The organism is Candidatus Protochlamydia naegleriophila, assembly GCF_001499655.1.
GTDB lineage: Bacteria > Chlamydiota > Chlamydiia > Chlamydiales > Parachlamydiaceae > Protochlamydia > Protochlamydia naegleriophila.
This window is the reverse complement of record NZ_LN879502.1, coordinates 692,057-749,727: the sequence shown is the minus strand read 5'-3', so window position 1 is coordinate 749,727 and position 57,671 is coordinate 692,057. Positions and strand designations below refer to the sequence as shown.

The window sequence follows — 57,671 nt, the reverse complement described above, 5'->3', positions numbered from 1 at the left end:
TCCGGTACTGCTCATCTTGCAAGCGCTTTTCTTTTGCATGCTGGTAATAAAGCCATCCCATAAAAGCCGAGCCTGAGACAAGCAAGGTCGAAAGTAAAATCCACAAACAAGCACGGTTAATAGGAATTTCCTCTGGAGGATTAATTCTAAACATACACAGCTACTTTCAATTTAAAATAACGAATCAAATCCACGGCAAGCATCTTTCTCTTTTATTAAGGTGATCAGATCTTGCATAAAACTCCAATTACTATGAAAAAAATAAGATAAATTTTCTACTTTCTTATGAGTTTTTAGAAAATATTCTCGCTAGACTTTTTTCGATCCTGATTGATAATAAAGAAGGAGTTGTCATCCTTAATTCTACCGACTGCTTCGATGCCGAGAAAGTTCAAGTCAAACCCAAAGATTTAAAAATCTAATCGCAAAGGCTCGGTCAATTGTCATGATTGACTAAGCATCACCCCTTCCAACTTTCCTCAATACACAAAAACATAAATACAAATCTAGACTTATAATTTAAATTTTAATAAAATAGTTTAAAATTAAATAAAAAGGGATGTAAACAAAAAAACTTATAGATAAGGCGAATAAAAATCCAAATCTTTAAATTAATTAAATGCATCACTAAGGGAAGCTATAATGTTAAAAAATCTTTTCTCTTGTTTTTCCTGTACTTCCGCTCATGATCATCAACTTCCTCCCATTACTCCTGTCAATCCTTCAAGCAAGTCTCAAGTCATAGTCCTTGCCAAAGACAAGACTATAAGCAACCTTCAAATCTTACCAAATGAGCTGCTCCTTAGAATTTTCGAATTTTTAGCGACCCCCAAAGAGTTTGCAACAGTCAGCGTTACATGTAAAGACTGGTATCAAATCCTAGAGAAATCTTCTAAGGACTCTTCTTTGGAATCTGCTGTCTGTTTTTATTTGTACCAAACGCTTCCAAAGAACATTCTTTTACCCGATGTGAGCAAAATCACACGCAACACGTGGCACGCAAATCAAAATCAATTGGAGCGGAAAGAGCATCTCGCTTTTTACTACAAAATTAGCATTTTAAAGGATGTTGAAACATCTTTGAAAAGCTTCAGCGTTCAAAAAAAATCCTTACGCGGGGAGCAAGATTTCCCACTTTCAGGCAATGAAGTCTGCATCTTTAAAGATAAAATTTCTAAACTCTCTATTGAAAAAGTTCGATCTGCCACCTATCCAGACACAGAAGAAAGAACCATCGGACTCGAACTTGCCTCAGATGCATCAAAGCCTGAACACCTATCATTTTTTGAGCGCGCCGCCATTCAAAGCGTATTGACGACGCTTAACAAAGCCATGCAAACGAAAATTCAAGAAGAGAATCAAAAAGCACAGTTGAAGACCACAAAAAAATAAGTTCCGCTTTTACTCATAAAAGAAGGCATGCCGGATTTACTGCATGCCTTCCCATGTTTTGAGAATCCTGCATCCTTTAAATGGAATAAAACGCTTCCTTCTATTAAAAAATTCAGTTCCAATCATGGCCTGAAATTTAATTCCTTCCCACCGCCTCTAAAAATTAATAGGGTGCATGCTGAAATTGACGCATTTAAATATTGGAAATTTCGAACTGGCTTGCAAACAGTTTAAAGCCATAAGTAACGAGCTCTCATACAAGGCCCTGCATGAAAAACTTGTAAAATTTTACCTTTATTCCCAGCTATCATCCATGATTAATCCGCCTGTATTCGTCACTCACAATACTGCCGCGATGATTTATGGCGGAAAAATGCGAAATCATCCTCTATGCTTATAGAATTAGCTTCAATCCTCCATTATTCGAACGGGAATTATTAAGTGATTCGGCATCAACTATACCTCTAGAAAATGGAGTTTGCATCTTGAAAGATAAAAAAAAGACGCTTCCATTTCTAGATAGAAGCTTAGACACGAGGGAAAAACAACGGGGTTCGAACTTGATTCAGACATTTCAGCACTTTCACCCTTTGACCAAGTAGCCATTAAAGACGCAGTCTCGGCGATTAATAGACGAATGAAAGCGTCAAAGTTGGATGAGTCAAGCCGCTAGTAGCTTAAACTCGGCTGGCCATCTAAAGTGAAGCGGCTATTTTCCAGTAAAGCCAGCGCCTCCCCTGCCACCTTTGTGATATCACCCGCACCTAACGTGACAACAACATCTTGAGGCTGCACAAATTGGCTCAGTTTATGCCCTAAAGCAGGTCGGGGTACATATTGCACAGAGGCTGCACTGGCCTGCCTGATTTCCTGAATGATTTGCTCATGCGATAAGCCTGAAATGGGAGCTTCGCCTGCACCGTAAATGTCGGTCACAATGACCTCATCTGCCGATGCAAAAATCTGCCCATACTGCCCAAGGCAATCTTGTGTGCGCGAGTAGCGATGGGGCTGAAAAACCGCAATTAAACGCTTGGATTGAATTGCATTGCGAATGCCTTGCAATGTCGTTAAGATCTCAGTCGGATGATGGGCATAGTCATCGATGAAGAGAGTTCCATCAAACTCCCCCTTTCTCTCGCACCTTCTAAGCACACCCTTAAAATTTTTAAAGCTGTTTCGAATAGACTCTTCAGGCACCTTGAGAGCCATAGCCAAAGCAAAAACAGCCGCAGCATTTAGTGCATTGTGCACTCCACTCAGATTCAATGCAATCTCGGAATACACTTTTCCAGGCCCCTCTAGATCAAAAAACAGCTGAAAATCTTTTTGCTGAACGTTGGAGATTCTCCAATCGCAGTACTTGCCGAACCCGTACGATTGCCCTCCTACGTTTAAATGCATTAAGTGAGCATCATCGCCGCACCAGAACAAATGCTCTAGCGACTTTACTTGAGAGATAAAGGTGCGAAAGGCTTCGATCAATACAGCTGTTGATCCGTTATATGCACTAAGGTGGTCATTATCAATATTTGTCACGATGGCTCCAAAAGGAGCGTACTTCAAAAAGCTCCCATCGCTTTCATCAGCTTCAAAAGCAAAAAGATTACTCTGGCCCCAATGAGAATTAGTTTGAAATTGAGGAAGCATGCCCCCAACAGCAAATGAAGGATCTAGCCCAGCCTCCCAAAGTACGGTCGCGAGCAAAGAAGAGGTCGTTGTTTTACCGTGTGTGCCTGCAACAGCAAGCGAGCATTTATCTTTGATTAAATGGGCCAATAAATCGGAGCGATGAAGAAGCGGGCATTGCAAGGATACAGCAGCGTTATATTCTGGATTATCCGCTTTGATATCGCTGCTATAAATAACCGTTGTGCCAGCTGTAATATTAGAAGCCGCTTGCCCTTTATGGATCGTAGCTCCCGCCTTGATCAACCCGTCAATCGTGTAATTAAAAGCAATATCACTTCCCGTGACCGCAATATTTTGATGCAACAGAATGCGAGCCAGGCCGCTCATGCCAATGCCACCAATTCCAATAAAATGATAATTGTCAGACATCGTCTCAACTCCTTTCCATTAAAACAAGTTCACAAAGCGTTATTCGATTGGGCCTTTGTTTGTAGGCAGCCAAAGCCTTTTTCATCTCATTCAAGCGATCGACTTGAACAAGCTCCAACAAGACATCAGCAATCACCTGATCGGTCGCCTCAGCCTCGGCATATTTGACTCCACCTCCGACAGTTGCAACAAAGAAGTTTGCATTCTTATCTTGATGCTGATCCGTTGCATGGGGATAGGGAATCAAAATTCCAGGTACTTCAAACTCCATCGCTTCAGCAATGGTAGAGGCCCCCGATCGGCCAATAAACAAATCGGCTGCATGCCACGCCAAATGCATGTGATTCTCGAAAGGCTTGACGCAAGCCTTAATCCCGCACTCTTCATAACAGCTTTTAAATTCATCAACGACTCGAGCATCTCCAGTAAAATGAATGAATTGTACCCGAGACGCTTTAAGCTTTTCAGAGCATCCTTTCATCAAGCGATTAATGGCTTGAGCCCCTTGAGAACCTCCAAAGATCAATAGCGTTGGACACTCCTGATCCAGTTGAAAGTAATCCAAGGCGCTCGCCTTTTCAATTCGCCCCTTTTGATATCCTTCCCGCAAAGGCATTCCCACTTCTACGACATCTCCTTTTAGAAGAGCCTTTGTCGCAGGAAAATGCACTCCTATGCGCCAGGCAAGCATTGAAAGCCATTTATTAGCCTTGCCAGGAATGCTATTGGCTTCATGTAGAATGATCGGAATGCGGAGATATTTAGCCGCAAGCAACGTAGGGACAGTATAATAACTGCCGAATCCTACAACAACGTCCGGCTTAAATTCTTTCATGACTTGGATGCTTTGCCAGACTCCACGTGCAAGATTGACGAAACCCTTTAAGGTTTTTAAGGGATTTCGAGAGACAAGAGGACTCGTTGTGACTTCACGAAAGGCAAAACTTGATCGATCAAAATACTTGTTAGTAGCCAAACAGCCTGCGACGAATAGCACCTGGGGAGAAGAGGGTTGTTTGGCAAGCTGCTGAGCCAATCCTTGAGCTGGATACACATGTCCGCCTGTTCCACCAGCAGTTATGAGAATCCGTTTTGACATTGTTGTTCCTTTTGGCTATGTGCAATGTTTAATAAAAGCCCAAGTCCCATGATATTGGCCATTAAAGAGGTTCCGCCCTGACTGAAAAAAGGCAAATTGAGTCCAGTACTCGGCAGGAGTCCTGAAACGACTCCGAGGTTCATGAACGCTTGAAAGCAGATCAAAAATGTAATCGCCGTTGCAAAGTAAAATCCGCTCCTGTCAAACGTCGTATGCGCGATATAAAATCCGACATAGCCAATGATCATATAGAGAACGATGAGACTGACAATTCCTAAGAATCCAAATTCTTCGGCATAAATCGCTGCGATATAGTCGTTTTGAGCCTCGGGAAGATAGCTGAGCTTCTGCAAACTATTGCCTGGCCCTCTTCCAAATAACTGACCCGATCCAGCCGCAATCTTGGCTTGATAGGGTTGGTGCCCCTTCCCTCGGAGGTCAAGCTCAGGATGCAAGTAAACTTTCAAGCGGGCAGAAACATAAGGCAAGTTATAGGCTGAAACCGCCCCGATTACCAGAAAAATCGAGAGAGGTAAGGCCCAATACTTAAAACGAATACGCGTCATCACGCACATGACGACAACCAAGAGGCCAATGACCCCCGCCGTGCCGTTATTTGGCTCGACGAGAATAAGTAAAATGGGAACACCTATTTTGCCAATGATTTTAAGAAAGCTGCGCAATTCAAGCGTCGAGCCATCAATGCCTTGCAAGCAGTAACAAAAATAGGCCGGCACCACATATTTGACAAATTCAGAGGGTTGAAAGTAAAGCCCCCCGGCTCCGATCCAGCGCCGCGAACCATTCACCTCTTTACCAATCCCTGGAATAAGGGTCAAAAGCAGCAAGAAGCAAAAGAAGCCAAGCAAATAGGGGCTCCAAGCAATCATCTTTTGATACCCCACATACCAGACACCGCCCGCCATAGCAAGCCCTACTAAACAGTAAATAATTTGCTTAAATAAGGCCTGATGGGTGCTCCGGTCCAAAGCATGATCCAATACTTCTGCTGAGGTCGTATTGAAAATCATGACTAGACCCATCGCAAAGATAGAGGCCACGCAAAAGAGAAGCAGAGGTCGGTAAAAGGTACTCATGAACTACTTGACGCGGATGCGGTCCCCTATCTTTAAATTGCGAGCTTTCTCTTCATCTAATTGATTCAAGCGTAAAATATCGTCATACTTCACATTAAATTGCTTGGCAACTTTCCAAGGATTATCACCGCTCTTAATCACGTAGTAAACAGCCTCAGCTGATGAACTCTCGCTTGTCTTAGCCTCTGCCTGCTTTTTAGCCTGTATAGGTGCTTGTGCTGCGGCTACAACTGTTTTTTCTTTTTTAACAGGAATCTTTAAAACCTGCCCAATAGAGAGGCGCTCATTCTGCATCTGATTGGCCTTCTTGATAGCTTCAACAGTCGTTCCATTGGCTCTTGCAATCTTTTCTAACATATCTCCTTTCTTGACTGAGACCTCCACAAACTTGCCCACATAAATCGGAGCAGGTTCTGGAGTTAAATCCTCATCGTCAGGAGCGTTGGTTTGGACAGCGATCGGCTCTGGAATGTATTGATCGGCAGGTGACTCCATTTTTAGCGATTGGGGTGGTTGCGAATAGTACTTCAACACATTATCCACCTCATCAACCGTAGCAGCAGGTCCTGTTGCAATTAAATTCGGCGATACATCAATTGGCGCCCCATCCTTGCCATCAGCCAAAGAGGAATTAAAATCGGGCTGTTCTAACATTTTGTCAGTATCATAAATAATCGCTGTAGCAAATAAGATCGCTAATAAGCCAGCATTAATGACAACTGCAATGAGTATGGTATCTTTTCTTGTCATTCTGTTTTCCCTCCGACTTCTCGTCGCTTTAGGCCTGCTTATACACAAAACATCTGAAAAATTGCGTTTGCCAATCAATTTCTCTGCTGTTTTGGGCATAAACAACATTATTCTATATTAAAGTTGCCGTACAAGGCGTTGAAACTCTTCCCCTCGATGCACATAGTCTCTAAACATATCAAAACTTGCGCAGCCAGGAGAGAGCAAAACAATCTCACCTTTTTTAGCCAAACCGGCAGCATGTTGAATGGCCAGGTCAAGAGTCGTTGAAATATGCACCGGAATTTGATGTGAAAGTTGACCCTTTATCTTATCAGCAGCCTGCCCAATTGCACAAATCAATTTTACCCGATCTTTAAACAACTGAATCCAAGGAGTATAAGAAGCACCTTTATCGACCCCGCCAGCAATTAAAATAATCATTCCATCAAGAGATTGAACGGCACGCATGACGGCATCAATATTAGTTCCTTTACTGTCGTCATAATAGCGCACCCCATCTCTTTCCAGGACGAACTCAATCCGATGGGACGGTTTTTTAAAAGTGGCATAAGCTTGTAAAAATTGCTGGGCGCTGATTCCTCTCCTTGAGCAAACAGCATAGGCGGCCAAAAGATTTTCGACATCATGGCTCTGCTTTCCTCTTAAAGCGGGAGGCAAGGTAAACATTGCCTGCCCATTAAGAAAGACACATTCCAGGTCGGTATAAACAGTGCAGTCGGCTGTATACCCGTACGAGGAAACCAATTGTCCCTCTAATAAATGTCCATAAGCTTCTTTCGTTTCTCGCTCGACAAATAAACTTCCGCCATTTTTCATAGACCGTTCAATCCCAAACTTTGCTTCCGCATATTTTTGCATTGTCCCATAACGGTCCAGGTGATCGGGAGTCACATTCAAAATAAGGGCCTCATCCAAGATTTTTTGCTGAAGCGTTTCAAGCTGATAAGAGCTCAACTCTAACACGGCGATTTCTTCCGGCTTCAGAGTTAAAATTTCTTGCGTAAAAGGAACGCCCACATTACCAAGCGCCTTTGCCAAAAGGCCGCTTTGGTTGAGCACATGAGTGATCAGTAAGGTGACAGTCGTCTTGCCATTCGTTCCAGTTATGCCAATCATAGAATGATGGGCAGCACGGCACCCAAGCTCAATCTCCCCAATCAGTTCAATCCCCATCTGTAAAGCCTTGACTGCCAAGGGATGTGAGGTTGAGATCCCGGGCGAAAGAACGACTAAATCAAAACCTGCTAAATCGTTCATCTCATGATCGAGCTTAATTTTTAAGCCTTCTTGCTTGATCGCTAATAAGTCTGGATGGGTCTCAAGCATAGTAGCATTGCGATCGACGCCATGCACCTCTGCTCCCAATTTAAGCAGGAAGTTGGCCGCAGAGCGACCGCTAAGCCCGAGGCCGATGACGAGAACTCTTTTGCCTTGATAGGTTGCCAAAACCATGAAGCGACTCCGTTACTGGAATTTTAATGAGGCAATGCCAATGATTGCAAAAAGCAGGCTGATAATCCAAAAACGTATTACAACCTTGGTTTCAGGCCATCCTTTGTATTCAAAATGATGATGCAAAGGGGCACAAAGAAAGATCCGTTTCTTATTGCGCAAGCGGTAGCTGGCTACCTGAAGAATGACCGACAAGGCTTCGGCAACAAAAACACCACCGACAATGCCAAGCAAAAATTCTCTTCGAAGGAGAACCGCAGACACCCCCAAAATGCCGCCGAGTGTCAAAGAACCCGTATCCCCCATAAAGACCTGGGCTGGATGACTATTGTACCACAAAAATCCCAAACTTGCACCAATGAGAGCGCATAAGTAAATGGCAATTTCTCCACTCCCTTCGATGTAGAGGATGTTAAGATAGCCCGCTATGTCTAAATTATTGGAGACAAAAGCAATCAACCCAAGCGAGCCCGCTGCCATGATTAAGCACCCAGCAAGCAAGCCATCTAAGCCGTCCGTTAAATTAGCCGCATTCGAAGATCCGGTAATCACAAAGAACATAAAGAAAGCCATGAGAAGCAATGAAAGCCCTCCAAAAATGACGACCGGCTCTTTGAAGAAAGGAATGTATAGGCGAGAAGCATAGTCTTTTAAACTTATCCCCTTTGTTTGGGGCATATGATCTGCACCGGGCTCGCTTTTGCTCTGCTCATTCTTGACATGCTCTTTGATCACGGGAGGACGAAACCATGTTCCCATCTCGATTGCTTCGTTGATCGGATTGATTAAAAAGTAAGAGGCAATTGCAGCCGATAAAATAAACTGAAAAAACAGCTTCCCTTTTGCCGACATCCCTTTCGTATTTTTATACTTCAATTTGAGATAGTCGTCTCTTCCTCCAATCAGGCCTAAGAAAAAAGTCGTGATCAACAGTATCAGGGTAAAAACATGGGTGAGGTCCATCCACAATAGTAGTGAGACAACCATGGAAAAAAGAATTAAAATTCCCCCCATCGTCGGCGTATTTTGCTTCTTCTCATGCAATTGGCCAAGGAGAGGGCATTCATCTTTGCGAATAGACTGCCCAATCTTCATTTCATAGAGTTTGCGAATAAAATAAGGGCCTAAAAAAATGCTCAGCAGAAGCGAGGTAATAGCCGCCAAAATCATGCGCGTTGAATAATAGGTAAAAACAGCCGGTACTTTTAAAGCCCAGGCCTCTTTTAAATAGTCGATAATAAATAAAATCATAGATGCTCTTAATATTGCGTAAAAAAACGGCTATAGCTCTTCTAATACCTTCCACAACTCTTTAGATCGCGATCCCTTCAATAAAACCACATCAGACGGCTTTAAAACCTGTCTCAAATGAGCAACCAGTGCTGCACGATCAAGAAACAACTCGACAGATCTTCCGGCCTTCTTCCAAACGTCGTAAATAGGACGGCATTCCTCGCCCAAGCACATCACTTTCGCCACTCGGTCTAAAGCAAATTCGCCAACTCTTTTATGGCAATCATTTGAAAATTGTCCAAGCTCCATCATGCTCCCAAGCACTGCCACCTTACATCCTTCTCCTACCGGCTCTGGTAGAGTTTCAAGGGCTGCTTTGGTCGATACTTCGGAAGCGTTGTAAGAATCGTTCAGAAAAACCACACCTTCTCTTTGCACCACCTGCAATCGCTTTTCAGGAAGTCTCAGCATGGCAAGCCCTGTTTTGATCTCTTCCCAGCTCAAGCCAAAATAACGAGCCACAACAACTGCCGCTAAGGCATTATGAACGTTATGTGCGCCAGGCACATGTATGTGTCCAAGCCGGAAAGTTTCTTTTCCACCTTTCACCCTTAGGGTATTATCCATGACTCTATCTAGACTGTAGTCGGCATCTGAAGAGGTCGTCGAAAAAGAAATTTTAGGGCATGAACCCACTTCAGATAGGGTTGTTAAATTAGAAAGATCGTAGTGCAGGATGCCAAGTTTTGTTTGGGAATGTGAAAAAATTTCAGCCTTAGTCAAAGCTATCGCCTCCAGGCTAGCAAAATTGCAGGCATGTACTAAAGCCGCTGTTGTCAAGACCGCAACGTCTGGTGGAGCTATTTGAACGAGTCGCGCAAGCTGACCGGGCTCTGTCATCCCCATTTCTAGTACCAAAATTTCTTCATTGCCCGTTGTATGATTCAAAACGGATAATGGAACGCCCACTTGAGAATTGCTATTGCCAGGAGAAGCTGCCACTGCATAGCGCGAGGAGAGCAAAGACTTAATAAACTCTTTTGTCGTCGTTTTACCAACAGATCCAGTCACCGCCACAATTTGGCTGCGACCGTTTGCTAAGACAGCTCTTGCCAGCTCCTGCAAAGCATCAAGTGGGTCTGCGACATGAAATAAGTGCAACCCATAATTTGGCCCGCGATAAGAGTTTCCCACAATAGCAGCTAAAGCCCCTTTTTTTTGAGCTTCCTCTAAATAAGCATGCCCATCCACCCGAGTCCCTACTAAAGCCACAAAAACCTCTCCTGGCTTTAAGAGACGCGTGTCAACGCAAAATCCTTGCACGATTTCTCGTTGATGTGGCTCAGGACAATTTAAAAACTGAGCTATCTGTTTCCAAGTCATCGATCTCATCGATCAGCTTCCTTTTAAAATGAATGTGCCCGCAAGCTTAAATTTTTCCCTCATTTTTGAACAGCCAGTATGTGCCTAATTGCTTGAAATTTATCCAAATAAGAACATTTTTACTTTTCAATCCGGCAATCACCAGGCTTCCCTTCTGTTACTAAAAAAGATTTTCCTATTTTGCATGCACCTGCCTCCAAAGCATTAGAAGATTCATATTAAATCGCTTAAAACAGGCAACTGTAAAATTGTTGAATGATTCGTTGATTGGAATAAAAATTAAATCTTTTAATCCGACATAGACGCTAAGTCGATTTTAAGCTATAATTGTGAGTCTTATAACTTTTATTACCCTGCTTTTAGATTGATAAATATAAAAAGCGACTATAAAATTATCAACTTGTAGCCGCTCTAATGACAGTCAATACTATTTCCAATGTGAAGGAAAGACCACCAAGTGGCAGACTAAAAGCATACCAAAGCGATGACGCTTGAGCCATGCGATAAGGAGGATGTGTGAAAATTAAAGAATTTAACTGGGGACCAGGCCTGTTTTTGATCATCTATCAAACGCTGCTTCTGATCAGCCTTCCGTTCTACTTTTATTATGCTCCGCCGAGTTGGGGCATGGTTGCCGTTTCGGTCGTTCTTCTTTACTTAACCGGATTGAGCATCACGGCTGGCTACCACCGCTTCTATTCTCATCGCAGTTATAAGGCAAAACCGGTCGTCGAAGCGGCTCTTTTATTTTTCGGATCGATGGCAGGGCAAGGCAGCGCTTTACGCTGGTCTTTCGATCACCGTCTCCACCACGCTCACGTAGATACAGATGAAGATCCTTATTCGATTAAAAAGGGATTTTGGTATGCCCATTTTCTGTGGATTCTGGAAAAACAAAAGAAGATAGATCCGAAAGTCGTTCCAGATCTCTTGCGCAATCCCCTGGTTCAGTTTCAACACAAGTACGACTTCCTATTGATGATTACAACTAACGTCATTGCCTTTTTCTTTGTAGGATGGCTACTAGACGACTATGTGGGTGCTTTTTTCCTTGCTTGCTGGACTCGCCTCTTTGCCCTTCATCACTTTACATGGTTCATCAACTCATTGGCTCATACCTGGGGCGACCGCCCTTTTTGCCAAGAGCAGTCGGCCGTTAATAACTATGTGATTGCCCTTTTAACCTTTGGAGAAGGATATCATAACTACCACCACACCTTCGCCAATGATTATCGCAATGGAATCCGCTGGTACCATTTTGATCCAACTAAATGGTTGATTTGGTCCCTGAATAAGGTTGGCTTGACCACTGGATTAAAGCGAATGGATGCCTATACCATTAAAAAACGCATGGTGCTCGAAAGACAGCAGCTACTGCTTGATCGCGTGTGTGATTTGTGGTACGTCAAAAAAGATGAACTCGAAAAAACTGTTTTGGAGCTATCGGATCGCCTAGTAGCCAAAATTGCCGAGTTCAATAAACTGCGCGATGATTATCGCGCCGCTCGCCGCGAAGGCCAAGAGCGCGAAAGACTAAAAGAAGTCAAGCTTGAATTGGCCAAGCTCAAGAAAAGCCTCAAAGCCGACTGGCGTCTGTGGATTAAGCTTTCACGCAATATCTTGAAGCTAAAGCCCCTTAATATTTGATTCTTGCTGCGAATCACTAAAAGAGCCCATTTGTTCATGACATGATCAACTGGGCCCTTTTTCTAATCCCTTCTTGCACTCACCCTCCATTCTTAAAACGGCATCGGATTGATTGCACTTCCTGTCGAGTTGCCTGTTGGCAAACAACTTTGCAACCGCAAAGCTACCGCCGAACGGCTCGCATTTTTTTTATGCTTTGTGATCAATTTGATTCGCCATTCACAATCCCATTACCCTCAAAAACATCAACGGCTTGCAGAGTGTTGAAATAGAAAAAAGCCTTCGAAACAAAGGCCATTTTCCAATCCTCCTTTCTCATTTTCATGCACATCGGCAAGGTTTTTGCATTAAGCCTAGTCAGAATCGACAAAGTTGAAAAATTAACAACAACAGACTTTCCAGCAATTTAAAATAAACAACAAAGAAATCAAATATTATAACTTTAAAATCAATCTGATTAGTGCTATAATATAATTATTGATATTGATTTATTAATTAATCTTTTTAAAAAGGATTAAAATTATGAATTCAGATATTACTATACATCGTCCAATGGCTACAGAACAAATGGCTCCGGTGCAAACGCCACAGTCACAGACTCGTAGCTCAGCCACAGCGCATGAGCGAGTTAACAACTTCATGGGACATTCTTATGCTTTGTTGGCTCACTTAGAAGAGCAAAACTCTGGTCACACAGGAGAGGTTGCTGTTCAAGTCAACAATATTTACCTTCAAGCCGCCAGTGACCTCTTTAAAATAGAAGCTCAGATTAAACACTCCATCCAAGAGAGTCCAAATCTCTCGAAAAAAGAGGTAAAGGAATTAGCGAAAGCCCTTAAAACAGCCGAAAAAGACATTGCCAAAGTTTTGCAAAAGGCTCAAATAGACGTGGCGTCCGAGATTGGATCTGCTGGCCGCGCCGAGCTCAAAAGAAAGATTGCAACTTTAGCCCAAGGTGGGTTTAAAGCCAAATTCATCGGATTGCTGGCACTTGTTTCTTCCACTAACAAGGCTGCAGTCGACGGCTTTAAACAAGCCAAATTGAGCATGGAAACGGCTAGTAAGAAAGCTTTTGCTGAACCCGTCAACAACGAATCTGAAGTCCAAAGAGACCAGCGGACCGAGTTTAATAACTTCAGGGAAGGTGTTGGCAATTTAAAAAGAAGAGCCGGCATCATCGGGCTTAACGGCGTCTATCGCGTTCAAGTCACATTTTCAGACAAGGCCATTCAGAAGCAATTCAAGTCATTTATCGCTCAAAACCAAAGCCAAAAGACCGAACGCGTGACGATTGCACGCGACTTAACGACTCAAAATGCAAAGGGCGAGCAAGTCCAGTTTAAGAGTAAACTCGTCCCTCTCAATAAAGAATTTGACTCTCTCGTCAATGTAAAAGGAGAAGACGGGGCAGCCAGCCGCGTATTTGAAAATATCTTTGGCGAAAAGGGTGGTATTTCGAGTGCTAACCGCCAGGAATCCCATTTGATCAACGGATGGGAATCCAATTTAAGCGATGAAAGCGGAACGCGCATCTATCAAGCTTTGCGTCACGGAATCACATCTGATAAATTCGAGACCGACAAGGACGTTCGCCAGGCCAATTCAAAAAAGGCGGCAGGCGAGCTTCTAAAAGCGGCCCTCATGCAGCAGTTAGGCGATCAGGGATTATCGCTAGAGGATGCCTCTCGTTCTACTTCTCCCATAACGCTCAATTTCAACTCAGTCAGCTTAGTCACACCCGATGATTTCCGCGCCATCGGATCGAAAGGGGCTAACGAAAAGAACATGCTGTTTGACCAAACCGATGCTCTGCATAGCTATGCAGGAACCAATAAGACGCTTGTCGTCGACGGCCTTCACATCCCCATTAATTTAAGCGTGAATACGTTCAATTTCGGCGTCAACGTAGGTGCCGTCGGCTACGGCCTCGGAACCATCAATCAGTACGAACAAAATGTCAAGGCCTTGCAGGGCCTGGAAGCCCAAGCTCAGGCAGCCATCGACAAGCTTCCCCAAGGCATGCAGAAAGACAATTTAAAAGAACTCTTGGGAGACATCAAGAGCCTAATGGCTGACCGCAAAGCCTATTTAGACGGCGATAACCAATATGAAGTGGGTGCCAAAATCATCAACCTGAGCAATCAGCTCGATCAGTTAAATGGAAACACCAAGTGCGCCTTCAATTGCATGAGCGGTAAAGACCGCACTGGTATGATGGATGGAGTTGCCAAAGCATTTGCTGTTATGCGCTCAATCAATGGCAAGATTCCAACACACGAGGACCTTAAAAACAATGAAGAGATCCGGGAGCAGTTTCGTTCTATCCTGGTTCCCATCCTTCTTGAAATGGGCGGTATTGACATCACTGAAATTAACACAAGCGCAACAGGCTATAAAGTCGGAAAAGAAGCGCAACTGGCTCAATTGCCAGACGATAAATTTTTAGAGATGTTAGGTCTTGCTAAAACAACCTCCAGCTAATAGACTTCTTTCAAAGAGCTCTTAAATTCATTTAAGAGCTCTTTGTAAAAGGATAGCCGCTTAGAGAGTGTTTACAAAATACGATCCGACTGCGATCGGATTTTATAAACACCCCCTTAAGTTTAAGGTTTCATCTTGTACATGGCATGTTCAAAATTTTGCCACGCTTCAGAATAGAAAAAATTGCGGTTTTGAGTTTTAATAAAGTTCTTCTCCAGGCCGCCTATTATCTCAATTTTAAAATCCTCGGTAAACAGATTGGCTGGGATGACAAACGTTTCTCCCTTTTCACGCGCTGTCTTAAACTCTTGAATTTTTTCTTTAATCCTTTTCAAAGTGATCACATTTTCAGCTAAATCAACGTTGATTTCTTTCGGATTGCCTTCAAGAAAATTGCTGAGGGTTTCTGTTGGAAGATAAGTCTTCTCAATATACTCGAGTAAAATTAAGGCCTTCAGAGGATCTTCAATGCGCTCAAATTGCTGCACAAATAGCAAAAATTCCATTCCAAAATCTTTGTACGCATTAGCAAACTCTTTAAATTTAGTCGCTAAAAGAAGCTTTGCAGCGCTCGACAAGGGGTCTGATTCCACTTGCTTGAGCCCCATGAAGTACTTAATCTCCATAACATTCATATGCTGTTCAATCCAACATAGCGCATGATAATGAACAATTGAATTGCGCACCGACTCGCTAATAGCTTGCAGCATCTGCTCTTTTGCAGTCACAACCTGCTGGTCTGTATCGTTCGCTTTAGCTAGCTTCTGGAACAGTTCCTCCGTCTTTTTGACAAGCTCTACCGTCTCGCTTTTCAAATAGCCGCCAAGTGCTCCCTGAAGCCTAGTTCTCAATTCTCCATTAGAAATAACCGCAGAGCTTTGGCTTTTAGGGTAAGGAAAATAGTCATGCAGTTTTGCCCAACACTTTTTGAGCGCTGCTGCCAATTTCGACTCGTCCATTAGCTTAGACTTGGAGATTGAGCTCTTGCGCGGTGTTCGGCTCTCTCTTGCAGAACGAGGACTTGGAAGAACCTCAACCGATGCCGTGCTCACAGTCGTCTGTTTAAAGAAAGACTCCGAACGGATCGACGGAGAAAAAGTTGTCACCACCTTCGATTGAGGCCTCGCAGACCAATGCTTCTTGTCGATGCATTTGTGCAAAATGTAGACTATCAGCTTCTGAAACTTCTTTTCGTCTTCTTCAGACAACGGATTAAAAGTCGCTCGATCTGTTAAATTTAAGTCCTTTTCAGGAGTCTTACTCTGCACAGGACTTCTCACAATTGCCCCAAAAATTGATCTCGGAGACAACATAGTTCCTCGCGGAGTCGAATCGCATGATCTTGGCGATTTTGACGCCTTAGTATCACTTCTTGACGTTTTAGGAGATGTATCGTGAATGATCACAGGACTGAGAGAACTTCCCAATGATGATGAGCTACTCATAGTAGTATTTTCCCCTTAATCCATCTAATGGATATATATATTTAAAAGTGAAACAAATTATTAAAAATAATATCTCATTTATTCAATTCGATTAAAATCATAATAAATTCGATATTAGACTTCAAATTTAACGCTTCAATTCCACAATTAAAATATGTCCTTAGCGTTTAATTTGATTTAAAAACCCTTATATGAAATCACAACTTGTTATATATAAACAAGTTAATATTAAACAAAGAGACAATACCCCTTCTTTTCATGAAAACTTGAATCAGGAGACCAAATTGTCAAATAGCCGGGATTTTCGTCTCATTCTTAAAGCGTTGTCAATTGCGCGATTTTACTCCATTTTGTCCACACTTATTTTTTCATTTCCTCTTTATTCTAGATCATTTAGGAACAGAATTTTTAATTTTCGCAAATCGCGCTTGACGAGATCGCACCTTTTTGTGTATAACCCTTTGCTTTCAACGGTGGTGGCATAGCCAAGTGGTAAGGCAGAAGCCTGCAAAGCTTCCATCCCCCAGTTCGAATCTGGGTGCCACCTTCCTTTTCAACTATTCATATGCTATATCTAGTTGCAACTCCCATCGGAAATTTATCCGATATCACATATCGAGCCATCGAAACGCTGCGCTCATGCGATTATATCCTCTGCGAAGATACGCGCCACAGTCTGCATTTGCTCAAACACTACGACATACACAAGCCTTTAAAAAGCTATCACAAATTTAATGAGACTCAACAAGCGCAGTCCATCCTAGATGATCTTCGATCAGGGCAGCATATTTGTTTAATTTGCGACGCCGGAACACCTGGAATTTCCGACCCTGGAACTGCTTTAGTTCAGCTCTGCATTGAAAACGAAATCCCAGTCACGGCCATTCCCGGACCTTGCGCTGCCATCCAGGCGTTAAGTTGTTCAGGCCTTCCAACCGATCACTTCCAATTTTTTGGATTCCTACCCCGCAAAGAAGGCGAGCTCAAAGATGCCTTGTTAGCCATTCTCTCTTATTCGGGCACGACTATTTGCTATGAATCTCCCCATCGACTGCTTGACACGCTGCACTTATTCCATGCCCTACAACCTCAAAGAGAGCTCGTCATCGCGCGCGAATTGACAAAAAAATTTGAAGAGTTTGTAAGAGGAACACCTCAACAGCTCCTGGAACGCTGGCACAGTGAAGAGCCACGCGGTGAAATTGTCTTGCTGGTCGCCCCTGCAGCCAATACCGAGTCAGATTGGGCCCAGTGGTCGCCCGAAGAACATGTCCAATGGATGCAAGAGACCTATTCCCTCAGCCGTAAAGAAGCCATCAAAATGGTGGCCGATCTTAGGCAAGTTCCTAAAAGACAAATCTATAACCTGTTTCACGAAAAAGATTGAAGAAGATAATAAGATTTTTTTTAAAACAATCTCTTATTTCACTAAATCCTTAAACAGGGTAAACTGGTAGCCAACTGCGCCTATTTCCTGATACACAAAGGACCAGCAATCACCCTTCAAAGCGCAGGCTCAAAGCCTAAATTTTCAGTGCCTTGTGTATCACAAACGAATTAATCCAAAGCGTTGATATGAAAGAAACACAATCCAAGCAATTCGAGCAATTCCTTCACCCCTACATCTTTATTTTAAAAGAAGGCAAAGAAATCCAAGAAGATTTCCTCGACTACTCTCTGTTGCTCTTACAAGTCAGCCTAGCCGATGTTCTTCCTTCTCCTCGTGGAGCTCAAAAGGCTAGCACTCCAATGGCTCAACTGACTAAAAAAAGTAAAATTGCCGCTTGCAAAATTCCCTTTTTTGCACTACTATAACTTTCATCTCTATGGACCGAAAGGGTTGAATTTACGTTTTAAGCAAGGGTGCTTTTGAGATAGTCTGAGCCCGCGTTCTGCATCTTTTGTTCGATGGAGCTAAAGAGAAAAAAGTTATTAATTATCTGGGACGTGCCATCGAATGAGGAAGACTTTTCATCATTTGACGACACGTCCTGGATAGGCTGGTGGAATCCTTCATGTGAAAGTTAGAATTTCAAGGCACTTTCTGAGCGTGATTAGCCGATTATTTCCTTTCACGTCCTGTTCAAAGGCTTAACCAGTTTACCTATCACAACTTCAGAATTTTAACGAGGAGCACTTATGTCAACACCCAAAGAAATTATTTTTGAAGAGGAAGCACGAGAATTCCTTCTAAAAGGAATCAAAAAATTGGCAGACATTGTAGCCTTTACACTTGGACCAAAAGGGCGCAACGTAGGTCTTGAAAAAAGTTGGGGAGCACCGACCATTACGAATGATGGAGCCAGCATTATTCGCGACATTCAGCTTCAAGATAAGTATGAGAATATGGGCGTGGCCATGGCGAAAGAAGTTGTTCAGAAAATCAAAGAGAAGTGCGGCGATGGAACGACGACAGGCACATTGCTCTTAAGAGCCTTGGTTGAAGCAGGGATCAAGAATATTTCCTCCGGTGCAAGTCCGATCGGCATTAAGAGAGGGATGGATAAAGCTGTTGAAGCCATTGTCAAAGCAATTGAACAAGTTGCCATTCCAGTCAAAACAAAGCAGGAGAAAAGAGACATTGCAGTTGTTTCCGCATCAGGCAACCATGAAATCGGCGATTTAATTGCCGAAGCAATGGAAAAGGTGGGCAACTCGGGTGCCATCACGATTGAAGAGGGAAAAACGACCGAGACTGCTATTGAAGTGGTTAAGGGAATGAAATTTGATCGCGGCTACGTGAGCCCGTATCTTTGCACAAATCTTGAGAAAATGATCGTCGAAATGAATCACGCACAAATCCTTCTCGTCGATAAAAAAATCTCGAACATTCACGAACTTCTTCCTGTTCTGCAGGCAACAGCCGCGGCTGGAAGCGAACTGCTCATCATTGCAGAAGACATTGAAGGCGATGCTCTATCAACACTTGTGGTCAACAAGCTACGTGGAACATTGAAAGTGGCAGCTGTCAAAGCGCCTGGTTTTGGCGATCGCCGCAAAGCCATGTTACAAGACATTGCAATCCTGACTGGAGCAACCGTTGTTTCGGAAGAGGTTGGCATTTCTTTAAAAGAAATTCCAGCCACAGCTTTGGGCTCTGCTGAAAAAGTCACCGTTACCAAAGAGACTACGACAATCGTCGGAGGAACGGGTACGCCTGACGAAATCGCTGCACGCATTAAGCAAATCGATGCCGAAATAGCCCTAACCAAAAGCTCTTACGACAAAGAGAAGCTAGAAGAGCGTCGCGCGAAGTTAAGCGGCGGTGTAGCCGTTATCCGTGTAGGAGCTGCGACTGAGACAGAAATGAAGCAGAAAAAGCAGATGTTCGATGACAGCTTAAATTCGACTAAAGCAGCTTTGGAAGAAGGAATCGTCCCAGGCGGAGGCGTAGCCCTACTTAATGCGAGCAAAGTTTTGAACGACATCAAGCTCGAAGGCGATGAAGCCATCGGTGCAAAAATTGTTCTACAGGCATGTGAAACTCCAATTAAGCAAATCGCTCAAAACACGGGTTTTGATGGCAGTGTCATTTTAAGCGAAATCTTGCGCTCGCCTAAGAACTTTGGCTTCAACGCCTTGAGTGAAAAAGTGGAAGATCTTGTTTCAGCCGGTGTGATCGATCCAGCCAAAGTCGTAAAAAACACACTGACTTATGCAGCATCAGCCGCAGGCATTATTCTTCTTTCTGAGGCACTCATTGCCGATGCAGATGAAGACGAGGACAAGCCAGAGTAACCCTTTGGCCTTATTTAACCCTCTTTGGAAAGAAGGCAAGCTGACTTGCCTTCTTTTCTTTTTTAAAAAGATGATATTTTGACTCCATGAGCAAACCTCTATCCACTTCCATCTTATACCTCGCCCTGGCAAGCTTCGTTATGGGTTGGTGGATATTAGCGTTTAGAATCCATCAGCCAAGCTCGATTCAAGCCCCGCTTTCAGAGCAGGCGGCTCTAACTCTGCAGACATCCGATCTTCTACCTTTTCTATCCCCTTTGCAGCGCGACTCTCTTCACCAGGCATTGGCGGGAGATAGGCGCCTCATGCTTGAGTTGATGTCTCAATGGCAAAAAGATTCTGAAGTCCTAATGACCAAAGGGGTGAGCGGCATCCAAGCCCTGACAGACGACGCTTTTCTACAAGCCCACTTGCTCTCTCGTCTGATCGACGAATCCTCTGATGCTCAATTAAGCGCTCTCAATCGGCACGTGCGCCTAAAAGAAATACAAGATGATGCTGGACGTCTGATTAAATTAGAGGACACCTTCACCCGTTTTCTACCCCAAAGCTATGTAGCAGCAAGCTTTCTCCTCGCCATTGCCTCTCCCAATGAGATTATCGCCATACCAAAAGGCTTAAGAGATCTGCCTCAACTCTATGCGCCTGATCTTCTCGATCGAATCCCCCATCAAGTGGAATACTACCGAGGCGAAAAACTTTATCTAGCCCGTCCTCACCTCGCCTTTATTGCCCACTACTCGCATCCTCCCACTTTAGAGATGCTGCGCAATCAAGGCATTCGCCTCTGCACCATCAAAAATATCGATACATTGAGTGACATTCAAGAAACGCTGCTTAAGATTGGGCACGCCAGCAATCACCCTTTAGAAGCCAATCTGCTTGCGCTTTTTATTAATGCCTCTTTCATGGCTATTGACAACCGTCTGCGTGCACTCGAACAACTAACTCCCCATTCAACCTCTTCTTTAACCCAAGTCCTATATCTCTATTACCACCACCAATACATGCTTCCGACAACCAAATCTTTGAGTGGTCAACTTGTTGAGAGAGCCTTTAGCCACTGTAAAAGCCTCAAATGTCCCATTAAGCAAAGTTCTACAGAATGGCGCGTTCCTTTTGATCAAGAAAAAATTATCAATTACAATCCTGATTGCCTAATCCTCTCAGTTCCTTCAAGCGCCACTGGTTTTAAAGAATGGATGGAAACCGATAAAGTTTTCCAAAGGCTCAAGGCCTTGCGTTCAAACCGCCTCTTTATAGTCGATGAAACCGTCCAGGAATCTCCTACACAGTACATCATCTTAGCCTATTTCGATCTCTTACAAGCTCTAGCTGGTGCTTATTGTCTATGAAATCTTTCTGCTTTTACCTTTTTCTTTTACTCTTATTATTGCTAGCTAGCGCTCTCTTTACCATCAGCAGCGGAGAAACCCCCTGGTCAACTGTCTGGCAAGGAGCTCTTCTTCGCCTTCACGAAAATAGTTCAGATTGGAACCCTCTGCTCGATGAACGCTTACCGCGCCTACTCGTTTTAATCTGCACCGGAGCCTCTTTAGCTGTATCGGGCGCAGTGATGCAGTCCTTGTTCCACAATCCTTTGGCCTCACCGAGCATTCTAGGAATTAGCTCAGGTGGATGTCTGGCTGTCGTTCTAGTCTTTATTTTCAATTTACGCTTCAGTCATCCTTATGCTCTTCCCTTAGCCGCCTTTCTCGGCTGCCTTCTCACCCTTTGCATCGTCTATGCTATTGCGAGATATCAGGAAGGAGCCCATTTAACCAATCTCATTCTCACAGGCATTGCCATTTCAACCCTACTCATTGCCGTACAAAGCCTCATCTTGTATGCCCTGCGGGATCACTGGCAGCTGATTCAGACCATTACAGAATGGGAAGCCGGCTCTACCACCGATAGGGGTTGGCAGCACGTGCATATGCAACTTCCTTTGACGCTTGTTGGATTATGGGGATGCTGTAACTACAGGCAAGAAATGAATATTTTGGCCCTTGGCGAAGAAGAGGCCACAAATCTTGGAGTAGATGTGAAAAGGGTGCGCTGGCGCCTGTTTCTTTGCATTTCTCTTTTGACGGGTGGCGCCTTAGCAGCCGTCGGCATGATTGCCTTTTTTGGACTCGTTCTACCCCATGTCATTCGCCGCCTGCAAGGCCCCGATCATCTCACCCTCATTCCACTTTGCATAGTTGCCGGAGCTGCCATCTTGACCTCTATCGACGTTTCGCTGAGATTTTTTGACTTGCACGCCATTTCAATCGGCAATTTTTCTGCCATCATTGGAGGAAGCTGTTTTTTAATCCTCCTTTTCCGTTCACAAAGACGCTTAGCCTTTTAGAGCTCATATGACACTGAAAACACACGGATTGACTTACCAACTCAAAGAAAAAAAGCTAATCGAACAGATTTCACTCACCTTTGAACCGGGATTTGTCTATGGCATTCTAGGACCCAACGGGTCGGGAAAATCCACGCTGCTCAAAACTATGACTGGTATTTGGCAGCCCACGGCTGGAAGAGTTGAATGGCAAGGTGAGCCCCTGTTGCAAAAGCCGCGCGCTGAAATTAGCCGTACCTTGTCCCTCGTTCCGCAAAATCCCCTCCTCCACTTCGACTTCTTGGTCGAAGACATTGTCAAAATGGGACGCTATTCACATGGATACATCCCAAAACGAGATGAGGTATTGATCCAGTCGATCCTCGAAAAAGTGGATGCCTGGCATCTGAGAAAGCAGTTTTTATCGCAATTGTCCGGCGGCGAAAAGCAAAGAGTGTACATTGCAAGAGCTCTCGTCACAGAAGCTCCTGTGCTGCTCCTGGATGAACCCACCTCTTATTTGGACGTACGCCATCAATTGGAAATCTGGAAGCTCTTAAGGGTTTTAGCAGAGCACGGCAAAACGGTCATCGTTGCCGTCCATGATTTACTAGCAGCCAATCGCTTTTGCGATTGCCTCTCCATTCTCCATCAAGGAACATGTGTCGCAACAGGCCTTTACGATGCAGTCGTCAATCCAGCCCTACTTCACTCTATTTTTGGCATTCAGCTCACAAACCAAAAGGGCTTTTCTTACGACTTGTCTTCTTAGTCGACCCTTTCTTTAATAGAAACGGTAAATAGGAAAACGGTATCTTTATCCAAGATTCCTCAAAATCTCCCTATTTACCGTCAAATTCACTTCTAATTAAAACTTTTTGAGCCTAAAACAAACAATTAATGATAGGATTGTGCTCTCATCATTTTAGGCAAGCCTGCCCGTTTTGGAGCGGCAACGACCCGGCCTTCGTCAACCTCACTCGCATGCTTTAGAGACTCAGGCTCTGGGGCAAGCATGGCAAGTTTTGGAGTCGTATGCGATAAAGCTTGCAGTTTTTCCTGACGAACCGAACGGATGATTTTCTTTTGGACATTTCTAAGATGATGAGCAGTATCTTTCATGACAACACCTCCCAGATAAAAGTTTGAAAGAAGAAAGATTCTATCTCCCCTCTATTTTGAATTATAGCAGCTTCAGATTAATCTTACACTAGTGAAAGTTAATTATTCAGATCAAAAAATCATTAAATTAATTATCAAAAAAAACTTATCGGCAATAATAGTTGGAAATGGGAACGAGATAGGATCTAAGTCTTAACTTTGTGATGCTGTTTGATTGCATTTTACGTATCATCCAGCATCACGATTCTAGTCTAAAGCGGCTGATTGGGTATTGCCCTGCGTCCAAAATAGGCATCGATATCGATTAATCCGCTTTGCTGCAAGATAATGAAAACAATGGCTATTGGTGCAACCCAACGGACAAAAATCATCCATGGACGCCATAGCCAACGCAGGGCCGTTCCAGAATTAAATTCTTCTTTTCCCAACTCTTTATCCAGAATCCATCCAGTAAAAATAGAGACTAGCAAACCGCCAATTGGTAAAAACCAAAGCGTGACCAAATCATCAATCGTCTGGAAAAATGTCTTTCCGTAAATGGCCGGCCAGTTGGCAAATAGCGTATTCGTGTTTGATAAAGCGCTCGGAATTCCAAAAACAAAGCAACTGATTGCCACCACTAGAACAGCCTTTTGGCGCGACCATCCGAGCAGATCGGTAAAGTTCGCTGCCACGACTTCGATCAAAGCGACGGCAGAGGTCAGCGCTGTAAAGACAAAAAGAATAAAAAAACCAGTGGAAATGAATAAAGCCCCTGGCAGCTTGGCAAATAAAACAGGTAGGGTCTTAAAGACTAGGCCGGGTCCAGCTTCTGGAGCAAAGCCGAAAGTAAAGATGATTGGGAAAATCATCAATCCCGCCAAAAGAGAAATCAAAACGATCATAACGCCAATGATCACCGCCGTTTTTGGAATATCATCTCCGCGACGCATATAGCTGCCATAGGTAAGCATGATCCCCTGCCCTAAACTCAGAGTAAAAAAAGACAGCCCGAGTGCTTCGATGGCTGCCGACGGTTTAAAGCGGGCTAAATCAGGATAAAAAATGAATTGCACCCCTTCCTTAAAACCTTCAAGGGTCATGGCAAACAAGCACATGCCAACCAAAATCACCAATAATCCAATCGTCATGAAGCGGCTCCAGTATTCAATCCCTTGCCTCACTCCACGATAGACAACCGCCGCCGTTAAAGCAGTGAAGAGGAAGTGCCAAAAGAGGGTAATGTCCGCCGATGATGACAGGACGTCAAAAATATTAGAAATTTCTTGCGCCGTCCGATTTTCATAAAACTGGCTAAGCGACATGAAAACATAGTTGAGTCCCCAACCGGCTAACACGCTATAAAATGACATGATCAAAAATGAAGAAGCGACTCCCAGCCAGCCAACGCTTTTCCAGGCAGCTGAATTATTGGCCAAATTGGCAAAAATTCCAACCGCGCCTCTTTGCGCTTTGCGTCCTAAAACAAGCTCTGCAATAAAAACAGGAATGCCAATAAAAAACGTGCAAAGAATATAGATGAAAACAAAGATCCCCCCTCCATTCTCACCCGTCACATAGGGAAACTTCCATAATGTGCCCAGACCGATTGCCGATCCAGCCGCTGCTAAAATAAATCCTAAATGTGAACTCCAATGTTCTCGTTGTTTCTGCATGAGTGATCTCCAATTACTAACTATATTTATTGTGGCGCTAGAAGACATGCCTGCTGCACGAGTGCCTGAGGCTGGAGGGAATAAGGAGGATAGCTTCAAAGGAACTTGAACCTATCAAAAATAAAAAGCGTGTGTTAACATAATCTTTCGCTAATCACAACCCGTCTAACGGCCGCGGATCATAGCAAACAGCGGCCAGATTTGACAATAGTTATTTTTTAGCGTATCAGTAAAAGATTGAAGAGTGCATAAAGTCATGAGGTCGAGCGATGCTTTTGTCTTTATTTGTGGAAGCCGCTGTCGTTGGAGTGGTTTGCATCATTTTTTTAATTTTATTCGTGGTAGCCGGCATTCGGCAAATGATTAAAGAAAAAGATTCGTAAGAGACTATGCTGAAAGTTATTCAAGATGAAAAGCCCTGGTATGCAAACGGCCTCTCTTTTGAGTGCACAGGCTGCGGTCAATGCTGTACCGGAGCTCCAGGTTACATTTGGGTCAATGAAGAAGAAATAGAACAGATTGCAGCCCATCTCAATTTATCCATCCAGGAATTTGCCGATCGCTTTTTGCGCAGGATCAAAGGTCGCTTCTCTTTACTAGAGCGCCCGCACACCTACGACTGCGTTTTTTTAAAAGACAGAAAGTGCCAAATTTACTCTGTTCGCCCAACCCAGTGCCGCACCTACCCCTGGTGGCCGCAAAATCTCAAATCAGAAAAAGATTGGCGCGAAGCTGCTGCGTGGTGTGAAGGCATTTGTGCCAATGCTCCAACTGTCCCTTATGAAACGATCTCCCAGCAATTGGCCATTCAAATCGGAGAAACGCCTAATGGAGACTCCTCCCTATAAAGTCTTAGCCATTGGATCGGGTAAAGGTGGAGTTGGTAAATCGACCATCGCCGTCAATCTAGCCGTGGCTATGGCTCAGCAAGGATTAAATGTAGCCCTGCTCGATGCCGACATCTACGGCCCCTCCATCCCGATCATGTTGGGACTGCGGCGTTTAAGTCCAAGACTCGAAAAACAGGCCGATGGGAGCATCAAAGTCATTCCTTTTGCGAAATTTGGCATTAAAGCCCTGTCCATCGGATTTTTCATGGAAGAGGCACGTTCTGTTATTTGGCGCGGTCCACTGCTTCACTCCACTTTACAGAAAATGATCCAGGATACAGTTTGGGGGGATATAGATCTCTTGTTAATCGACCTTCCTCCAGGTACTGGCGATTGCCTGCTTTCCCTCTCTCAGCTGCTCAGAATCGAGGGAGCCTTAATTGTTTCTACACCGCAAGAAGTCGCCATGGTCGATGCGATCAAAGCCATCAATGCCTTTTATCAATTAGAGATTCCCTTGCTCGGCATCATCGAAAACATGGCAGGATTTACCGTTCCTGAAACAGGCCAAACCTATCACATTTTTGGACAGGGAAAAGGAAAAGAATTGGCCAGCCGATTTAATGCCCCTTTATTGGGCAGCTTTCCCCTTATTCCAGACATTCGGCAAGGTGGCGACGAGGGCTATCCTAGCGCCTTTCACCAAGGCAATTCTACTGCCAGCGCTCTTTTTTCCGAATTGGCAAAAGAGGTCAATCAAAGCTTGCGCCCACTAGCGAACCCCTTCTGCCTTTAATGAAAGCATGTATGCAAGACTTTAACCAGACTTAAGGCACCCTAGTCCCCTCTTCCTGAAAAGTCCGGGCCATGAGATTTAGACGAAGCTTCAAACCGTGCATTTTCGTATAGCTATAAATATCTTTATTAGCTCTTGGATCACGCAGTGTAAAAATACGCCTGAGCCGCTTAAGGTGTTGAACATCCGCCTCATTCTGAGACTGACTATCAACAATGGTATTCAAACCAGAAAGTGATTGCATCGTTTTAACGCAGGAGAGCGGCAAAGAACTAGCTCTTATAGACGCCAATTCTTCGGGAAGGAGATGCGGCGCAGGCACGCTTTTGTCGAATAAGGCATTGAACTCTTCCTTACTTACGCGTTCAAAAGCTAGTATCCCCTTATAAGCGATCGTTGCGCAATTAAAGGCATCATTCTGCCTAATCATCATGGGCGTAAAAATCTCAGAATCGGGAAAAACCTCTCTTGTTAATCTGCAAAATTTCACGATGAAACTCTTCAAGAAGTTATCTCCCCCGATTCCTCCACTGTCTAACACGAGAGCGATCATTCTTCCCTGCTGTTTTTCAATAATCACAGTCGAGGTATGAAGAGCCTTATTCCCCTCATCTTCTTTGCAACGAATAAAGAAATAATGCCTTCCATCTTCTGTGCCCAACTCCCGCAGCTTTTGAACATAGTCTTGATAGCCACCACAGATCGTGCTTGCACCTTTAAAACGAGCTTTTTCTCTTGCCATTTCCAATAATATAGCCATCCCGGCCGGCATAATCGCCGTGCAAGGGTAAAACTCTCTCTTTGAGGGAGCAAAAACGATCTTATCCGTGAATAATTCGGGATAGGCTTGAGAAATCTCATAAACAGCGGTGGCATACAAACCGTACATTTCATCAACGATATGCCCTTTTTTAACCGCAATGGCCTCTTGCTCGGCTGGATCCTTCACATTCAGCTCTTTAAAGCCAACCTCTTCCAAAGACCTAAACATCTTTTTATATGTCTGAGAGAGCTCTTCGAATAACTCGAGAATTCCCTGCTGCCCTATTTGCCCAAAGTAGTCCCTTACCTGTAGCTTAGAGCTCTGATCAAAGATACTGAAAAATTCCTTCAATCTCTCATTTTCCACGATAGACTTGATACCATCCAATTGTGATACGACTTCATTAAAGGAGTCTTGTTCCAGACAATTATCGCTCAATGGAATGAATGAGGCATTTCGATTCGGCAAAAGGGGTGAAACGAAAGGCTCGAGCTGCCTTCTAGCTTCTTTGAAACTAGAATGGAGTCGAATAGCAAGCGGAAAAAAGACAAGCGTGCACCCTAATAAAATGGGTGACACAATAGACCACACCTTAGCTGTTGATGCGACCAGCCAATTGTCTGATTTTGTCTTCGATACGACCCAAACAGCATGGCGCCCCAACCAATGACTTGCCAACGAAAGGGTGTTTAAGCCCGGTCGTACCTCAGAAGCTTGAGCCTGAATTGCAATAATCATGAAAACGCCTCAACAATACTTATTCATTAATTAAAAAATATCAGTTAATTATATTAATAAACAATTAATTATTAAGCAATGAATTAACAGTTTTTTAAAGTATCGTAGAAAAAGGCGCACTCACATGGCGTTTAAACCCTGATCATGTTGCGAGCGGAAAAGCGGACAACTGTCTCGAGTAATTCTTGGTGCGGCAGCTCGGCAACCATTTTTTTAATTTTCTCTCCCTCTTTTTTAACCCTTGTCGCTAAAACGGTGTGAACTTTGACAGGGTTATCCCTTCCAATATCCACGTAAGCCGTATGCCTATTGAGATAGGTCTCAAAAGTGTCACCTTGCTTATAGGCCTCATTTTTTGCAGCATATGCTTGGACAAATGAAGTCGATGTCGCATTGCGAACGAAGGAAGGAGGCATATCTTTCCAAGCAACGCTAAACAGCTCACCCTTATTTTTAGCCGGGATAGAATTGAGCATATTAAAGAATGCTCCATGCTTATAAGCTTGAAAGACAGAATCAAAAGAAAAAAAACTGCAATTGTAGCTATCAAACTGAATCCGATCTTCATCTCCTACAATGAAAACCTTTTCATAGTTCAGTTTTTTTAAAAACAACGCTATTTGTACCCCTCGCTTATCTTTGGCTGCATCCATGACCGCGGCTTGCAAAACACCTTCATTACTCTCGACGATAACAGCCGTGTAATGAACATCGTTCCTAACCAATAATTGAATCTGCTGCGCTCCTTTTTGACTAAAAAGGCGCTTTAAATTTTCCAAGCACTCTTGTAAATCGCAAGCATCGACAGTATAGCAGTTGAACCCAGAAGATTTTTCTTTCTTCGATCGAATCATGAGGGCCATTAAACTATCGCGATTGACGGCATACTCTTGTAAATCGCCTATAACTTTCTCCTGTAATACTTTCCCCTCGTGTTGAGACAAGAGATCAATTTTTTCCTGATTACCCAAATAGGGAGCCAACTCTTTCAAAATTGTCCCCTCTTTAGTAACCGGTACAGAATAATATTTCTTAAAAACGTTGATCAAAACCTGATTTTTTAAATCGTGCTGCAAATTGTGAATCTCTTCCTTGCACGCATCGCCTTCATTCATTCGCAGCTCTAACTGGCTCAATACATCGACCAAAGCATTTTTAAATTGCACCGTATCTTCGGTTTGCTCAAGATCCTCTTTCTTTTTTCTCAAAAAAAGCTTGAAAAATTTTTGTGAATTGCTATCGAGGGAGTTTTGAAGTGATTGCTGTAAATCCAACGACAGGCTCTGAAACGCAATTTGAGCAGAATGAGTAACGCATTCCTCTTTATGGTTCGATACACTATAAAGAGTCGACTGCTGTGTCGTTTGAAAGCCGGCAGACGAATTCATAGTAATTTCTGAACTATAATGAATAGTATTCATCTTTATTCCTTTGTATAATTTAATAGTAATTTTACAAAAGAATTTTAAAACACGTTTAAAGAAAAACTTAAATTCTGTTAAAGTTAGTCAAAAAACAATACAAATAAAATTTAAGGTATGAGTTTAATGATCATTAATGCGCAAGCCGTTTCTACTTTTATAGCCGAAAATCTTCCATCGATTACAGGAAGTTCTTCTTTATCGTTTCCACACTCATTCGAAGCTATTAACTCTCTTTTAGACAAATACTTATGCAAGCAGCCTCCTTCTTCGGCTAAGAAGATGAGCGAACACTTTATCAAAAAATTAAAGATCAACCCTTCCAGCGAGTGGAAAGCCGAGGCTCAGAAAATCATTCACCTTTATTTGAATACCGTTGAAGATATAGAAATGAATGCAAGGCAAAGCTTGCAGCTGCTAGAAGACGAACTCAAGACTCTTTCTCTTTATGAAATCCGCTCCAAATACCAGAAAGTATTGCAGCTTGTGCTGCTTGAGAAGGCGGACCCCCTCTTTTTAAATTTTCTAAAGAAGCTTTATACTAAAGAAAGTGATGCGGCCATTCAGCAGGAAAGCGCAGGTCTGAAAAAAAGCATCGTTGATCAATTTGGTTGGGTACCTGTCTATCGGGATGAAATGCTCCGTTTGCTCGTGCAAGCCAAGCAAGATCACTTGCAGGAAAGAGGAATGGCTTTCAACTGTTACGTGGTGGATTACCGCGATTTGCCCTTCTTCCTGGAGCTTGCTGCGCAGCAAGCCGTCAAACAAGAAAATGCCAGCTTTCGCGTTTTAATTTTAGTGCGCAATGACGTTCACTACACGGCATTGGACTGCCATTTTACAAAAAAATACAAAAAAGCTGCTTTATTCTAGATGCCTCGCAAGACCCTAAGCATCTGACTTTAGATGCGCAGTTAACGGAAGCTGGATTTCGAGTTGCAATCGCGGGAACATCGGAAAATGACAAGATTCAATTCGACTATCGCAGCTGCTCCATTTTCTCCTTTGAGCATCTATTAGAAACAGGCAGCAAAGCGCACTGTTTCGAAGACATCATAAAATCCCCTCAATTTGATTCTAAAACGAGGCGTATCTCCTGGCTAGCTCTCGAGCCCAGTCTGATCACAAATTGCCAAAGTTTAGAATTCCTGCAAGACTACGAAACAATCCATCAATTGACATTGACAAAACAGATCGATGCTTCTCGAGCTGAAACGGAAAAAAATCTAGGCATCGAAACAAAGCTTGCACTCTACCAAAAGATAGCCATGGATATGCTTGAAAGCAACTCCAGGGAAGAAGCAACCCGAATCGCCAGAACGCATCCCTTTACAGCCATCTCCATGGGTACATGATTGACAGCACTAAATCCTCTCACAGACGTTTAGAATCGCTCTTCTCCCATGTAAGACAATTTTTATTGCATCGTTTGCGAAGCTCTTTTATGGTGTGAGGCAATTCACCATAAAAAGAGCTATCGCTATGAACGTTAAAGAAAAAATTATTTTTGATCTAGTCACGCAAAAAAATGTCGACCTCTGGCTAGAGGGTCAATACGATGAAGAAACTAAAGCCACTATCAGACAGCTCTTGCTTGAAGATCCCAAGCAGATCATCGACGCCTTCTTTACCAACCTAACCTTTGGAACAGGGGGGCTGCGTGGTATCATGGGGGTTGGCACCAACCGCATGAATTTTTATACCGTCCGAGCCGCCACACAAGGCCTTGCCAACTATATTCTCAAACAACCCAAAGAAGCCGGCAAAGAGTACGCCGTTTTTATCGGATACGACTCTCGCCACCACTCACGAGAGTTTGCAGAAGAAACCGCCAAAGTATTAGCCGGCAATGGTATTAGAGTCTATCTATTTAAAGATATACGCCCGACTCCACTCGTCTCTTTTGCTTGTCGCTATAAAAAATGCGTGGCAGCAGTAATGATCACCGCCTCTCATAATCCGCCTGAATACAATGGTTATAAAGTGTATTGGTCTGATGGTGCACAACTCGTTCCTCCACACGACTTAGGCGTCATCGCAGAAGCAGCTAAAATTACCGACCCCGCTCAAGTCAAGGCGGTAGACTCAGTCTCTAATCCCTTAATAGAGGAGATCGCGGGGGAAATTGATGAAGCCTATTTAAAAGACATCAATACTCTTCAAAATTATCCTCAAATTAACCAAAAAGAAGGGCATCGATTAAAAGTCGTTTATACGAGCCTGCATGGAACAGGAATTACCGTCGTCCCAAAAGCCTTAAAAGAGTGGGGCTTTACCCAACTAGCGTTTGTAGAACCACAAATTATTCCAGATGGCTCTTTTCCAACAATTCGCGTGCCAAATCCAGAAGAACACGCAGCTTTAAAGCTTGGAATCGATGTTATGCAGAAAACGCACAGCGACCTTTTGATTGCAAATGATCCGGATGCAGACCGCATGGGAGTTGCAGTTGCTTACAACGGAGAAGCTGTATTATTAAATGGAAATCAAATCTGCGCCCTCCTGCTAGAACACGTATTGGAAGCGCTTACTAAACACAATCGGTTACCCTCTAAGGCAGCCTTCATCAAAACAATCGGGACGACCGAGCTCTTCCAGGCTATTTGCGATACCTACCAACGCCCCTGCTTCAACGTTCTGACAGGTTTTAAATACATCGCAGAGAAAATCCGTGAATGGGAAACTCTTCCCAACGGCTATCAATTCATCTTTGGCGGTGAAGAATCGTACGGCTACTTACTCGGAACCTATTCTCGGGATAAAGATGCTGTTGTCTGCAGTGCGCTAATTTGCGAATTAGCTCTCCAAGCCAAAATAGAAGGCAAAACGCTTGTAGATAAGCTTTACGATCTCTATCACAAGTATGGCATTTATCAAGAAAAACTGCTTTCTATCAACTTTGGTGAAACCAAAGAGGGTAAAGAGCAAATGACGCTTGGAATGCAGAAACTTCGTGCTTCCCATTTAGCAGACATCGTAGGCATCCCAGTTGTAGCAATCGAAGACTACGAAGCTTCAGCAAAGTTTCATTTAAAAACTGGCCAGACAGAACCAATCAACCTGCCCGTTTCGGATGTTCTCTTGTACTGGCTTGAAGACGGTACAAAAGTAATGGTCCGCCCTTCAGGCACCGAACCAAAAGTAAAAATCTACTGTGGCCTCGTTGAAAAGAGTTTTAATAGCATTTCAGAAGGAATTGAAGCTGCCCAAAAGAGATGCGATGTCATTCTTCTATTCATGAAAAATCACCTGATGTCTTAAGTTATAAGTGCTGAATGACAATCTCATTCAGCACACTCTCACACCTAGATTAGATGGGGTTGCTCAATTAACTCATTTAGCGTTAAATGTGTATCCATACCGTCATCCCCTTGGCTTTCATTGGCCAATCGCTTGCGGCACAAGCGAATGGCAGGGACGGCTTCCTGCAAAAATCCCAAGAATTTATGTGGGAGGCTCTCCATGGAACCAAGCTCCTTTTCAAGAGCTAAATATCTGGCCGGGCTTTTGCCTTCAAATGCGCTTACAACTTCTTCTGAAAAAGGATTGTCCGAAACAGAAATGTGTAATTGACCATTTGTATTGGTAGTTATAAGCAGCGATTTTTTTTCCATGGAAATGTGATCTTCAAGCACTTCGAATAGGACTAAAATTTGAATCAATGCTTGTTTAGAAAAGCCGCCTACGTTCTCAACTATTAAAAGTCTTCGTAAGGGTTCAATGTATAGATCTAAGGCTTTTGACTGGCTGGTAAGGTCATAGCAAATATTGACTATTCGCTCTAGTTGGAGCGGCGAATAAGGAAAGCCATTTTCAAAAGCCGTCAAATAAAAGTAACTGTATTGCGAGCGGTATTTATAACTGCAAATCCCAACACTCCTTGTCTGGTCACGACATAAATAGCGATAAAGCTCGCCAATGGCAAAAAGTTTATCTGGAGTGTCTCCGCACACTTCCCAATCGACTTTAACGTTAAATGGACTATAGAGAGCGATCGCTTTGGCATATAAACGATAAGCCTCGCTTCTATTGCCCACGATCCATAAAAAACGAGCCATAGAAACGGCTTCTCGCAAAGAGAGATCGTTCAATTTAGCTTGTGCATCCATGATTAAGCGACAAATGCCATCCACCATTTTTAGATCTTCGTTGAAGGCGATAAAGAGCTCTCCTAATTGCGACAAGGCTTCTATCGAAAAAAAAGAAAGCTCTTTGTGTTTCAGCTCTTTTAACAATGAAAAAATGATGGGAGGATATTTTACCTCTCCATATACCAATAAATCACCGGCAGATTCCCCGACGCCACCACCACTGCAAGCAAGAAAAAGTACGTAGATGGCCTGTTCAGGCATCAATGTTTTAAAAAGTTTTTCTAGGGCATCCAGCCTCCCATACTCAACAGTTGAATCATGCGCTAGGCTAAAATGCTCTTTTAATTGCTCCGCAATGTAGATCAATTCTTCCTTTTCGCCTCTCGCCGATAGGGTTGATCCAAGTCTCAAAAACAATTCATTTTTATTTTGCAGAAAGGCAGAAAACAATTGATCCATCCATGCTTTTTCACGCAAAATCCAGCGGGCTCCCTTGCCAATCGCTTCAACCCAATAAGCCTCACCATTGCCTTCTGCGCAATTCAACACAAAACCTTGCAAAGACAGATCTGAGGCTCCTTTTTGTTCAATTTTTTGCATATAGTCAATATAGCCGGCAATCCTTTGCATGTCCTCGTCAGAAATCCCAGTAAAACTTTTTTTTTCGATCACCAGCTCGTCAAAGACCTTCAGCAAAGATTGCTGTTTTTTAATTGCATTTGTATAAGCCAAGGCTCTTTGCTCTTGCTTCAGCCGCGTTAAATGTTCAATTTTCCTTATTAAACAAACTTTATAATCTGCTTGATTGGCAAGATAATCAATTTTCTTTATTTCTTCTTTAATGGCTCCTTTTTGCACAAGAGGTGCATGATGCAATACTGTGTGGAAGAAAATAGGGCATGAACTAATTGGAAAATGGCGGCCCAGAATAAGCGCTCCTTGCACTTCATGCTCACGACATGCAGGATCGAAAGTTGGATGCAGGAGCCTTTGAAACGTTCGAGATAAAAAGTATCCCCATTTCTGAGAATGGGCACGCGCATTTATTCGCATATCTGGCCATGGTGTTTCCATTCCCTCTTGTAGGGCTATCACTTGCCATGCGTGCTCACTCAAATCTTTATAAGCGCGCGAAACTCTCTCGATATTTAATAAGTTGATCCGATCTAAAAAACTAACAATTACTCCCCAACAATCAACTGGTATTTCAACTCTTACAGCTGGTATTTCAACTCTTAAACGCCTCTTTTTAGTTTGCGGCACTACCGTTTCTTCGTACTTTCTTTTAAGCCAAGAGACGGACGGATCATGTGCCACTAAAGAGACCTGATTATTCGTTACAGATGGAACCATTTTTCACCTTAATTACATGCTTAAACAAGGAATGAAAGAGCCGGTCGAATGGATTGACTCTTTTTGAGTATTTTGATGATGCAGTACAGAAGCTGCCTATCTTACGATCAGCCATCAAAGCTGAGAAGGATTTCTCTAAAATTAATGAAAACAGCTGTCAATTCTTAGTTTTTATGGAATAAATCACAATTTAAATCGCCGAATTTGAATAGACACCTTTAAACATGCAAGGCTGGCTTAATTTTCCTTTGACTTTTCCCTCAGTTTCTAAAAACTGCGGGTTTTAAAATCATCGGCTCTGGCAGGTAAAATAAGATAAAAAGAGGGCAGTTGATGAAGCTTATGAAAAACGAAAGCAGTGCCAACTAACAGGTGTTCCTTTTTGAACGGCCTGTCTCAGCTCCAGCCCGATGATATTGTCAATCTCTTTGGGCGGCAGCCCCTTGCTTGGCCTAACCGATCTAACATGGCGGGGTTGGACAATATCCCCCTCAACTAAATCTTCCACAAAGTAAAGCGAGGGACGATGAGAGAGAGTTGTCTTTTCAGCTTTTAAAGGGGCATATTGTATATTTCCAAGAGCCTCCCAAGCCCGTTTACTCTCTGTTACGAGCATTTCAAATTCATGCGGTTCAAGAGAAAAAGCGCTATCTACTCCCCCCTCTTCACGTGCACGAGTCAGGTGCTTTTCAATCACACAGCTACCAAGAGCAATGGCTGCAACTGGAACTCCAAGCCCAAGCGTATGATCAGACAACCCAACCAAGGTATTGAAGCAGGCAGATAAATGAGGAATCGCGCGCAAATTAATATCGACCGGTTTGGCTGGGTACGCAGCCGTGCATTTAAGCAAAATGATCTCATTGCAGCCGCCATGACGAGCCGTTTCAACAGCCTCTCCAATTTCTACGAGCGTCGCTGCCCCAGTTGAAATGATCATAGGCTTGCCTTTAGAGGCAACTTTTTTAATCAAAGGCAAATCGACAATTTCTGGCGATGCAATTTTATAGCATGGAACCTGAAGAGTCTCTAGAAAGTCCACGGCCGTTTCATCGAAAGGCGTGCTGAAGACTATTAAACCAAGTTCATTACAGCGCTGAAAAAGGGGTTGATGCCACTCCCAAGGCATATAGGCTTCCTGATAAAGATCGTAGAGATTGCTACCTGCCCATAAACTTGTTGGCTCTGTAATCAGAAATTCCCCTCCCCTCACATTCAATGTAATTGTGTCGGGAGTATAGGTTTGGAATTTGACGGCATGAACGCCAGCCTTAGCAGCCTCTTCCACCAATTGCAGGGCACGCTCAAGCGATCCATTATGATTGGCCGATACTTCAGCTATAATGAAAGGAGGATGAGCGGGTCCGATTTTGACCGTTCCAATCGTAACTTCTTGCATGATGTGCCTCTTCTATGAACTCAGTTTTCTTTTTCGCTCAACTAGCCTGCGGAGGTTTGTTAGTCGGTTTTCTTCTAAAAGGACGCTTGGAAGAAGATGCTGGTTTTTCAGGAGGTGGAGTTCCGATCCAGGCAGCTTCCTGCTTAATTTGCTTTAAAATCGTTGTCACGAACGTTAACTCTTTAGGCGTCACGAGTGAAACGACAACTCCTGCCTTATCGTAACGCCCTGTACGGCCCGAACGATGCACATAGACATCGGGATCATGCGGTAATTGATAAATAAATACATGGCTCACCCGAGAAAAATCCAATCCACGCGCAACAACATCGGTAGCAACGAGAAAGCGAATTTTACCCGATCGAAACTTATTTGTGACAATGGTTCGAATATCTTGCCCAAGCCCTGCATGCAAGAAATCAACTCCATCCAGTTTAGACTGCAGCGCACGGCATACCTTCTCTACCTGGAAGCGTGAATGACAGAAAATGATGGCCTGCGTTGGCTGCATCTCTTTGATAAGGTAAGCAAGCTCTTGATCCCGATGATGGGCTGAACAATAAACAAAACGGTGATCGATTTGCTTGGGGCTTGCTTGGTCGGCAATGAGATTGACCTCTTGCGGGTCTTTCATGTGATGCTTTGCTAGGCGACGAATTGCAGCTGGCATAGTCGCAGAAAAAAGGAGTGTTTGATGCGAATGGACAAGGCACTGAATGATAAAATCCAAGTCGTCGTAAAATCCCATACTCAGCATCTCATCGGCTTCATCTAAAATCAACGTTTCCACGTCGGACAAATCGATCTGCCTTGAATAAATGAAGTCGATTAAACGACCAGGCGTTGCTACCAAAACCTGTACACCGTGTTTGAGCTTCGATTGCTGCAAAGAAGGATCTTCCCCTCCGAAAATAGCAAAAGCCTTCACATTTTTATACTTCCCAATCTTTTGAGCTTCTGTTGCGTACTGTAAAGCTAATTCCCTAGTTGGAACAATGATTAAAGCCTGAATGGCTGTACGAGCCGTATCGACCCGGTTACAAATGGGTATGGCGCAAGTAGCCGTCTTGCCTGATCCCGTTTGGGAAAGGGCAATTAAGTCTTGATTCTTTTGAATGAGGGGAATGGCGTGGACTTGAATGGGAGAAGGCTCTTTAAAATTCATCTTCTCCAAAGCTTTTAAAATAAGGGGATCTAAATTAAAGCGGGTAAATCCACTCTCTGCTTGGGTTGGTTCTGCTAGCGATTCTTCTTTAGGTTCTTCTTGATGCATGATTCTCTTTTAATAAGGTTGCGCGGAGCGATTCTCTCCGCAATTATTTTTTTTTATGATAGCGGTGGTCCAACTGGGAAGCCAGGCAGAAAGACGTGTTAAAAACCGGTATTTCCAATCAATAATCGTTAAGGGCTTCAGATTTTGCACCTGCTTCCAGATTTCACGCGCAACGAAATCAGCGCTCATCACACCGACTTTTTTTTCACGCTGAGTCTGTCCCGCTCGCTTGCTAAAACTTGTCTTAACCATTCCAGGACATATTGTCAATATGCGGACACCATATTTTTTCACCTCGTCATCCAACCCTTGCGAAAATTGGTTGACAAAGGCCTTTGAAGCGGCATAAATCGCCATATTGGGTATCACCTGAAACGCTGCAGCAGATGAAACATTAAAAACAATGCCTTCCTTTCCATCAGAAATGAGCGTACGAGCAGCCTCCAAAGTAAGCTCTGTAACGGCCGTGACATTGACCTCTATCATCATTTCCTGCTCCTCGGTCGGATAGGTCAATGCCTCACCGTATAATCCAAAGCCTGCATTGTTAATGACAAGGTCAGGACCATATTCGTGAATGAGAGCCATTACTTTTTGACGCCCATTGGATGTAGAAAGGTCTGCTTCGATGGCTTGCAAGACAATTTGAGGCGAAAGTTGTTGTACAAGAGCGTCTAATCGATGCCTATCGCGCCCCGTAATCAATAGAGATAACCCTTTTTGGGCAAACAGAAAACATAAGGCCTCACCAATTCCTGACGTTGCACCAGTTACAAGAGCCAGGCGGTGCTTCATCAGGTACTCTCCTCGATGTGGGAGCGCACTTTTTTCTCTGGCGCCGGATATTTAATGCGGGAATGGCCTGCAGCCAATAAGGTTTTAACCAGGGCTTTTTTCACCATGGAAACCTCTTCAAAAGTGAGGAGGCATTGATCAAATTGACCATCATCCACTTTTTCCCGCACTAAGCGGTCGACAAGGGCCATCAAAGTATCTTCATTCACCTTGTCAAGCGAACGGGAAGCAGCTTCAAATGAATCAGCGATCATGATAATGCCAGACTCTTTGCTGCGCGGCTTTGGGCCGGCATAGCGGAATTCCCTTTCATCGACTTGGCTCTTATCACTGCCCATTTTTTCCACTTGCTTACGATAAAAATAGTAGACCAGTGTTGTTCCATGGTGTTCTTTAATAATGTCGATGATAGGCTCCGGTAGCCCAGCCTCTCGAGCCATTGCCACCCCTTCTGGAACGTGAGCCATGATGACTTGAGCAGATTCTTGAGGAGTCAGGAGCTGATGAATATTGACTTCCCCCAGCTGATTTTCTGTAAAGTACTGAGAAGTAGCCATTTTACCAATGTCATGATACAGCGTCGCTACACGACAAAACAATCCATTAGCACCAATAGAAAGCGCTGAAGCCTCCGCTAAATTACCCACTACAACAGAGTGCTGATATGTGCCTGGAGCTTCTATGGTCAGGCGGCGCAAAAGGTCATTATTGGGATCCATGTACTCCATCAATGTAACATCGGTCATGATGCCAAAACCTGATTCAAGCAGCGGCAATAATCCTACTACTAAAATGGCCGTCAAAAGCATAAAAAAACAGGCACTTAAAATGTCAGTAATCACTGAAAAATGGCCAATCGTATTGTTGTAGAGATGCAAAGCTATAATGGCTATGACACAGCAGATCCAGGCATTGAGGCAAACGAGAAAAATCTCTTTTCTTCTCCGAAGAGAATGGACGCTTAAAACAGCAACGAGCGAGGCCGTTACGTTTAGAACAAGAAACCCTTCCCATTCAAAAGCCAGGGCAATCGCCGATACTATAGCTAGAAATCCCGTTGCAAAAGTCGCAACGGCTGGATTAATCAGACTGCAAATCAGAATCGCCGCTAAAGGCACAAACAGCGGGTATCTAATCATTTCGATGAGATTGTTTTTGGAGCTTAACAAAAAAAATTCTGTCAACTTCGATAGTCCCAAGGTAAGGATCAAAATGGTGATCAGCAAAAACAGCTTCCGATTGGAGGCTAAAACACGCGGCTGGTTCGTCTGAAAATACGCTAGGAAAATGCCAATGAAAAGAAGCGTCAGTAAAAGCGTCCCAAATAGAGTCAATGGATGAGATAAATTGCGGCTAATGCCAAGCTCGCTCTTCATGGCTTGCAACATGGACACATGCCTTGAAGTCACCTTTTCTCCCTGATCAATGATGCGGTTACCCGCATTGATATGGGTGAGCTTTTCTGGAACTAGACTTTGGATTCTTTTACGTAAAAGCCGCTGTGCTGGAATATCCTCTTCAATGTGCCAATGACCATGCTTAAAGAATTCTACAATGAGAGCGGCAATTAAAGGATTATAACTGGATGCCGGTAAATTCTCTTTCTGAAGAGTCTCCCAAATGGACGAAGGTAAAACCACCTGCTCTAGCAAGGTATTTGGAGTATAGATTTGGTAATGGGCCGTCGAAAGTCCCATCGATCCCATTTTTTCTAGCGTCCTTGGATCAGTAAAGCGAAGATCTATCATCGCCTTTTCCATGACATCCGTGGCGCGATATAGTTCGTCAAAGGTTCCATTTTCAGCATGTTCATGCCACGCCTGATTGTAGAGCAGAAAGTTTTCGAATTCAATCCGCTTCTGTCGAATATCTCTTTGCGATAGCTGGTAGATTTTTCCAATATCGCGGATGGAATCCTGCTTTAAAATCAGGGTCGCTTCTTCATCCGGGAAATCAAAGTTGACTTGAGAGACGATATAGCCAGGAGCAATGCTTCCAAGCTCAAGCACCTCCACTTGAACTTCGCGAAAATGCAAAAATGAGAACAGGCTGAAAGCAAACACGCAAATGATCAAATACTGGATCGCTTTACTCTTGTCAAAAAAACCCTGCTCTCCAGAAAACTTCAATTCCTGCTGGTTTTCAAAAATACTATTTCTGTCAGGCATTCGTGTTAAAACCTTTCACTCATTCTATTAGTGTCTACATCAAATACCAGAAAAATTGACTTTGGGCGACAAAAAAATTGTGCTGTTAGCGGTAGGATTCATCTTAAATGACTTGCAATTGTCAGCTTCGGAAATGTTGCCACAGATGAAAAATCAATTTTGCGGGTACTGTATCTTTTACCATACCACATGATTGAATTGGCTAGTAGTAAAACAATAACCCCGATTTTAGAGACCGCCCATGGTAAACCTTAGCAAGGAGAGTCTTAAATCAGAGCGGCCTCTAACAGTCTACATATCTTAACTTCATGAGACTGTTCCCAACTTCTTTAAAACGGCCTCAATGCCTCGCATTTTTTTTAAGTCAGGCTAAACTTAATCAATAACCTCTAAATCAAAAGTTTAATCAGGCTTCAGACTTGCGTTATTTATTAGCAATGAGCCAAACTAAGTCTATACCAAACCCTCTCCTTTCCGACCTCACTAAATTACTGGATTTAAAGGGTTAATAGTATTAAAGTAATTTAAAAAATGAGATTGATTGTACCCAAATGATGAATAAATCCCTCTCTTGGACTCCTACAGTAATCATCCCCTTGCTGCTTCTAGCCCTTTATACACCCTGGTCTTCCCAAGTAGATTTAGCAGTCAGTCATTGGTTTTATCAAGGGGAGAGCTTTGACACCTCGCGTTATTTTTCATGGATCTACCACTATGCCATTTTTCCGGCTTGGATAGCAGTCGGCCTAGCCCTTTTAGGTTGGATAGCCTCTTATTTCTTACCCCATTGGAAAACTCTAAGGCGCGGCAGCCTATATCTTATCCTTGTGCTGAGCCTTGGATCTGGGCTTATCGTCCATGCCATTTTAAAAGATCATTGGGGCCGTCCTCGTCCCAAGCAAATCATAGAATTTGGAGGAGAGCAAACTTTTCGCCCCTACTATGAGCCCCGTTTTTCCCATTCAAACGAGCCCTCCAAATCTTTCCCCTGCGGTCATGCTACAGTCGGCTTTTTATTTTTTTAGCTTTATTTTCTTGGGAAAGTACTATCAAAATCGCAAGCTTTATCAAGCGGGATGGATCTTAACACTCTTTCTTGGCGGTGCTTTGAGTCTTGCACGCATCGCACAAGGGGGGCATTTTCTCTCCGATATTCTTGTCTCTGCCCTAATCATGTGGCTAACGGCTGCTGGACTCTATCAATTATTGTTAAATAGCGATTCATCATGAAAGGACTCACACCTAGGCAGCGAGACATTCTTCTTTTCATCCAGCAATTCATCGATACAAATCGCTACTCTCCAAGCTACCGAGAAATTATGCGCCATTTTGGCTTTACTTCTCCAGGTTCAGTCTATAAACACATTCAAACCCTTCAACGTAAGGGATTGCTTACTGCCGAAAAACAATGCAGCCGCTCTCTCATGCCGGCAGCTTCTACAGTCAACTCAAACTTCAAACAAGAGGTTGGGCTTCCCTTGATCGGCCACATCATGGCCGGCTATCCGATTGAAATGTTCATTCAATCCCAAACCATCGCAGTGCCTGCCTCACTCGTGCATAACCCGGATAACACCTATATTTTACAGGTTCAAGGTGATAGTTTTCACGAAGAACTGATTCAAGATGGGGACCTTCTCTTGGTAGAAGCACGCCCAAATGTCCAAGCAGGCGAAACAATTGTTGGACTCATCAACCAGCACGACACAATCATTAAGCGCTATTTTCCAGAAGGGCACTATATTCGTTTAGAAAGCACGCATTCCCATCAACAGCCCTTAACTTTGAGACACGAACACTTATCTATTCAAGGTATTCTAACCGGACTCATGCGCGCCTTTTAAATGAGTACCCTTAAATCAAACGTCAACTGCGCTTAATAGCCTTACAATGTTGCCTACTAAATTGATGCTCTACCTCTTACAATTAAGGAGTTTATTTATGCTGTCACCTAACAATCTTTCCACTCTTATAGTTGAATATGAAAAAAGCACCTCGGGTGATTATACGTCTTTATTTGATTCCAAGGGTGGGTATCCCATCATCACGTCGAAAGGCTGGACGCTTGCAAAGGAGTGCAAAAGCTCATTGCAGACAACCAAATCCAAGGGCAACAAATTAACCTTTTCCAATCGCGAAGACTATTTTAAATTCTTGGCTCAAGCTATCTTAGAAGAAGGAAATCAACTCGCTAACAATGTTCAAAGCATACAAAAACTGGTCATACGCTTTAATATCGAGTGGACTTTGGCGCAGAAAGGGAAAAACGGCAATTTCATGGATAAAAGTGTAAACCCGATCCTCTTTAATTCTAAAAATAAAATGTTTGATTGGCTCTCCAATTTCTTTCCAACTCTCATCTTTTGCAGCGCTTCAAAAACTATTTTTAGCTGCGTCGAAACTGCTTACAAAGCCCATACGACCACAACCCAACACTCCAAGGCGTTTCAGGAGTTGGCCAAATCTATGGATCCCAATAAAGCTAAAAAAATCAACTCTCCTATGATGGAGCGCTCAGATGAACATCGATTAAAGACAATGAAGGTCATGATTCAGATCAAGTTTTCCCAAAACCCCATTCTGACCGACTGGCTCGCTCAAACGACAGTGGAACTGGTTGAGCATACGGATAACTCGTTTTGGGGAGATGGTTCTAAGACAGCCGAAAAAGGAAATGGATCGAATTATTTGGGAAAAATCCTCATGAACTACAGAAGAACTTTAAATGAAGCAGATGAGTATGAAGGCACTGATACGGCAGTTGATGATCTCAATTAACGCCTTAGCAATAGGATGAGAAAGCCTGCAAGGCTTTCTCATCCTTAATGAATGCAAATGTCAAATCTAGTTGGTCTTATAAACAGGTGTAAAAGGAATAACAGGAGGGTCCATTTTTAAGGACATTCCTCTTTTTCTTCCTATCCCTTCTTGCATAGTCGACACGGATGGCCGATTGGCCTCGTCTGAATAGTCCACAGGCACTGTAGTTCCATAACTAAATGAGTTAGCTCTTTTTTTTAAGATTGAAGGACTCTCCTGTTTAAGAGCCTCTTCTTCCCCTTGCTTGCGCTCCAAGGCCTCTTTTTTGCCATAAGTAAAGGAATGCGCCCTCCCTCTCAAAAACACCTCGGGAACATCTGAAGAACTTTGGCTCGAAGACTCTTGCTTCTGCCTTGGGCTTGGATAAACGGAGCCCGTCACAAGAGCACCTGGAAAAGATACATCGTTTGGAATCTTATGATCATTTATGATAGTCCCCCTCGTGCTTGCCCCATCCTTTTCTCCACTCCAAAAGAGTTCGTTTAACTGCATTGCAAAATGAGGGCCGACTTTGTCAGCAACAGTTGGAATCCTTTCATGTTCGGCAATGTGCAATAAGGTTCCCCCTTTTGAATACTTTTTGCACTCATTGACAATGCGCTGAACCGCAGTGTCTGTCATATAGGGAACCACCACAAAGATATGAGGCATTTTAATCGTTGCATGATTTGGATGCCTTTTAGTAATCTCAGTCATGGCTTGAAAAATACTTACAACGTGTTCTTGAATCTGCTGGCCAGAATAGGAGCCATCATCTGTCAAAACAACATTGCTTGGAAATTTGAGATCTTCCGGATTTTGTCCCTTAACGATCGTTTCCAATGTATCTAAATATTGCACAAATACCCGTGCCTGCTTATCGCCCAAATGGAGATGGCGAGTAGGAATCACTCCCAACCGATAAGCCAATTCTGCCACCCATTGATTACTCTTATTTTTTTCGACCAGGACAACAAAATCCTTATCTTTTAACTTGTTTAATTGCTCATTGAAATCATTAACCGAAACCTTCAAAGCACGCATAAATCGTGTAAATGAAACATGATCCACGCTATTAATTAATGCCTCTAATGCCTCATGATATTCTACATCGTGAGCCTTGATCCACTTGCGCGCATTCCCTTTATCCACTCCCCGATTACCAAGAAAGACTAAATCTGGCGCGTTAGTATCGATTGTGGCGTAATATGTGTTTAATTGATCCGACAATGGTATCATTGGCTATCCTTGTTTTAAAATAATAAAACTACAATTATATCAGTTATAAAATGGCAATCAATAGTAAATAAATAGCTTTAAGAGCCATTTAAAAGCCATTTTAGCCACCATTTTTTATATGACTATTAGTAAACTCATCTAAAAAGCTAGATTTGCATGAAAATACAAAAAAAAGGGAATTTTACACAATTCATATCGTTTAATAACATAGAAATATAAGAATTAAAATAGGTTATATTAAGAGAGAAGAACTAATTAATTATTTAATCGTTTCCATGCCGGCAAGCTTAAAGGTAGCCTTTAATTCGCCATAAAGTTACCTTTAAGCCATTGCCAAATCATTCATCAAGTTGACTTCAGGCACGATTCTAAACACCTGCATTGCGAATTGATTTTCGGCTATCGATGTCATAACAGATGAGTGCAAAGCATTCGTCCTAAATGGCTTGCTTAAATTTATTTCTCCACTGATTTAATTGCCTTTTATCAACCATAGCGAGGATTCTTCAATCTTGTCACTTAAAAGACAACGCATGGAAATAATCAACAGTTAACAAACAGATATATTTAATAGTTGTATTAAAGGAGTGTCTTCATGCAAGCAGCAAATCTATGTTTCCTTCTCCTTCAATATGAAGGTAAATATCAAAGCGATTATAGCCATTTCTTAGAGGCTCAAACAGGCTATCCCATTATATCTAATAAAGGCTGGACGTTCGCAAAAGATTTTAGAACCTCTTTATCGTTTAACGTTGAAAGGCTAACGTTCAAAAATAAAAATGACTACTTCCTTTTCTTAGCACAGGCTCTTTTAAAAGAGGGACATGCGATTGCCAGTGAAATTACAGGCGTGGAAAAATTGGTGAAGCGTTTTAACAGAGAATGGACATTTGCGCAGAAAGGCAAAAGCAGCCCTCATTCCGAAAGAAAGGCCGCTCAAATATTTTTTAATTCGAAGCACAGGACTCACCAATGGCTTTCAAATTTCTTTTTTTCTTTAATCTACTGCAAGGATAAAAAAGTTATTTTTGGTTGTGTGGAGACGGCTTATAAAGCCCACATGGCAGCGAGATTAGATAATAAGGGCTTTCAAGAATTGGCCCAATCTCTCGAACCGGGTAAGGCAAAAAAAATCCGCACTACGACAACCGAGCTTGTGAAACAAGATAAATTAAAAACCATGGCCTCGCTCATTCATCTGAAATTCTCACAAAATGAGGTATTGCAGGATTGGCTTATACAGACAGATCAAGAGCTAATAGAACACACTGATAACAACTTTTGGGGCGATGGTTCTAGCGATCCGCATGAAAGAGGGAATGGAGAAAATCACTTAGGCAAAATTCTCATGTGCGAGAGGGCCTATTTGAAAGCCTTTTCTATCATGGAGCCTGTTCTGGATGATTGCATTGACGGGGCCGAGATAACTGGAGAATAGCTTTCAACCAATCTTTTATATTCATATCAATCAAAGAAGGCAAGCCTAGCAATCAGGCCCTATGATCTGGGCAGGCTTGCAACTGAAAAATGCATAAATCTCATTTTACATTGAACTTCGTACCATTATATTCCTGAAACTCCAAGCGTGCTTGAAAAAGAAGTTGTATAGGATAGACGAGATGGCTGTTTTTTTCTGGAAAGTTGATTAAATGCTTCCAACAAGCAGGAGAAGTAATCACAATAATCGAGCCTTGAGGTAGTTGATTCCACTTTGATTTGCCCCACAATTGCCTTTCAGAGCAATCGATGGCTTCATTTCCGAAGCCCCCACAGCAGCTTTTAGAAAAAGGAACTGGCCGGATGGTCAGGCCTTCTATTTGACGCAGCAATTGTAGAATCGGATCATTATCCCCTTTGCTGGTTTGACCGCAATAGGGCTGATAGTAAACAGTGCATGGATCGATAACGAGCCGTCTTTTTTGTTCGACTAGCCTGTGTAAGATCCAGGCATAGAGATCCCCCTCTACTTTCCTACGCTCCGGGTTTTGATTCGTGATAAAGCTCTGACAACTTTGTCCAAGAAAATAGGCTTCTTTCGGCAGCCAATCTAAAAAAGTTTCGACTCGTTTGCCTTGATGAATGATTGCCTGCTGCTTAATTTTCCCTAAACCAACGGCCTCTTCTCCAGCCTGCGTACATTTATCCAAAATAGCACCACAGCACGGCTGATTGTCGTCTATTAAGACACGATATCCCAGTCGGTTAATAAATTGAACCGCCTGTTCAATCAAGTCGTGATTAAATAAGTCCTGCATGCAACTCACAACCAAGGTAATGGCTTTTCTAAAACCTTCTTGCTCGATCTTCTTTTTAAATCGTCCCTTAGATAGCCTTAGAAATGGATGGTGATAAGCCAGCCACCACATTCCATAGCCTCTCCAAAAAATACTTCCAATCCGATAGGCAAGCGTTGACCATTTTCCATAATGCGTAGAGGATAGTGAAGAATCTGACCTTAAATCAACCCGCAGTTCTTGAACTGCTTGACGAATCTGTCGATAAGGAACGGCGATAGGGCAGCTCATTTCACAGCTTTGGCAGCCCAGGCACTGATCAAAAGTTGTAAGAGCCGCGGAATGAGGTTGAACCTTTCCATTCATAAAATCTCGTGCTAAACGGATACGTCCTCGTGGAGAGTCATGCTCCCACCCCGTTTCTTGAAATGTCAGGCAGGAATCGGAGCATATTCCACAATGTGTACAAGCCGACTGCCATTCATCGAGCAGCGAAAGTTTTAATTCTAACGACTCCGGATCCATTTTTTTTCATCACGCTTTTAATTGTTTAAACAGTTCCAAAACCGTTTTTTCCACTCTGCCGGTTCGTCAATAGTATCATTGTGAGAAAATGGATGAACAAACCACGATTGATCCGTTAAACCATGATACCAGCAATAACCTGCCAACTCTTTTCGTTCAGTCTCTTCCCTGCATTTGATTGGTTGAAACTGAAAGCGCTGCTGCTCAAAAAACTTTCTTAGCTGGCAAAGCCTGTCGCTCGTTTCTGCCCGTGCAAACTCTGGACAAAGGCTCGAAAACGTCTTCATCTCTTCCTTGGAACCTGAAATTTGAGCCAAAAGAAATCCTTTTTGCAAAGGATCATTTGGAATCACAAGATCTAAACGCTCCCACGTAGCCGTCAAAGAGCGCAAGCGATCAAACTGCTTCCACAGCTCGTCTCGCTTAAGAAAAGACCAGTTTAGCAAGAGACGCTCCGGCGGAATGGGATACGCTTTAAAGAGCACCTTCACAAGCACGGCTTTCAAATTGCGAAGCCCCCAAATAAGCTGAGACAAGCAAGGCCCGCCCATCCCAGGCAGCCCCCTTCCCCATTTGACAATGCCGCCATCGCCATTAACCCATTCAACTTGCAATAATCTTTCAGACAAAGCTTCTTGCCGCAAGAATAGTCCCATAGGAGGAGCCTCTAACAAGAATGAAGCGATTGAATGATGGCGTCCGGCCAAATCCTCCAGCCCTAACTCATACTTCTCTTCAAGGAGTTTGCTCTGCAATTGGAACAAGTTGGAGCCTGCCCCCACCGCGATGTGTCCATCACCTTGCCACTCTGCTTGCGAAAACGAGCGAACGGAAATCCAAACACCTTTCTCTGCAATATCGCCTTGTTCTTGATTTTGAACGGCATAGGAGACTTGTTCGGTTTTTAGAAGGTAAAGGAGGGCTGACAGCTTTGAGAGAGTTTTTGGAGCGAATAAATAAGATATGCAAGTTTCTGATCGCCATTCCAAGCGCTCCTGGCTATCCAGCAATTGATTAATGGATTGCCAAGGTGTATGCGCGCCTGGCTTTTCGTAGATTGCTAGCATCATTCGCTCCTCATCACACGCTGCTCGATGCTTTTCCCAATCTCTGGAAAGAAGTGATCTTTTGCAAAAAGTTGGAATGGATCGAAAGCCATTTGCAGATGTCTTAAAAAACGAATCTCTTCTTCTTTGATAAAAGGAGGCAAATAGGGCCTTAGCAATTTACCGATTCCATGAGCACTAATTAAAAAGCCTTCTACAGATTCTAACCACTCAATCCACAATAATAAAAAATGCGCAATAGATCGATTGAAGTCATACAAATCTTTGTCAGAGCATAGCTGTAGGTGGATTGCACCGGACCACACATCTGCCCAAACAAGCAAGCGGAGTTCAAGCTCTTTCGTACACTCCTCAGCAAATTCAATACCCTTTGGCAGTGCTGTTGGCTTGCAAGCGCTGCTAATTAAAATGAACTGCTTTGCACTTGTTTGCGGATAAAATGGCCGGAAAGGTGAATCTACAACAGCTGCTTCGCACTGTTTAATAATGTAATCGAGGGCCGGAGCAACTCGCCACTCTTCCCCTTCTAAGTGAAAGGTAAACCGATTATTCTGCCAAGACAAACCAACTAGAGCTTGATAGTGCTGCAATACTGGAAGCTGAATGAATAGGGATTTCCACGGCAGCTGGCAAACAGCCTGCAGGCGTTTTTCAGGCCTGCGCATCAGCTGCAATTCCAAGCGGATGACAATTCCAAATATCCCTTCAGTTCCACACATGAGCTGGAATGGAACGTCTAATACCTCTCCTTTTCCATCAACAATCGTCACTGACCGAATACATTGAAAAAGAGGACGCCCCCGCTGGTGATAGCCTTTTGCGTGGCAGCTCAGACAACCGGCTAACCCTGCAGCACCGCTCGTTGCCATTTCTAAAGGTAGCCACCACCCGCCAGCTTCAGCTAACGCATTGAGTTCATCTGGAGTCACGCCAGGCTCAATGGTTGCTTTTCCATCCTGGCTTTGATAATGCAAAATTGACTTAAAGTGCCCTGTCAAAACAAGAACCCCTTCAGGCGGCGCAACAGACGCGCCGGTCAAAGAAGTCCCTCCGCATCTAACCCTAACAGGAATATTTTCTTGGGAGCAGGCTTGAATAAAAGGAGCAATATCCCCTGTAGTATAGGGACGAAAAACGAGCAGCGGAAGGAGGGTATGCATGTGCTGGCTGTCTCTGTCATAGCAGGCCAGCCATTCGGGCTCTTCATCTGCCGATAAAAATTCCCCCCTGCCAACAAAAGCTTCTCGCAAGAGCCTGTAGCGCTTTAAAAGGGGTGGCATTTGCGCGTTTCCCAGCAGATAAATCGATTGAGGGGAATCTGATTTACAAGATTCGGAAGACGAAAGAGTGGTCATTCCGCTCTTAGTCCTCTTCCAACTCATCTGGCTCAGGCTCAAACTCTTCTAGCGTTTTCGACCGCCTTCCAGCCACAACGCGAATGACGGCTAAGACCAATGCTACGATAATATATCCCCAAGATAGCGCTGCAAAGACTAAAGCAAAGTGATGAAGAATCCCATAGAAAATTAAAACAGCGCTTAACACAGTCAGGAAAACAAGACGAAAAGAAGACACTCGGATTTCTAAGCTTTTAATGCTCGGAAATTTCCAACGACTTACCATGCAGTAGCCAACCAACATAAGCATGATAGATAAAATCCACGTTTGCGCAGTGTTCGATAAATGGCTCATCCAAGGAATGTCGCTTTCAAATAAGAAGAGATTTAATGACACTGCTGCCGCTGCTGCTGCAGGAATTGGCAAACCCGTGAAATGCTTTTTGTGCGCGATAGCAAGCTCTGCATTACTCTTAGCTTCCAATGCAGCCACGTTGAACCGGACTAAGCGCAACACGCCGCACAAAGAAAAAATAATTGCCGCCATGGTGACTAAAAAAGAGAGCTGCGTACCTGGTACAACCGATAAGCTTTTCAAAATAATGACGGAAGGGGCAACTCCAAATGAAATCGCATCCGCCAAAGAGTCAAATACTCCACCAAATTCGCTCTCGGCCTTAATAGCCCTCGCAACGGCTCCGTCCAGCAAGTCAGCAAAAGCTGCCAATAATAAAATCGCTGTAACAGCCGTTAAAATTTGGGGAGTCGCCTCACCAATGCCAGTCATATTCATTTTAAAAATGACAAATAAACCACACGACAACCCAAATGCCGTGATCACATTGGGCAATAAATAAATTTTTTTCAGCTTTTGTGGATTCATGCTCAGCTCTTTTCCCTCCCTATCCTACAAACATACTCGACCCTTAGCGGACTCCTCATGGATAGCTGTCATCAGTCTATATAAAATTCTTATTTATTAATACTAGAAATCCTGCCCGTTAGTTATACACAAAGCCACTAAAATTAATAAACAAAAGAACGTAAAATTTTTATTTGACTTTTCTTTATAATTGTTTATACATAAAGCATCTGAAGGATTGACTTTTAGATCCTTTCCAGCCGGGGCTGGCGCTCTTATCGTTTTAATAACGAATGGGAATACGGTGGCTTAATCAATGCTAGAGAGTATGAGAAGAACTAAAAGCCAGTTTTCCAGCAGTTCCTTCACAAGCTGGAATGAATGTTCGAGTAGAGTTAGAAAGGAACCTGTCTTATTTAAACACTTTGAGCTGTCTTTGAAAATGGAGGTCATATGTTACGTTGGGCGTTAACCTTTTTGATTATCGCAATCATTGCCGCTATTTTTGGCTTTGGTGGAGTAGCTGCAACAGCCAGTGGAATTGCACAAATACTCTTCTACCTTTTCCTCGTTTTGTTCTTAATTTCACTTCTCTTTGGACTCCTTGGCCGCAAAGGTCCGCCAGCCGTTTGAATGCTCATAAGGTTAAAAAGGGCATTTTAGGATTAACAAGGCAAGAGCATTGATTGTCTTTCTTCAAGAGGGAAGTGCATATTTCCCTTTTTTCATGAAAATTGAAGCTTATTTTCCTCATGGCCCTTACACATTGTTCTCAGAAATAGTTATTCTCTGCAGGAGCTTTCGCGTTGCCCAAAAGCCCATTTTCAGGTATTTTGTGTACATATTAAATGCAGGATCTCCAAACATGATTGCCAAGCCTTCTCGCCTTAATACCGTTGGTCAAACCTACAACCACTTCAAAGTAACAAAAGCCATAGAGATTCCCGAACTACAGTGTTTTTTGCGCGAACTCATTCACGAGCCTAGCGGCGCACGTGTCATGCATATTGGCAATGAGGATCCAGAAAATTTATTTTGTCTTTCTTTTCAAACTCTGCCTCACAATTCCAATGGCGTTGCACATATTTTAGAGCATACCGTTCTTTGCGGATCAAAAAAATTCCCTGTAAAAGATCCTTTCTTTGCCATGAATAGACGTAGCTTAAATACGTTCATGAATGCTTTAACAGGAGCTGACTTCACCTGTTATCCAGCTGCTTCTCAAGTACATAAAGACTTCTATAATCTTTTAGAGGTCTATCTTGATGCAGTCTTTCATCCAAACATTAAAGAACTTAGTTTTGCACAGGAAGGGCATCGCTTAGAATTTTCCAATCCAACCGATTCGAGTTCGCTTCTGGAATACAAAGGAATCGTCTATAATGAGATGAAAGGAGCTCTTTCTTCACCAAGTGCACGCCTTGCAGAAGCCATTAATGCCGGCTTATTTCCAGATATTACCTATGGCGTCAATTCAGGGGGTGATCCCGAAGCCATTCCAAGCCTTACCTACCAAGAACTCCTGGAATTTTACCATACATTTTATCACCCCAGCCGCTGCCTCTTCTTTTTTTATGGCAATATGCCCTTAGAGGGACACTTAGACTTTATTGCCGCTCAAACTTTAAATCAAACTGAGAGCACACCTCCTCTTCCGCCGATCCCATTTCAGCCGCGTTTTAAAGAACCTCGCTACTTAGATTTAACCTATCCGATTGCTCCAGAAGAGGAGATAACAGACAAAACACTTTTAGCTTATGGGTGGCTAACCTGCCATATATTAGAGCAAGAAGATGTATTGGCTTTAAATATTTTAGAAATCATTTTAATGGATACAGATGCCTCTCCTTTAAAAAAGGTTCTTTTAAAGTCAGGTTGGTGCAAACAAGCCAACTCATTTATCGACATCGAACTCAATGAAATTCCTTGGGGAGTCATCTTAAAGGGATGCAATCCTGAACGAGCCGATGATTTGGAAAAGCTGATCAAAGACACGTTGCGAGAGATTGCAAGAACGGGAATCTCCATCCAGACAATCGAAAATGCCATTCATCAGCTCGAATTTTACCGCAGTGAAATCACTGGCGATCATGCCCCATTTGGCTTATCGCTGTTTATGCGATCGGGCTTGTTAAAGCAACATGGAGCCGAGCCTGAGCAAGGATTGATGATTCACTCGCTCTTTAATCAAGTTCGCAAGCGTACCTTATCCGATCCCCATTACTTCAGCCATCTCATTCAAAAATATCTTCTAGATAATCCCCATTTCGTGCGTATCGTCATGAGGCCCGACAAAACCTTAGGAGCCAAGGAAGCCGAGCAAGAAAGGTATCAATTAGAAACGATCAAAGCGTCTTTATCCGGGCAGCAAATCCAGGCACTGATCGAAAAAGCAGAAATGCTTTCGAACTTTCAAAAAGAGCAGGAAGAAGAAGACATTGAAATTTTACCGAAAGTCTCCTTGCAAGACATTCCTCTGACTGCGCGCGATTATCCTTTGCATCAAGAAAAAGTCGGCCATTTAACAACTTTTCACTACCCGGTTTTTACCAATGACATTGTTTACGCCGATCTCATCTACGACTTACCCGCTTTATCAGAAGAGGACCTCCCTTACCTACGGCTCTTAACGGTCATTTTAACCCAGGTCGGATGTGGTAATCGAGACTACGCAGAAAATCTCGATTATATTCAAGGTCACACAGGGGGAATTGGAGCTGGAATCAGCTTAAATCTGCAGGCGAACAATTATAACCAGTTTACGCCTACATTTCATTTGAGAGGAAAGGCCTTGCATCGCAAAGCCTCTAAACTTTTTCCATTGATGCTCGACACGATCACATCGGCTCATGTGGATAACCTGGCTCGCTTCAAGGAAATCCTGTTGAAGCACTTTACCGGCATGGAAAGCCGACTAAATCAGAGTGCCCTCAAATACGCGATCAATTTATCGGCCAGTGCGCTTAATACAGCTTCTAAAGTCGCCAATGATCTTTACGGCCTCAATTACTACTGGAAAATCCGGGATATTGTTAAAGATCTTGATAAGCAAGGACCTTACGTGCTAGCCAAACTGCAAGACATTCAGCAAAGAGTGACCTGTTTAGAAAATCCCCATCTTGTTTTAAGCTGCAATAGCGCTACTTACGATGAATTAAAGGGACATGGCTTCTACGGACTCAAAGACATTGAAATGCGGCCGTTTAATCATTGGAAAGGCAATTTCCCTCTGTCTCCTGTTCCATCTCAAGGACGCATGATAGCTTCTCCTGTGGCTTTTATTGGCAAAGTGTTTCCGACTCTTTCCTATACCAACCCAGACGCACCCGCCTTAAATATTGCAGCCTTTTTATTCGATAATTTGACGCTGCATGCACGTATCCGCGAACAAGGCGGAGCCTATGGTGGTGGGGCGGTCAGCAATCCCATGTCAGGCAATTTCTATTTTTACTCTTATCGAGATCCAAACGTGCTGAGCACTTTTAAAGCTTTTCAGGAGTCCATCGATACAATCATCAAAGGGGAATTTGACGATTCCGATTTAGAAGAAGCTAAATTTGAAATGATTCAGACTTTAGACTCTCCAATCTCTCCCGGCAGCCGTGCAGAATTAGCCTATGGCTGGTTGCGCGAAGGAAAAACGCTGGAAGTGCGCCAAGCCTTCAGGACAAAACTCCTTAGCCTTACCAAAGAAGATGTGATGGGTGCAGTCAAACGGGTCATTACCCCGCAAATGGATAAAGGAGCCTCTGTCGTTTTCGCAGGCAAAGAATTACTCGAAAAAGCCAATCATGAACTGCAAGAAGGAGGCTACTCTCCCCTTATCATTGAAGGGATTTAAACCTTAGTTCCTGATGGCACATCAACAAAGATTAAAAAAACAAAAGTCTAGGGGTAAACCTTTCCTAAGAGCTCTTATTATTTTTTATTCCGTTACCCACAGTTCGCTAATCACTCACTATGGGCTTTAAAATCAGTCGGCCTAAAGGCCTCTCATACATCTGCCTCCAAACGGGCTGCTGGATAGAAATTTGTCAAATCTGATTCTTCCTATCCAAGCCCACTCTTTTTGTTAACGTCTATGAAGTAAAGTGAACGCGTGTTGGAGGCCTTTAGGCCGACTGATTTCATAGCCCACGTGACGTAATAAACTGTAGGTAAATTGGATAGAAAATGATAAGGGTTCGGGAAGCACCCGATTGATAAGATAGCAATCCGGGAATAAGAAGGGCAAAGTTGCTATCCTTAAAACAGAACAATCATCGCTGATTTGAAGTCAGCCCAAGCTGCCTCTAACTATCATAAGTGTCTTAAAACCATGAACCTCTTACAAACGGCTAGATTTTTGCGCCTAACCGGTTTAAAAAATCGACGGCATTTTGATAAGCCAATTGATGCACAATCGATTCGCTAAGCTTTAATTCCTTTCGGATAAACTCGATTAAAGCCGGATAACAAGACGCATCCGGATAGCGTTTAAAGAATAAGTCTTGCCCTTTGACTCGCTGAATTGTAGAAAAGTCACCTTCATAAAAAAAGTCGGATCCAAAGCACATGTATTTTTCGCCTCCAAGCTCTAACCAAAAAGCGAGATGTTGAAGAATGGCTTCTTCGCTTAATCCAACAAAAGGGCCGTAAAGATTGAGCCCAACAATCGCCCTTCTTCGAAATAATTCTTTAGCAATATCTGTCGGCAAGTTGCGAGGCACATTTTTAATTGCGCGTGCATTTGAATGGCTAGCCATTAAAGGTATGTCCAAACCTTTATTTTCAATGTAATCAATCATCTCGTAAGCCAAAGGATCGGATGCATGGCTTAAGTCAATGGCTATTCCTTGACCATTCAGCTCTTCCAATAAACGCTTGCCATCTTCTTTTAAGCCGCAATTCGTCAATGCGCCGCCCCCAAACCGATTTTCTGTATTCCAGGTTAGACTAATATACAAGGGCTTACCCACATCCCGAATAACTGCCTGTAAGCGGTTTATACCGTCTTTAAGAGGTTCCTCCTCGCCACAAAAACCAGATGCATTTTCAAAAGCCATCAAAAGAGCAACAGGATCGGTTTGCCCTGGCATGCTAAAAGGCATTTGCCCCCTTTTAACGTCCTTGGGATAAAGCAACGCTAATTGACGGTAAAGTTGGACTTGAGCCATTCCCTTTTTGACCGATAAAGGACCGGTATGGGTAAAATTGGCTAAGGTCTGAAGTTTAACATGACCCTTCATCAGCTGCGGAAACGAGCAACGTACAACTGAATCGTAGGGGGTGCGAGCCGGATTTTCTTCTAAATAGCAAAGAAGATCGCAATGAAGATCTGCTACGGGAATCATGTTATCCATCATAGAGTGAGATTAGGGGGGTGAGAAAATTAATCTTGCCACCCCTTATACACCAATGAACCGGAAAATTGGAAATCTATTCGCATACAAAGAGAAGTTTTTGGCCGATGGAACAACAACCTTGCAAAATCTCTTACCTGGCAGGCGTTTTTAGAAAACGCCTGCCACAAGCATAGTGCATTATTGACCCTGGCTAGCCTTAATAGCTGCATCAACCTTGGCCTTGATTGCCGATAAATTGAAAGAGGCTGGCGCTTGCATAGGAGGATAATCAATAGCTGTCAAGGCAAGCTTTTCAACCTCCTTTTGAACGCTGACAAAGCGCCAAAACTGGCGTGCATAGAAGTCGTTCATATAGCCGCCACCCAAGTGGTTTAGGCTCTCCCCGCGAATGGCAGGCGTTCTCTCAAATGGATCTTGGCGGAGGTTTACAATAGTCGGCATATCGGTCGTCACTTTCTCTCCTGGCCATCCCCAAGGCTGTTGGAAAAATTGGAATTTGAAATTATCAATCCGAATGGCGCCAAGCTCTGCTCCACCAAAATAGAAGATCTCATGCCTGGCTGAAGGCCCTTTTCCGAGCAGCAGATTCAACTGATTGTACCCATCGAGGTGATTTTTGTACGTTTGCTCTCCGAGCTTCACGCCTTTGAGTAGCTGATCCGTGATATCAGCATTGCCAGCTATTGCCAGGAGCGTTGGAAACCAGTCGAGACCAGAGAAAATGCCATTTTCAATCACCCCAGCTTTAATGTGGCCAGGCCAACGGGCAATGCACGGAACCCGAAAACCGCCTTCAAATACCGTTCCCTTAGTTGCCCGAAAGGGTGTCATGCCCCCATCCGGCCAAGTAAAAACTTCTGCTCCATTGTCAGTCGTGAAAATAACGATAGTGTTATTCGCCTCCCCAATCTCCTCTAAATGCTTAAGAAGCTTGCCAATACTATCATCCATTTGAGCCATTCCGGCTTCTTCTACATTGTAATTGTTCGAGGGATTCATCATCGCCTGATACTTAGGCGAAAGATAAGTAAAAACGTGCATGCGCGTGGTATTGTGCCAAATGAAAAACGGCTTGCCATCTGATTTAGCCTTATCCATGAAGTCACTAGAGCTTTTAACAATCACGTCATCAAAGGTTTGCATATCATACTTAGCTGGGCGACTAACCTGCCAATTCTGCCTATCCTTCATGTCTGGAAATGGCGCCAATGGCCCTTCATCCACAATTTTCTGTTTGCCAACCTTGCCCCATCGCGGCTGCTCTGTCGGATCATCGACATTTGTTGCCCAGCTATGAATGAGATTGCGCGGACCTGTTTTATCAATCCATTCCTGTGGATAATCAAACCAGTAAGGATCTGACATCGCATCAAGGTGATAGAGATAGCCAAAATATTCGTCAAATCCATGCACAGTCGGCAGATATTTGTTTAAGTCGCCTAAGTGGTTTTTGCCGAATTGACCCGTGCTATAGCCAAGCGCCTTGAGTGCTGTGGCGATCGTACATGCCTGGGCCGGGAGTCCAACATCCGCTCCCGCCTGCCCAACAGTCGTTAACCCCGTACGGATTGGGAGCTGCCCTGTAATAAAATTCGCGCGGCCTGCTGTACAGCTGGCTTCGGCATAGTAATCTGTAAATAGCATCCCCTCACTCGCAAGCTTGTCAAGATTGGGCGTCTTACCAGACATGACACCGCGGTGATAAGCACCTATGTTGAACCAGCCTACGTCATCGCCCATGATGAC

46 protein-coding genes and 1 tRNA gene (2 of these 47 running past the window's edge) are annotated in these 57,671 nt (G+C 43.4%); 22 read left to right on the top strand and 25 right to left on the bottom strand.

Annotation, left to right across the window (positions count from 1 at the left end; genetic code table 11):
• Nucleotides 1–154 carry the start of a cell division protein FtsQ/DivIB gene (locus PNK_RS03095; RefSeq protein ID WP_059060237.1) on the bottom strand. 734 nt of this gene lie to the left of the window's left edge, so only the first 154 of its 888 coding nucleotides appear in the window; the start codon lies at nt 152–154; the stop codon falls past the left edge of the window.
• A gap of 488 nt (nt 155–642) precedes the next feature.
• Here PNK_RS03095 and PNK_RS03090 point away from each other — a divergent pair, with 488 nt between their 5' ends.
• A complete protein-coding gene (locus tag PNK_RS03090; protein ID WP_059060235.1) occupies nt 643–1,392 on the top strand; it encodes an F-box protein in 750 nt (249 codons plus the stop codon).
• Nucleotides 1,393–2,061: 669 nt separating this feature from the next.
• Here PNK_RS03090 and murC read toward each other — a convergent pair.
• The 7 genes from murC to PNK_RS03045 all read right to left on the bottom strand — a co-directional run bounded on the left by murC (nt 2,062) and on the right by PNK_RS03045 (nt 10,479).
• Nucleotides 2,062–3,453, bottom strand: a complete 1,392-nt coding sequence (gene murC / locus PNK_RS03075; protein ID WP_059060229.1) for a UDP-N-acetylmuramate--L-alanine ligase — start codon at nt 3,451–3,453, stop codon at nt 2,062–2,064.
• A gap of 4 nt (nt 3,454–3,457) precedes the next feature.
• Nucleotides 3,458–4,552: an undecaprenyldiphospho-muramoylpentapeptide beta-N-acetylglucosaminyltransferase gene (murG, locus tag PNK_RS03070; protein ID WP_059060227.1), complete on the bottom strand. Its 1,095-nt coding sequence runs from the start codon at nt 4,550–4,552 to the stop codon at nt 3,458–3,460.
• Nucleotides 4,531–5,649 carry a putative lipid II flippase FtsW gene (gene ftsW / locus PNK_RS03065; protein WP_059060226.1) on the bottom strand — a complete coding sequence of 373 codons (1,119 nt, stop codon included), beginning with the start codon at nt 5,647–5,649 and terminating at the stop codon, nt 4,531–4,533. The genes murG and ftsW overlap by 22 nt, the downstream gene beginning before the upstream one ends.
• Nucleotides 5,650–5,652: 3 nt before the next feature.
• Nucleotides 5,653–6,399, bottom strand: a complete 747-nt coding sequence (locus PNK_RS03060) for a LysM peptidoglycan-binding domain-containing protein (protein WP_032125946.1) — start codon at nt 6,397–6,399, stop codon at nt 5,653–5,655.
• 117 nt (nt 6,400–6,516) lie between these two features.
• Nucleotides 6,517–7,854 (bottom strand): UDP-N-acetylmuramoyl-L-alanine--D-glutamate ligase, encoded by a 1,338-nt coding sequence (gene murD / locus PNK_RS03055; RefSeq protein WP_032125178.1) that lies wholly within the window; start codon nt 7,852–7,854, stop codon nt 6,517–6,519.
• Nucleotides 7,855–7,866: 12 nt separating this feature from the next.
• The gene (gene mraY, locus PNK_RS03050; RefSeq protein ID WP_032125177.1) at nt 7,867–9,105 is read right to left on the bottom strand and encodes a phospho-N-acetylmuramoyl-pentapeptide-transferase; all 1,239 of its coding nucleotides are present in this window, start codon (nt 9,103–9,105) and stop codon (nt 7,867–7,869) included.
• Nucleotides 9,106–9,135: 30 nt separating this feature from the next.
• Nucleotides 9,136–10,479 carry a UDP-N-acetylmuramoyl-tripeptide--D-alanyl-D-alanine ligase gene (locus PNK_RS03045; protein WP_059060224.1) on the bottom strand — a complete coding sequence of 448 codons (1,344 nt, stop codon included), beginning with the start codon at nt 10,477–10,479 and terminating at the stop codon, nt 9,136–9,138.
• A gap of 507 nt (nt 10,480–10,986) precedes the next feature.
• On the opposite strand from PNK_RS03045, the gene PNK_RS03040 reads away from it, so the two are divergent.
• Nucleotides 10,987–12,117, top strand: coding sequence for an acyl-CoA desaturase (locus PNK_RS03040; protein WP_051981885.1), 1,131 nt, complete (start codon nt 10,987–10,989; stop codon nt 12,115–12,117).
• Between the two features lie 522 nt (nt 12,118–12,639).
• Nucleotides 12,640–14,598 carry an inositol phosphate phosphatase SopB gene (locus PNK_RS03035; protein ID WP_059060222.1) on the top strand — a complete coding sequence of 653 codons (1,959 nt, stop codon included), beginning with the start codon at nt 12,640–12,642 and terminating at the stop codon, nt 14,596–14,598.
• Between the two features lie 122 nt (nt 14,599–14,720).
• Here PNK_RS03035 and PNK_RS03030 read toward each other — a convergent pair whose 3' ends face one another.
• The gene (locus PNK_RS03030; RefSeq protein WP_059060221.1) at nt 14,721–15,911 is read right to left on the bottom strand and encodes a hypothetical protein; all 1,191 of its coding nucleotides are present in this window, start codon (nt 15,909–15,911) and stop codon (nt 14,721–14,723) included.
• 607 nt (nt 15,912–16,518) lie between these two features.
• On the opposite strand from PNK_RS03030, the gene PNK_RS03025 reads away from it, so the two are divergent.
• The 7 genes from PNK_RS03025 (at nt 16,519) to PNK_RS02995 (ending at nt 22,885) form a co-directional block, all read left to right on the top strand.
• A tRNA-Cys gene (locus PNK_RS03025) sits at nt 16,519–16,590 on the top strand.
• Nucleotides 16,591–16,608: 18 nt separating this feature from the next.
• Entirely contained in the window at nt 16,609–17,430 is an 822-nt protein-coding gene (rsmI, locus tag PNK_RS03020; protein WP_032125944.1) for a 16S rRNA (cytidine(1402)-2'-O)-methyltransferase, read from the top strand.
• A gap of 188 nt (nt 17,431–17,618) precedes the next feature.
• Nucleotides 17,619–17,858, top strand: a complete 240-nt coding sequence (locus PNK_RS03015; protein WP_059060220.1) for a hypothetical protein — start codon at nt 17,619–17,621, stop codon at nt 17,856–17,858.
• Nucleotides 17,859–18,182: 324 nt separating this feature from the next.
• Entirely contained in the window at nt 18,183–19,781 is a 1,599-nt protein-coding gene (gene groL / locus PNK_RS03010; RefSeq protein ID WP_032125172.1) for a chaperonin GroEL, read from the top strand.
• Between the two features lie 86 nt (nt 19,782–19,867).
• Complete coding sequence (locus PNK_RS03005) at nt 19,868–21,136, top strand: ABC transporter substrate-binding protein (protein ID WP_079992783.1); 1,269 nt, start codon at nt 19,868–19,870, stop codon at nt 21,134–21,136.
• Nucleotides 21,133–22,134 carry a FecCD family ABC transporter permease gene (locus tag PNK_RS03000; RefSeq protein ID WP_059060218.1) on the top strand — a complete coding sequence of 334 codons (1,002 nt, stop codon included), beginning with the start codon at nt 21,133–21,135 and terminating at the stop codon, nt 22,132–22,134. Before PNK_RS03005 ends, PNK_RS03000 begins: the two co-directional genes overlap by 4 nt.
• 7 nt (nt 22,135–22,141) lie before the next feature.
• Entirely contained in the window at nt 22,142–22,885 is a 744-nt protein-coding gene (locus tag PNK_RS02995) for an ABC transporter ATP-binding protein (RefSeq protein ID WP_059060217.1), read from the top strand.
• A 125-nt stretch (nt 22,886–23,010) separates the two neighbouring features.
• On the opposite strand, the gene PNK_RS02990 is transcribed toward PNK_RS02995, so the two are convergent.
• Nucleotides 23,011–23,235: a hypothetical protein gene (locus tag PNK_RS02990; protein WP_032125168.1), complete on the bottom strand. Its 225-nt coding sequence runs from the start codon at nt 23,233–23,235 to the stop codon at nt 23,011–23,013.
• A 251-nt stretch (nt 23,236–23,486) separates the two neighbouring features.
• On the bottom strand, nt 23,487–24,890 hold the full coding sequence (locus PNK_RS02985) for a sodium-dependent transporter (protein ID WP_059060216.1): 1,404 nt from the start codon (nt 24,888–24,890) through the stop codon (nt 23,487–23,489).
• 389 nt (nt 24,891–25,279) lie between these two features.
• Here PNK_RS02985 and PNK_RS02980 point away from each other — a divergent pair, with 389 nt between their 5' ends.
• Together PNK_RS02980 and PNK_RS02975 are read left to right on the top strand one after the other, a co-directional pair.
• Nucleotides 25,280–25,738 (top strand): YkgJ family cysteine cluster protein, encoded by a 459-nt coding sequence (locus tag PNK_RS02980; RefSeq protein ID WP_059060215.1) that lies wholly within the window; start codon nt 25,280–25,282, stop codon nt 25,736–25,738.
• Nucleotides 25,719–26,516: an Mrp/NBP35 family ATP-binding protein gene (locus tag PNK_RS02975; RefSeq protein WP_059060214.1), complete on the top strand. Its 798-nt coding sequence runs from the start codon at nt 25,719–25,721 to the stop codon at nt 26,514–26,516. The genes PNK_RS02980 and PNK_RS02975 overlap by 20 nt, the downstream gene beginning before the upstream one ends.
• A gap of 31 nt (nt 26,517–26,547) precedes the next feature.
• Here PNK_RS02975 and PNK_RS02970 read toward each other — a convergent pair whose 3' ends face one another.
• Nucleotides 26,548–28,017, bottom strand: a complete 1,470-nt coding sequence (locus PNK_RS02970; protein WP_059060213.1) for a hypothetical protein — start codon at nt 28,015–28,017, stop codon at nt 26,548–26,550.
• A gap of 131 nt (nt 28,018–28,148) precedes the next feature.
• A complete protein-coding gene (locus PNK_RS02965; protein ID WP_059060212.1) occupies nt 28,149–29,438 on the bottom strand; it encodes a YopJ family acetyltransferase in 1,290 nt (429 codons plus the stop codon).
• A gap of 126 nt (nt 29,439–29,564) precedes the next feature.
• Here PNK_RS02965 and PNK_RS02960 point away from each other — a divergent pair, with 126 nt between their 5' ends.
• The 3 genes from PNK_RS02960 (at nt 29,565) to PNK_RS02950 (ending at nt 32,699) form a co-directional block, all read left to right on the top strand.
• Complete coding sequence (locus tag PNK_RS02960) at nt 29,565–30,311, top strand: hypothetical protein (protein ID WP_059060211.1); 747 nt, start codon at nt 29,565–29,567, stop codon at nt 30,309–30,311.
• 302 nt (nt 30,312–30,613) lie between these two features.
• Entirely contained in the window at nt 30,614–30,793 is a 180-nt protein-coding gene (locus PNK_RS13585; protein WP_059060210.1) for a hypothetical protein, read from the top strand.
• A gap of 127 nt (nt 30,794–30,920) precedes the next feature.
• Nucleotides 30,921–32,699, top strand: coding sequence for a phospho-sugar mutase (locus tag PNK_RS02950; protein WP_059060209.1), 1,779 nt, complete (start codon nt 30,921–30,923; stop codon nt 32,697–32,699).
• A 44-nt stretch (nt 32,700–32,743) separates the two neighbouring features.
• On the opposite strand, the gene PNK_RS02945 is transcribed toward PNK_RS02950, so the two are convergent.
• From PNK_RS02945 to PNK_RS02925, 5 genes are all read right to left on the bottom strand, one after another.
• Nucleotides 32,744–34,882: a hypothetical protein gene (locus PNK_RS02945; protein WP_059060208.1), complete on the bottom strand. Its 2,139-nt coding sequence runs from the start codon at nt 34,880–34,882 to the stop codon at nt 32,744–32,746.
• A 340-nt stretch (nt 34,883–35,222) separates the two neighbouring features.
• Nucleotides 35,223–36,281, bottom strand: coding sequence for a pseudaminic acid synthase (pseI, locus tag PNK_RS02940; protein WP_059060207.1), 1,059 nt, complete (start codon nt 36,279–36,281; stop codon nt 35,223–35,225).
• A gap of 37 nt (nt 36,282–36,318) precedes the next feature.
• Nucleotides 36,319–37,554: a DEAD/DEAH box helicase gene (locus tag PNK_RS02935; RefSeq protein WP_051981882.1), complete on the bottom strand. Its 1,236-nt coding sequence runs from the start codon at nt 37,552–37,554 to the stop codon at nt 36,319–36,321.
• Between the two features lie 9 nt (nt 37,555–37,563).
• Nucleotides 37,564–38,349 carry an SDR family NAD(P)-dependent oxidoreductase gene (locus PNK_RS02930; RefSeq protein WP_059060205.1) on the bottom strand — a complete coding sequence of 262 codons (786 nt, stop codon included), beginning with the start codon at nt 38,347–38,349 and terminating at the stop codon, nt 37,564–37,566.
• Complete coding sequence (locus PNK_RS02925) at nt 38,349–40,517, bottom strand: HD family phosphohydrolase (protein WP_059060204.1); 2,169 nt, start codon at nt 40,515–40,517, stop codon at nt 38,349–38,351. Before PNK_RS02925 ends, PNK_RS02930 begins: the two co-directional genes overlap by 1 nt.
• A gap of 551 nt (nt 40,518–41,068) precedes the next feature.
• Between PNK_RS02925 and PNK_RS02920 the strand changes: the two genes are divergently transcribed.
• The 4 genes from PNK_RS02920 (at nt 41,069) to PNK_RS02905 (ending at nt 43,295) form a co-directional block, all read left to right on the top strand.
• Nucleotides 41,069–41,542: a phosphatase PAP2 family protein gene (locus PNK_RS02920; protein WP_079992782.1), complete on the top strand. Its 474-nt coding sequence runs from the start codon at nt 41,069–41,071 to the stop codon at nt 41,540–41,542.
• A gap of 10 nt (nt 41,543–41,552) precedes the next feature.
• A complete protein-coding gene (locus PNK_RS02915; RefSeq protein WP_231909278.1) occupies nt 41,553–41,747 on the top strand; it encodes a phosphatase PAP2 family protein in 195 nt (64 codons plus the stop codon).
• A complete protein-coding gene (lexA, locus tag PNK_RS02910) occupies nt 41,744–42,361 on the top strand; it encodes a transcriptional repressor LexA (RefSeq protein ID WP_059060198.1) in 618 nt (205 codons plus the stop codon). Before PNK_RS02915 ends, lexA begins: the two co-directional genes overlap by 4 nt.
• A gap of 97 nt (nt 42,362–42,458) precedes the next feature.
• Entirely contained in the window at nt 42,459–43,295 is an 837-nt protein-coding gene (locus PNK_RS02905) for an NADAR family protein (RefSeq protein WP_059060196.1), read from the top strand.
• 66 nt (nt 43,296–43,361) lie between these two features.
• Here the strand turns inward: PNK_RS02905 and PNK_RS02900 are convergent, their stop codons facing one another.
• A complete protein-coding gene (locus PNK_RS02900) occupies nt 43,362–44,555 on the bottom strand; it encodes a hypothetical protein (RefSeq protein WP_059060194.1) in 1,194 nt (397 codons plus the stop codon).
• A gap of 595 nt (nt 44,556–45,150) precedes the next feature.
• On the opposite strand from PNK_RS02900, the gene PNK_RS02895 reads away from it, so the two are divergent.
• A complete protein-coding gene (locus tag PNK_RS02895) occupies nt 45,151–45,993 on the top strand; it encodes an NADAR family protein (protein ID WP_059060192.1) in 843 nt (280 codons plus the stop codon).
• A gap of 100 nt (nt 45,994–46,093) precedes the next feature.
• Here PNK_RS02895 and PNK_RS02890 read toward each other — a convergent pair whose 3' ends face one another.
• The 4 genes from PNK_RS02890 to PNK_RS02875 are packed head-to-tail and all read right to left on the bottom strand — an operon-like array spanning nt 46,094 to nt 50,601.
• Complete coding sequence (locus PNK_RS02890; protein ID WP_059060190.1) at nt 46,094–47,314, bottom strand: (Fe-S)-binding protein; 1,221 nt, start codon at nt 47,312–47,314, stop codon at nt 46,094–46,096.
• 17 nt (nt 47,315–47,331) lie between these two features.
• Nucleotides 47,332–48,384: a hypothetical protein gene (locus tag PNK_RS02885; protein ID WP_158021674.1), complete on the bottom strand. Its 1,053-nt coding sequence runs from the start codon at nt 48,382–48,384 to the stop codon at nt 47,332–47,334.
• A complete protein-coding gene (locus tag PNK_RS02880; RefSeq protein WP_059060187.1) occupies nt 48,381–49,736 on the bottom strand; it encodes an FAD-binding oxidoreductase in 1,356 nt (451 codons plus the stop codon). The genes PNK_RS02885 and PNK_RS02880 overlap by 4 nt, the downstream gene beginning before the upstream one ends.
• 7 nt (nt 49,737–49,743) lie before the next feature.
• Nucleotides 49,744–50,601, bottom strand: coding sequence for a CDP-alcohol phosphatidyltransferase family protein (locus tag PNK_RS02875; protein ID WP_059060185.1), 858 nt, complete (start codon nt 50,599–50,601; stop codon nt 49,744–49,746).
• Nucleotides 50,602–51,033: 432 nt separating this feature from the next.
• Between PNK_RS02875 and PNK_RS02870 the strand changes: the two genes are divergently transcribed.
• Nucleotides 51,034–51,213, top strand: a complete 180-nt coding sequence (locus PNK_RS02870; protein WP_032125151.1) for a DUF1328 family protein — start codon at nt 51,034–51,036, stop codon at nt 51,211–51,213.
• 202 nt (nt 51,214–51,415) lie between these two features.
• Nucleotides 51,416–54,421: an insulinase family protein gene (locus tag PNK_RS02865; RefSeq protein ID WP_231909277.1), complete on the top strand. Its 3,006-nt coding sequence runs from the start codon at nt 51,416–51,418 to the stop codon at nt 54,419–54,421.
• A gap of 496 nt (nt 54,422–54,917) precedes the next feature.
• Here PNK_RS02865 and PNK_RS02860 read toward each other — a convergent pair whose 3' ends face one another.
• Both PNK_RS02860 and PNK_RS02855 read right to left on the bottom strand, forming a co-directional pair.
• Complete coding sequence (locus PNK_RS02860) at nt 54,918–55,913, bottom strand: dipeptidase (protein ID WP_059060183.1); 996 nt, start codon at nt 55,911–55,913, stop codon at nt 54,918–54,920.
• 189 nt (nt 55,914–56,102) lie between these two features.
• Nucleotides 56,103–57,671, bottom strand: partial view of an arylsulfatase gene (locus tag PNK_RS02855; protein WP_079992777.1) — the 3' portion only. 108 nt of this gene lie beyond the right edge of the window; the window shows 1,569 of its 1,677 coding nt (coding positions 109–1,677); the start codon falls outside the window, past its right edge; its stop codon occupies nt 56,103–56,105.

Coding starts and splice junctions, on each gene's coding strand:
- PNK_RS03090 (WP_059060235.1), top strand. CDS start 643: ATGTTAAAAAATCTTTTCTCTTGTTTTTCCTGTACTTCCGCTCATGAT.
- murC (WP_059060229.1), bottom strand. CDS start 3,453: ATGTCTGACAATTATCATTTTATTGGAATTGGTGGCATTGGCATGAGC.
- murG (WP_059060227.1), bottom strand. CDS start 4,552: ATGTCAAAACGGATTCTCATAACTGCTGGTGGAACAGGCGGACATGTG.
- ftsW (WP_059060226.1), bottom strand. CDS start 5,649: ATGAGTACCTTTTACCGACCTCTGCTTCTCTTTTGCGTGGCCTCTATC.
- PNK_RS03060 (WP_032125946.1), bottom strand. CDS start 6,399: ATGACAAGAAAAGATACCATACTCATTGCAGTTGTCATTAATGCTGGC.
- murD (WP_032125178.1), bottom strand. CDS start 7,854: ATGGTTTTGGCAACCTATCAAGGCAAAAGAGTTCTCGTCATCGGCCTC.
- mraY (WP_032125177.1), bottom strand. CDS start 9,105: ATGATTTTATTTATTATCGACTATTTAAAAGAGGCCTGGGCTTTAAAA.
- PNK_RS03045 (WP_059060224.1), bottom strand. CDS start 10,479: ATGAGATCGATGACTTGGAAACAGATAGCTCAGTTTTTAAATTGTCCT.
- PNK_RS03035 (WP_059060222.1), top strand. CDS start 12,640: ATGAATTCAGATATTACTATACATCGTCCAATGGCTACAGAACAAATG.
- PNK_RS03030 (WP_059060221.1), bottom strand. CDS start 15,911: ATGTTGTCTCCGAGATCAATTTTTGGGGCAATTGTGAGAAGTCCTGTG.
- rsmI (WP_032125944.1), top strand. CDS start 16,609: ATGCTATATCTAGTTGCAACTCCCATCGGAAATTTATCCGATATCACA.
- PNK_RS03015 (WP_059060220.1), top strand. CDS start 17,619: ATGAAAGAAACACAATCCAAGCAATTCGAGCAATTCCTTCACCCCTAC.
- groL (WP_032125172.1), top strand. CDS start 18,183: ATGTCAACACCCAAAGAAATTATTTTTGAAGAGGAAGCACGAGAATTC.
- PNK_RS03005 (WP_079992783.1), top strand. CDS start 19,868: ATGAGCAAACCTCTATCCACTTCCATCTTATACCTCGCCCTGGCAAGC.
- PNK_RS03000 (WP_059060218.1), top strand. CDS start 21,133: ATGAAATCTTTCTGCTTTTACCTTTTTCTTTTACTCTTATTATTGCTA.
- PNK_RS02995 (WP_059060217.1), top strand. CDS start 22,142: ATGACACTGAAAACACACGGATTGACTTACCAACTCAAAGAAAAAAAG.
- PNK_RS02990 (WP_032125168.1), bottom strand. CDS start 23,235: ATGAAAGATACTGCTCATCATCTTAGAAATGTCCAAAAGAAAATCATC.
- PNK_RS02985 (WP_059060216.1), bottom strand. CDS start 24,890: ATGCAGAAACAACGAGAACATTGGAGTTCACATTTAGGATTTATTTTA.
- PNK_RS02980 (WP_059060215.1), top strand. CDS start 25,280: ATGCTGAAAGTTATTCAAGATGAAAAGCCCTGGTATGCAAACGGCCTC.
- PNK_RS02975 (WP_059060214.1), top strand. CDS start 25,719: ATGGAGACTCCTCCCTATAAAGTCTTAGCCATTGGATCGGGTAAAGGT.
- PNK_RS02970 (WP_059060213.1), bottom strand. CDS start 28,017: ATGATTATTGCAATTCAGGCTCAAGCTTCTGAGGTACGACCGGGCTTA.
- PNK_RS02965 (WP_059060212.1), bottom strand. CDS start 29,438: ATGAATACTATTCATTATAGTTCAGAAATTACTATGAATTCGTCTGCC.
- PNK_RS02960 (WP_059060211.1), top strand. CDS start 29,565: ATGATCATTAATGCGCAAGCCGTTTCTACTTTTATAGCCGAAAATCTT.
- PNK_RS02950 (WP_059060209.1), top strand. CDS start 30,921: ATGAACGTTAAAGAAAAAATTATTTTTGATCTAGTCACGCAAAAAAAT.
- PNK_RS02945 (WP_059060208.1), bottom strand. CDS start 34,882: ATGGTTCCATCTGTAACGAATAATCAGGTCTCTTTAGTGGCACATGAT.
- pseI (WP_059060207.1), bottom strand. CDS start 36,281: ATGCAAGAAGTTACGATTGGAACGGTCAAAATCGGACCCGCTCATCCT.
- PNK_RS02935 (WP_051981882.1), bottom strand. CDS start 37,554: ATGCATCAAGAAGAACCTAAAGAAGAATCGCTAGCAGAACCAACCCAA.
- PNK_RS02930 (WP_059060205.1), bottom strand. CDS start 38,349: ATGAAGCACCGCCTGGCTCTTGTAACTGGTGCAACGTCAGGAATTGGT.
- PNK_RS02925 (WP_059060204.1), bottom strand. CDS start 40,517: ATGCCTGACAGAAATAGTATTTTTGAAAACCAGCAGGAATTGAAGTTT.
- PNK_RS02920 (WP_079992782.1), top strand. CDS start 41,069: ATGATGAATAAATCCCTCTCTTGGACTCCTACAGTAATCATCCCCTTG.
- lexA (WP_059060198.1), top strand. CDS start 41,744: ATGAAAGGACTCACACCTAGGCAGCGAGACATTCTTCTTTTCATCCAG.
- PNK_RS02905 (WP_059060196.1), top strand. CDS start 42,459: ATGCTGTCACCTAACAATCTTTCCACTCTTATAGTTGAATATGAAAAA.
- PNK_RS02900 (WP_059060194.1), bottom strand. CDS start 44,555: ATGATACCATTGTCGGATCAATTAAACACATATTACGCCACAATCGAT.
- PNK_RS02895 (WP_059060192.1), top strand. CDS start 45,151: ATGCAAGCAGCAAATCTATGTTTCCTTCTCCTTCAATATGAAGGTAAA.
- PNK_RS02890 (WP_059060190.1), bottom strand. CDS start 47,314: ATGGATCCGGAGTCGTTAGAATTAAAACTTTCGCTGCTCGATGAATGG.
- PNK_RS02885 (WP_158021674.1), bottom strand. CDS start 48,384: ATGATGCTAGCAATCTACGAAAAGCCAGGCGCGCATACACCTTGGCAA.
- PNK_RS02880 (WP_059060187.1), bottom strand. CDS start 49,736: ATGACCACTCTTTCGTCTTCCGAATCTTGTAAATCAGATTCCCCTCAA.
- PNK_RS02875 (WP_059060185.1), bottom strand. CDS start 50,601: ATGAATCCACAAAAGCTGAAAAAAATTTATTTATTGCCCAATGTGATC.
- PNK_RS02870 (WP_032125151.1), top strand. CDS start 51,034: ATGTTACGTTGGGCGTTAACCTTTTTGATTATCGCAATCATTGCCGCT.
- PNK_RS02860 (WP_059060183.1), bottom strand. CDS start 55,913: ATGATTCCCGTAGCAGATCTTCATTGCGATCTTCTTTGCTATTTAGAA.